This window comes from Streptomyces odonnellii, from assembly GCF_000981895.1.
Taxonomy (GTDB): domain Bacteria; phylum Actinomycetota; class Actinomycetes; order Streptomycetales; family Streptomycetaceae; genus Streptomyces; species Streptomyces odonnellii.
Window position 1 is genome coordinate 1 of the sequence record NZ_LATD01000054.1, and the last position, 55,963, is coordinate 55,963.

Sequence of the window (55,963 nt, forward strand, 5' to 3'; positions counted from 1 at the left end):
GGCACCGCGCCGCTCCAGGGCAGAGGGCGTCGGCGCGAGAGGTGTGGTCCTCTCTCACTGATCAGCCAACCGGAAGAGTGCCCTCACTGTGCAGAGCACCTCTGGGGCTTTTCGCTGATAGTCATCATATGATTACTCGGCCTCGTAGGTGGATCACTTCGGCCTTTTGGTCTCTCCTCTCCCACCCGGCCCACCCGTAACCGGAGTTGGCGTATCTCGTACGGTTGTCCGTATCGAGCGGTGGGCAGTCAGGGACTGCCGGCACGCGACGAAACCGACGACGGAAACCAACAGTAACGATGCCAGGGGGAGACACGGTGGGGGACAACGGCGCGGTGGACCTGGAGCTGGACCGGGCGCACTCGGCGCGTATGTACGACTATTACCTGGGCGGTACGACCAACTTCCCCGCCGACCGCGAGGCCGCGGCCCGTGCTATGACGGCCTTCCCCTCGATCCTGGCGACGGCCCGGATCAACCGCCGCTTCATGCACCGTTCCGTACGGTTCCTCGCCAGGAACGGGATGCGCCAGTTCCTCGACATCGGTACGGGCATCCCCACCTCGCCGAATCTCCACGAGGTCGCGCAGGGCGAGGACCCGACCTCCCATGTCGTGTATACGGACAACGATCCGATCGTGCTGGCCCATGCCCGTGCCCTGCTGCACAGCCATCCGGCCGGGCGCACGGCGTATGTGCACGGTGATGTCCGGGCGCCGGAAGCCCTGTTGGCGACCGAGGAGCTGCGTGCGACGCTGGACTTCACCCAGCCGATCGCGCTGAGTCTGAACGCGCTGCTCCACTTCGTGACCGACGAGTACGACGCCCATGAGATCGTCGAGTTCCTCAAGGAGGAGCTGCCGTCCGGGAGTACGCTCGCGATCGCCCATGTCACGGCCGAGTGGGACCCCGAGGGCATCGCCCGGCTCACCACCGCGTACCGCGCGTCCGGCACACCCGGACAGGCGCGCACCCGCGAGGAGATCACCCGTTTCTTCAGCGGCTGGGAGCTGCTCGAACCCGGGATCGTCCCCTCGCACGAGTGGCGCCCCGACCCCGAGGACCACGCGGAGACCGTCACCCTCAAGGAAGCGGCCCTCTACGTCGGCGTGGCACGCAAGCCGTGAGACCAACGGCACGCAAGCCCTGACGCGGCGGGCGCGGCACCCGTACGGGCCGGACGTGCGGGCGGGATGAGCGGCCGGTGCTCGGGGCGGAGCACCGGCCGCTCGGTCCGCCGCCCGGCTATGCGGCGGTCGGTGAGCCGGCCGCGGGGCCGACCAGTTCGTCGAGGACGTCCTCCATGGTGACAAAGCCGATAACGGTCTTCTTGTCACCGGTGACGGCCGCGAGATGGGTCCCGGCGGCGCGCATGGCGGTCATGGTGTCGTCCAGCGGGGTGTCGATCTCAACCCTGATCACCGTGTGCAGCGCGGCACGTGGAAAGGGCCGGGTACGGTCGGCGGCACCGAGCGCGTCCTTGATGTGCAGATAGCCGAGGATCGTGTTGTCGGGCCCGGTGACGGGCAGCCGGGAGAAGCCCGACGCCGCGGCAGCGCGCTCCAGTTCGCGCGGAGTGATCCGGTGGTCGACGGTGACCGTCCTGCTCAGCGGCACCATCACCTCGCCCGCCGGACGCGTGCCCAGCTCCAGGGCGTCCCGCAGCCGCTCCCCGTCCGCCGGGTCCAGCAGCCCCGCCGCACTGGAGTCCTTGACCAGCCGGACGAGTTCGTCGTCGGTGAAGACCGAGCCGATCTCGTCCTTGGGCTCGACCTTCAGCAGCCGCAGGATGGCGTTGGCGAACGCGTTGATCCCGAAGATCACCGGCCGCAGCGCCCGGGTCAGCGCCACCAGCACAGGACCCAGCGCCAGCGCGGTCGGCGCGGGCGCGGCCAGCGCGATGTTCTTCGGCACCATCTCGCCGATCAGCATGTGCAGATACGTCGCCAGGGTCAGCGCGATCACGAACGCGATCGGATGGATCAACGCCTCCGGCACCCCGGCCGCCTCGAACGGCGGCTCCAGAAGATGCGCGATCGCCGGCTCAGCGACCGCGCCCAGCACCAGCGAGGAGATGGTGATGCCGAGCTGCGCGGTGGCCATGGCCGCCGACAGATGCTCCAGACCCCACAGGGTGCTCCTGGCACGGCGGCTGCCCCTGGCCGCCAGGGGCTCGATCTGGCTGCGCCGTACGGAGATGAGCGCGAACTCGGCGCCGACGAAGAACGCGTTGGTGAACAGGGTGAGCACGCCGATCGCGAGCTGGAGGACGGTCATCGGGCGTCTCCCGTCAGCTCGGCGGCCGGGGCGGGCGCGGTGATCAGCACCCGGTCGGCGCGCCGGTGCTCGACGCGCAGTACGGCGAACCGCCAGCCGCCGACCTCCACCGTGTCCGAGACCACCGGCAGCCGTTCCAGCCGGGTGGCCAGCAGGCCCGCGAGTGTCTCGTAGGGGCCCTCGGGCGCGCTGAGACCTATCTCTTCGAGCTGGTCGAGCCGTACACCGCCGTCCGCCTCCCAGATCCGGCGTCCGTCCGGGGACGGCTTGCCGGGCACCAGGTCGGGGGTCTCGTCCGGGTCGTGCTCGTCCCGTACCTCGCCGACGACCTCCTCGACGATGTCCTCCACCGTCGCGACCCCGGCGGTGCCGCCGTACTCGTCGATGACCACGGCCATCGTCCTCGCCTTCCGCAGCCGTCGCAGCAGCCGGTCGACGGGGAGCGAGTCGGGTACGAGCAGCGGATCGGTCGCCAGCTCGGTGACCGGCGTGCGGTCGCGCCGGTCCTCGTCCAGCGCGAGTACGTCCCGGATATGGACCGTACCGATGACCTCGTCCAGGCTGTCGCGGTAGACGGGGAAGCGGGACAGCCCGGTGGCGAGGGTCAGCCGGGCCGCGTCACTCGCGGTGGCATGGGCCTCCAGGGCCCGGACATCGACCCGGGGCGTCATCACGTTCTCCGCGGTCAGCTCCGCGAGATGCAGCGTCCTGACGAACAGCTCGGCGGAGTCCGGCGCTATGGCGCCCTCCCGCGCGGAGTGCCGCGCCAGCGCGACCAGTTCCTCGGGGGTACGGGCGGAGGCCAGCTCTTCCGCGGGCTCCAGCCCGAATCGCCGTACAAGCCGGTTCGCGGTGTTGTTGAGATGCCGGATCAGCGGGGCGAAGGCCGCGGTGAAGCAGCGCTGCGGTCCCGCGACCACCTTGGCGACCGCCAGCGGACTGGAGATCGCCCAGTTCTTGGGCACCAGTTCGCCGACCACCATCAGCACCACCGTGGACAGGGCGACCCCGAGCAGGGTGGCGACGGTGGAGACTCCGCCCGACGGCAGGCCCAGGGCCTCCAGCGGACCGCTCAGCAGCACGGCCAGCGACGGTTCCGCGAGCATGCCGATGACCAGGGAGGTCACCGTGATGCCGAGCTGGGCCCCGGAGAGCTGGAACGTCAGCCGCCTGGCCGCCGCCAGCGCGCCCGCGGCGCCCCGCTCACCCGCCGCCGCGGCACGCTCCAGCTCACCCCGCTCCACGGTGGTCAGGGAGAACTCGGCCGCGACGAACACCGCGCAGGCGAAGGTCAGCGCGAGGGCGAGAAGCAGTAGAAGCACTTCGGTCACCGTGCCACCTCCGCCCCGGGTCTCGGTGGGACGTCGACGGCACGGCTCGTACTGGGAGGCTCACCCATTGCGGGACCGCGGCTCCTTCTGTGATCAGGTGGTCGGGATATCGAAATGTCGAGATACTGCGAGGTCAAGCGGTCAGGACATGGCAGGTCGCCACGAGGCGGTGCGAACACCGCTCCCGCTATCGTAAAGGAATCGCAAAGCTGCGCAACGTGATGTCCAGCACCCGCCACTCGCCACCCGGCGGCCCGGCCCGTATCCGTACGGATCCCCGGATCATCGGGGGGCCTTGAATTCCGTGCCCACGGTCAGCGTGACCAGCCCGGGGACGGCTCCCGCGTCCTCGCGCGTGACACTGCCCGGCAGCCGCGAGGCCAGTACCTCGGCCTCCGTCGCCAGCCCCGGCGGATGGACGACCGTGGTCCCGCGGGTGCGCTCCGGCGCGTTGCCGGTCCCGGTGACCGTGAATCCCGCCGTGCCGAGAGCGTCCGCGACCTCCGCGGCCCGCCCCCGGGTGCCGGTGCCGTTGAGGACCTGGACCCGCACGGTATGGGCGTAGACCGGATTCCGGGAGCCGGCCGTCAGCCGCTCCCGGTTCACCTCCCTGTCCTTCGCGAGGTCGGTGAACAGCTCGGCGGCCTGCGGATACTGCCAGACGACATTGGCCCGGTCCGTCGGCACATCCGCCTCGCGCACATAGTTCGGCACGGTCAGAAAGGTCAGCCGGTCGCGGGGCACGTCCTTGATCTCCGAGGCGAGGGCGGAGAGCGGCGCGAGCCCCGCCAGCTCCTTGTCCGTGGTCAGCGACCGGGTGGCGGAGTCCAGGAATCCGTACAGCGCGCCCGGGCTGGTGAGCTTCGACCGGGCCTTGTCGGCCAGCGCCTCCATGAACTCCTGCTGCCGTCCGATACGCCCGAGGTCGGAGCTGTCCCCGATGCTGTAGCGCGTCCGTACGTATCCCAGGGCCTTCTCGTCCCTGACGGTCTGGCAGCCGGCGGCCAGGTTCAGATGGGCCTTGGTGTCATGGATCGGCGCCTCCGGGCAGACCTCTATCCCGTCCAGCGCGTTGACCATGCCCTTGAAGCCCTGGAAGTCGACCGACATGAAGTGGTCGATGCGCAGCCCGGTGTTCTGTTCCACGGTCTTGACGGTGCAGGCGGCCGCGCCCGCGATCTCCCCGCTCGTACCGCCTATGGCGAAGGCTTCGTTGATCTTGAAGTGGTGCGGTGCGGACCGGCTGCCGTCGCCCCGGTCGCAGGCCGGGATGGCCACCCAGGAGTCCCGGGGGAGTGAGACCACGGCGGCCCATTTCCGGCTGGCGGCCACATGCAGCACCATCAGCGTGTCCGACTGCATGGTGGTGAGGTTCCGGCCGTACGCGGCGTTCGCGCCCGCCCGTGAGTCGGAGCCCACGACCAGGATGTTCTTTGAGCCCGGACTCGATGTGACCGGGCGCCCGCTGCCGACCTTGCTGTCGAAGTCGGCGGAGTGGATGTTGCCGTCGAGATTCCGGTAGATCCAGGTCGCTCCGCCCGCCGCCGCGATCAGCCCGAGGGCCAGGGTCCCGCAGGACCAGACGGCTATCCGGCCCCTCCTGGTGAGCCTGGTACGGCCCGGGCGGCTCCCGGCGTCCCGGCCGTCGCCGGCCGAGGGGCCGTGCCGTCCACTGGATTCCGTTCCCACACCGTTCCTCCGTCCCCCGTTCCGGCCCGCCGTCGCCACTGCCCATGCGCCGTCCGCCGGTCATCGCCGTGCGCGATGCGTAGACTCTACTTTCTCTACAAGCGTGTAGAGGTGGCTGGGGCCGGTTTCTACAGTGCTGTAGATTTGCGCTACGGACCGGCCCGTAGCGACCGGCCACCGCAAGCGACCAACACTCCCAGGAGACTTCCCGTGGCCCTGTGGGACCGCATCAAGGATTCCGCCTCGTCGATGCAGGCACAGCTCAACGCCAAGAAGAACGACCTCAAGAGCGGCGCCTTCCGCGACGCGAGCATGGCCATGTGCGCCCTGGTCGCCGCCGCCGACGGCTCGATCGACGCGTCCGAGCGGCAGCGCGTCGCCTCGCTGATCATGACCAACGAGGTGCTCCAGAACTTCCCCGCCGACGACCTCAGGGCGCGGTTCGAGGACTACTGCCAGAAGCTGACGCTCGACTTCGAATTCGGCAAGGTCGGTGTCCTCCAGACCATCGCCAAGGTCGCCAAGAAGCCCACCGAGGCGCGCGCGGTCATCCAGATCGGCATCGTCATCGGCGGCGCCGACGGCGACTTCGACGAGACCGAGCGGGCCGTCGTCCGGGAGGCGTGCTTCGCCGTCGGTATCGCGCCGGAGGAGTTCGACCTCTGAGCGTGAGGCGCTTCGGCGTACGGCCTTGATCCGGGGCGTACGTTCATGAGCCGGGGGCGTGCCGGCCCCACACGGCACGCCCCCGGCGCACCTCAGAGGTGTCGCCGTCAGATCTCCTCGGAGGCGTTGGCATCAGATCTCCTCGGCCTCGATATCCCGCTGGAGCCGCAGATGCGTGCGGTGCTCGTGGTACAGCCGCCCCACCAGCGCACTCCCGTACACCACGAAACCGACCCCGACGAGCCAGGACTGGAGCACCAGCACCGTCCCGAAGGGGCCGTAGGTGACGGCGTTCGCGGCGATCAGCGGCGAGAACACCAGCCGTGAGAACACCCGCAGACCGAGCAGCCCCAGGGCGGTCGCGATCGCGCCGGGAACCAGCGCGCGCCACAGGACGCGGCCGGCCAGCAGGAAGCGCTGGGACCACCAGAAGAAGAGGAACGTGCCGACCAGATCGCCCGCGGTCGACAGCACCACCTCGAACCTGGACTCCGAGGTCACCCCCGTATTGACGAAGAGCAGCAGGAAGAAGACCAGCACCGCGAGCCAGACGACATGGCGCCACATCGTGTGCCAGCGGGCCGTCGGCAGCTCCCAGACCTTCTCGTAACCGATCTGCACCGCCGAGCCGAAGGTGAGACCGAACGCGGCGAGCGCCGCGAGACCGAACGCCGTCGTGCGCTGAAGCGCCGTCCCCGGTCTGCCGAACAGCTCCTGGATCTCCCGCTGCGCCGTCGGCGACACCCCCAGTCCCTGCCCCAGCCAGCGGGCGAACCCCTCGCCGCTCGCCGGGTCGGCCGCCGCGACCAGGACCAGCAGGGGCACCAGCGTCAGAAAGCCGAGCGCGGCGAAGCTCATGGCCCGGTGCATCAGCTCCATCCCCCGGCCCCGGTTCCAGGCGAGCGCGGCGGGCGAGGTCAGCAACCTGCCGTACGCGCGCTGGAACCGGTGGCGGAGCGCGGCCGCACCGAGACGCTTTCTGGTCATGTGTCGTCTACTACCCCGGAGGGCGGGACGGCCCGGGCACGGCCCCCGGATGGGTGCCCGGCCCGGACCTCTCGGCGTGCGGCTCACGAGACCCGGTCAGACGGGCTCCTCCAGCGCCCAGACCCGCTCGGCGCGCAGCGGGCCGCCGCGGGCCAGCACACTGCCGTGGTCGACGGCGAGCGGCGCGAGCTGCGAGGCGTAGCACTGCACCGCCGCACGCTTGGCCGCCCACTGCTCGTCGGACAGTTTCAGCTCGTGCGCCACCCGGAGCCCGAACCGGCTGTCGAGATCCCGGTAGGCCGGTCCGTAGTCCTCGTCCTTGGCGAGCCCCGCCTCCGTCTCCGGGGTGCCCCACTCCGGAAGGTGTCCGGTGTACGGCAGATCCGCGTAGACCAGGGGCAGCGGCCTGCCCAGCACCCCGATCACATGCAGGGCCCGGTCGCGGACCTTCGCGTGATCGGGCTGATTGGTGCCCAGCGGAATCAGCAGCCGGGTCCGTGGACCGAGCCCCGAGAGATACGTGTCGATCTCGTCGAGCACACCCCCGTCCCCGTACGGCCCGTCCGGATGCCCGAGTGCCACCGGCGCGGCGCCGAGCAGCGCGCAGGCCCGCGCGTCCTCCGCCAGCCGCGCGAGATGCGCCTCTCCGGCCGAGGAGAAACCACACGTGCTGTCCCACCAGGAGACCTCATGGCCGGCGGAGGGCGCCCCGCCGTAGACGGTGACGACGGTGACCGGGGAGTCCAGCGCCGGGATCAGCCCCGCGAGCGAGAGCACGGCGTCGTCGAAGTGCGGCGAGAGGATCACCGTGGCGGGCGGATCCGCGGCGAGCGTGGGTGTAGGCGGTGTGGTCATCGGAGAAGCGCTCCTGTCGGTCATGGTGCGGTGCTGGTCCTGAGCTGCCGGGCAGCGGCGAACCGCACCTCGCGGAACGCCGCGTCCCACTCGGCGTCGTCGCCCTGCCAGCGCCCGGGGGCGGCGGCCACGGTGCCCCATGTGATCCCGGGGCCGAGGGCGTCGGCGGCGGTGGCCGTGTCGCCGGGCGGGGTACGGCGCAGCCACAGCAGATCGAAACGGTGGCCCGGGTGCGCCGTCGCGATGACCAGCCGCAGCCGGCGCAGATCGGCCGCGGCGAGTTCGTCGAAGGCGTCGTGATGGACGTACAGCACCCGCGCGGACGATCCCGCGAGCGCCCGCCAGCGGTCCGCGAGCGCCGTGAACTTGGCGCGGACGGAGCCAAGTTGGCTCTCGATGTCCGGCCGGCTGAGAGTGCTGCCGGAGGATGGGCGGAAGTCGTGGAAGAAGCGGATGTCGGAGCCGCGGTCCAGCGCGCAGAGGCCGTCGCTGAAGGGCTCGACCATCCCGGGCCGCAGGACGTTCGCGAAGTCGTCCGCGATGGTCTCCACGACCGACTCGAAGTCCAGATCGAGCCAGTCGAAGAAGTGAGCGCGGTCGTCGCCGGTGATCCTGCGGATCTGATGGGTGGACTCGCAGTGGTAGCCGAGCCCGACGCAGCGGTCGTAGATCTCTGGCATGAGGCTCTCCCGGGGGCGGTCAGCCGGCCGTACGCCGCAGCAGCAGCCCCACGCTGCCGCGCTTGCTGAGATAGGCGCGGCCCGCGCAGACCGTTTCGACGCGCGGGGGTACGAGGACGATCTCCTCCTCCGCCCGCCAGACCGCCGACCGCTCCAGCCAGGGCCGTACGCGCGAGGCGAGCGCCTCGGGTTCGAGGGCGATAAAGACCTGGTCCGTGCCGAGTCCGTCGAGAAGTGCCAGGTCCTGGCCGTAGTAGAGCATCTCGATCAGCAGATAGGCGGTGGCGCGGGCGGGGCCGTCCTCCTTGGCCAGTCCGGCGAGATCGGCGTCGTTCACGGTGACGGTGCCGGAGCCGGCGAGCGCCGCGGCGAGCCGGGTCCTGAAGGCCGGGTTGGGCTCGGTGGCCCGTACGGAGAAGCCCGCCGCGGCGAGCCGGCGGGTCAGCGCGCCCTCGCAGGCCCCCACCTCCACCAGGGTTGCTCCGGCGGTGCCGCAGCGGTCCCGTACCCAGGCCGCGGTGGTGTCCAGCCGCTGCTCCTCGTACGGCGAGCTGCCGAACTCCCAGGGGTCCGCGACCGACGCGGCCTCGTCGTCCAGGCTGGCGAGCAGCGCGTAGAGCCGCTCGCGCTGGGCGGGATCGGCGTCGAAGAAGCGCTCGGTGGCCGGGATGCGCGGTGTCTGGACGAGATACTCGGGGTCGGGCTCGGTCAGCAGTTCCGCGCAGCGGCGGTTGACGAAATCCAGCTTCGCCGCGACATGACGTCGTGCGAGCGGGCGGTCGAGATCGCTGAGGAACTGGAGGTACGGCGAGAAGCCCACGGCGTGCCGCAGTCCGGCCGGCCCGTACCGGATCTGCTCACAGGCGACGGCGGTGTCCCGGCCGAGCCGGCCACGGCTGCGCCGGTTGTCGGCCGGGGAGTGGGTCCAGATCCTTACGGTCTCCTCGCCCTGACTCTCCTGGCGGCCCCGCCCGGCCCCGGCTCGCAGCAGAAGCTCCGCGAGGACCTCGGGTCCCGGCGGGACGACGCCGTCCGTGACGGGCCTGACATGGGGCGCGAGGAGGGCGAGACGCCCGGCAAGATCCGTTCCCGCGGCGAGAGTCAGCGTCTCGGCGCGGTCGCCGAGGATCACCCGGATCTCCCCGCCCCGGTCATCGGTGAGTACGGACAGGAAGTCGAGAACGGCGTCCTCGGCCCGGAGCACGACAACGATATCAATCACGATACTTCTGCCCTCGGTTACGGAGCCGACGAGGGAGCGGGACGGGGTGAGGCCGGTCGGGGAAGGCTCGTCAGGGTGTCGGCTGGCAGGGACCCTAGCGGGCACCCAGGGATGTGGTCCAGACCAATCGAATGAGTGATCGCCGAATTCCGGCCATGTGCCGCGCCGGATCCGGATGCCGGCCCAGGGCCGGAAACCGTTCGCATCCGCCCGTGCGGCCGACCTGTCCGGCGGCGGCACGGGCGGAACGGAGGGAAGCGCAGGACGGCCGAAAACCGTCTCGGGCTCAGCGTCTCGCCGGGCCGACGCCGATGTGCACCCGGAACAGGTGGTACGGCTTGCGCCTGAGGTCGTGGCCGCTGTTGTAGGCCGCCTGGCGGTTGAGCTGGTTGGCGATCACGTACAGGTTCTGGTCGTACCCGATGGACAGGGTGTCCGGCCAGATCAGCCGGTCGTCCTGGACGACCGTCCGGAACACACCGTCCAGGTCCCGGCGGACAATGGCCTTGCGTTCGATGTCGCCGCCGTAGACACGCCCCGCCCGGTCCATCTCCAGACCGTCGGACATGCCCTTGATTCCCAGGTCGCGCACCATGGGCTCGCTCCGCCGCCGTCCCTCGCGGCATTCGATGAGGTCGCTCGTGCGGACCGCGTACAGCTTCCGGCTGGACAGCGGGCAGAAGTACAGCCATGTGCCGTCCGGGCTGAGCGCGATCCCGTCCGCCCCGATGCCGACGGGAGTCCCGGGCGCGGCACCGGGCTTGTTGAGGAACGGTCTGCCGTCGATCACCGGTACGAAGTCGGGCTCCGGCAGGGTGAAGGGCGTGTCGTCTAGGCACCGCCACGCCGCGCCGTCGGCCAGCCGCACGATGATCAGGCCGGTGGGACGGTCGGGGGTGGCATCGGTCAGATACGCGTAGCCCCGGCTGAGGTCGAACCGCACGTCGTTGACGAAGCTGTGCGGTCCCGCGACGTCCCTGGGCAGGACGATGGTGCGCACCACCTTGTTCGTCGCGAGGTCGATGGCGACGAGCTTCGGCCCGCCGTACGGGGCGTCGGCCCACACGATACGGCCGGTGTCCACGACCCAGAGGCGCTCCGAGGCATCGACGACCACGCTCTGCACACCGAGGAAGTGGCGTGCGGGATCCGCTGCGTCGGCCTCGTTGATCTGCCGGTTCGGGTACGCGACGGCCTTTCCGTCGATGATCTCCGCCACCGAGAAGGGCACTTCGTCGCCCCAGTGCGGGAAGTTCACGAAGATCCGGCCGGAGCGCGAGATGGTGACCCCCGTGGGCATCGCGCCGTAGAAGGCGGCGACCGGCCGAAGCGCCGGACCACGCCGCGCCGCGGCGGGTCCGCGCGGCCCCGCCACGGCCCGCGGCGAGCTGATCGCCAGCGACAGGCCCATGGCGGCGGGCAGGGCGACGATCGCGCGCCGGCTGGGTATGGCGGGTGAACCGCCCGTCTGTGCGTCGGAGTTGCGCATGATGGGGGACTCCTTCAGGAGAAGGACGGATCGAGGAGCGCCGGGCGGGCCGGTCACCTGACCGAGTGCGCCCGAGGCGGTCGCTCGCCGAGGGAATCCCGCGCGGAGGCGGACGACGCGGAGACGGAGGAATCGGGCCCGGGTTCTCGCGTCGGCTTCCGCGTGGCTGTTGTGCTCAGAGTACGGAGTTCCGCCCGTCCCGCCACTTGTTCCAAGGCGCGGTGCGAGCGCTTCCGTACGCCGCCCGTGCGGGTGAACGGGGCCCTGGGGCGAGTCCGGAAAGTCGTAAATCATCGGTCTCGCCAATGAACGCCCGCATCTGACCGGAGGATTGCCGTGCCTCTCGCCCCGATCGACCACCGGACGACCGGTTACCAGCTGTCGCACGCCTACTGGCTGGCCAAGGCCTCGGAGCTGGCCTACCGGGACAAGGACATCGCCCGAGCGGCCCTGGCCGAATGGGGGTTCGACCGGTTCCGGCATTTCGAGTCACCGCACGAGATGCCGTTCCCCCTGGACGACACCCAGGCGTACACCGCCGCCAGCGACCACATGATCATCACCGCGTTCCGCGGGACCACGCCCCAGGAGATCCGTGACTGGCTGACCGACGGCAACGCCCCGCCCGTCCCCGGCCCCGGGAACAAGGGGTTCGTCCACCACGGCTTCCACCGGGCGCTCGCCTCGGTCTACCCGGAGGTGCGCGACACCATCGAGAAGTTCCGTACGAACGGCCAGACCGTCTGGGTCACCGGCCACAGCCTGGGCGGCGCGCTCGCCATGCTCGCCGGTACCCGGCTGTATTTCGAGGAGCCACGGATCCTGGCCGACGGCATCTACACCTACGGGCAGCCGCGTACCTGTGACCGGCTGCTGGCGGCGGCGTACAACGCGGCGCTGAAGAGCCGTACGTACCGTTTCGTCAACAACAACGACATCGTGCCGCAGGTCCCGCCGGCGCCGCTGTTCACGCATGTGGACGGCGTCAAGTACTTCGACGCGGACGGGAAGATCCATGACCGGCTGCCGTTCGTCGATGTCCTCAGGGACCGGGTGACGGGCCGGACGGCCGATCTGTTCGCGCCCGCCTCCGACGGCATCCGCGACCACTTCATGCCCGCGTATCTGGCGAACCTTGAGAAGAACCTGGTCTGAGACCCGGCTCCGAGTCCCTTGTCCGGGTCCCAGTAACGGGTCCCGGATCCCGGGCCCACGCCTGAGGGCCGGGACCGGAGCCCTTCCGGCCGGGCGGTCCCTGCCGGAGGGGCCCGCCCGGCTCCTGGCCGGCCCTGTCGCTCTGCCCTGCCCTGCCCGCTCAGCGGCGCGCGAGCCGGCGCTCGCCCGCCGTGCCGGTCGTGTAGGGCAGTCCGTAGTGCGAGAAGACCTGGGGCTCGTCCTCCGCGAGCAGTTCCCCGTCGGTGTCGATGGAGGGGGCGTCCTTGGCCAGGTTCCTGTCCCAGGTGACCTTCAGATAGCCGGGACCGACCGTGGCGTCGCCCAGCGGGACGAAGACCAGACGCCGCCTGGTGGGCAGCCCGACGGTCACGGTGGCGAACGACGGGGCGTCCGTCGCGGTGTCGACATAGACAGATTCGAGTGAGCCGATCTTCTTCTTGTCCGCGTCGACCACATCGTGGCCCCGCCACTCCCGGATGTCCTCAGCTTCGAACATGGACGATTCACCTCTTTTCGGATCCCTCATGGATCCTTCTCGGTATCGCCTCTTTCTTGGTCATTATCCTGCAAAGACGGCGCACTGCCCCGGGGGCGGGAACGCGGGGCCGTCGGTGCGGTACGGCGTGGTACGGGGAAAGGGCTGGCGGCCCAGCGGGCCGTACGGGCATCCTGGCCGCATGCCGATCAGGGAAGCCACCACCGAGGACTGGCCCGCCATCTGGCCGTTCTTCCATGAGATCGTCGCCGCGGGCGAGACCTTCTCGTATCCGCTCGACCTCGGCGAGAGCCAGGGCCGGGAGTGGTGGATGCAGCCGGCTCCGAACCGTACCGTCGTGGCCGTCGACGAGGCCGGTACGGTCCTCGGCACCGCGAAGATGGGCAACAACCAGTCCGGGAACGCCGGGCATGTCGCCACCGCCAGTTACATGGTCGATCCGGCGCGGTCGGGGCACGGCGTGGGCCGGGCGCTGGTCGAGCACACCCTCGACTGGGCGCGGGCGGCGGGCTTCCGCGCCATCCAGTTCAACGCCGTCGTCGAGACCAATACGTACGCGGTGAAGCTGTACGAGTCGCTCGGCTTCACGGTCCTGGGCACGGTGCCGGAGGGCTTCCGGCACCCCGCACAGGGCTATGTCGGGCTCCACATCATGCACCGTCCGCTCTGAGCTGCGGCTCGCCGAGGGGCCCGGTCCGGGCGGCCAGCGCTCCTGGAGTACGGAGAGCACATTGCCCGCCGGGTCGGTGAACCAGGCGATGTACGGCCCGCCGGACCGGTGCACGCCCTTTTCGTCCGCGTCCATGCCGGGGTACCGCTCGAAGGTCACGCCCCGGCGGCCCAGTTCCTCGACCGCCGCGTCGATGTCGTCGACCGGGAAGTTGAGGACGGTGAAGGTCGCGGGCGTGTGGTCGGCCTTCGGGTAGATCAGTACGGTCGTACCGCCGGCGAGACGCAGACGCAGCAGGCCGGACTCCTTGGAGACGTCCAGCCCCAGGGTCTCGTGGTAGAAGCGCTTGGCCTTCTCGATGTCGTCGACGGCGAATCCGCTGAATGCCTTGGTGGTGCCGAACATGTCAGTCGTCCTTTCGGGGCGTGTTCCTTCCGGGGGAGCTTCCGAGGGGTGGACGGCTGAGGCGGCCCGGACTCATCGGTCCCCGCACAAGCGACACAAGCGTCGCACCGAGGCTCAGCCAGAAGGCCGCGTACAGCCATCCCCCGAGGACATCGGTCGCCCAGTGCACCCCAAGGTAGATCCGGGTCAGTCCGACGGCGACCGCCCAGCAGGCGATGAGTGCGCAGAGCGTGTACGTGAGGACCCGGCGGTCGGCGGGTCCTCCGCGCCGGCGTGTGAGGGCCCAGATCAGCAGGCCCGCCATGAGCGCCGAGGTGGTGGCGTGGCCGGACGGGAACGCGTAGTTGGAGGCATGCGTCGCCCAGTCGCCCGCCGGAGGACGCGACCGGTGGACAGCGGCGAGCGGGACGTAACGGAGGAACTGCCCGGCGATGAGGAACAGCAGTGCGCCGGCCGCGGCCGGCAGGCCGTATCGCAGTGATCCGGCCCATCCCTGTCGCGCTGATTCCCCCGCTCCTTCCGGCGTCTGTCCCCGCCGCTGCCGTATCCCGGGGCCGGCGAGCAGGCCCGCCACGACCGCGCACAGATAGGGCGGGACCCCGGTACCGGTCGCCGTGATGCCCCGGGCCACCGCTGTGGCCTCCGCCGGGCGGTGGCCCAGCGACCAGTCGAGCGCGTCGCGGTCCAGTGGGAACGGGGCCCCGTTCCGGCCGGTCACCAGCACCGCCAGCAGGGCGAAGGCCGCCGCGAACAGCGCGCTCAGCGCCGCCGTACGAACAGGAAGAACCCCCGCCGCCGTACCGGCCTTCAACGGGTCTCCCCTTCGGACGCGCGGCGCGAGCGCAGCACCTCCAGTGCCAGCGGAATGAGCGAGACCACGACCACGACGGCGACGATCGGCAGCAGATAGCGCTCCACATCCGGTACGGACGAGCCCAGCGCGTATCCGGCGAGCACCAGACCGACCGTCCAGACCGCGCCGCCGAGGACCTGCCAGAGGGTGAAGAGCCGCGCGGGTACGTTCAGCGCGCCGGCCAGCGGATTGAGCACGGTCCTTACGACCGGTACGAAGCGGGCCAGCACGATCGCCTTGGCATGGCCGTACCGGTCGAGCAGCTCCTCGGCGCGCGCCGCGCCCTCGTGCAGTTTCCGGGCCCGGCTGCGCGCCAGCAGCGCCCGGCCGCCCCGGCGGCCGATCCAGTAGCCGGTCTGCGCCCCCAGCAGGGCTCCGGCGGCCGAGGCGACGAGCACCTGGGGCAGCGAGAGATGCGCGGGCCCGGTCGCGCCGGGCACGCTCAGCAGCCCCGCGGTGAAGAGCAGCGAGTCGCCGGGGAGGAAGAACCCGATCAGCAGGCCGGTCTCGGCGAAGAGGACGACGGCGATACCGAGGGCGCCGAACGCGGAGAGCAGGGATCCCGCGTCGAGGAGGTTCACGGCTTGCGGCATCGCGGCGAGCGCGGATACGGCCATAAGGGGGCTGCTCCCATAATGGTGGGCAGGGGTGTCCTGCGTGACGATCTGATTGTCTACAGTGCTGTAGACGGTCTGCTTCACTGTAGACGAAAGAAACGGGAGGAGCGTCCCCATGGGCGACGAGAGCGCGGAACGGCGGCCGGCCGGAGAGCTGGAGGCCGGTGTGCTGGCGGCGCTGTGGGCCGCCGACGGACCGCTCACCCCGGGCCAGGTGCAGGGAGCGCTCGGGACGCGGCTCGCCCGCACCACCATCGCCACGATCCTGTCGCGGCTGTACGAGAAGGGCACCGTCACCCGGGCCAGATCGGGCCGCGGTTACGCGTACACACCGACCGAGGACGCCCCGGGGCTGACCGCCCGCCGTATGCACTCGGAGCTGGCCAAGGACGAGGACCGCAGCGCGGTGCTCGCCCGTTTCGTCTCCCAGCTCAACGACGAGGACGAACGGCTGCTGCGCTCACTGCTGGACGGCGGCGAGCCCCGGACGGACGACCGGACCGGCGGCGTGGGCAGCCTGGACGGTCCGGACGGCGGGCGCGCCGGATGATCTACCTCGTCTGGGTCCCGCTGCTGACGCCGTTCCTCGCGGTGCCCGCCGCCCGCCGGGTCGCCGCGGCCCTGGCGCCGCGCCACGCCGCCTGGCTGCTCACCGCCGTCGCCCTCGTGCTCGCCGCCAGCAGTTCGGCCGCGCTGGCCCTGCTGGTCGTCCCGGGCGCCTCGTACCTGCCCGTCGTGGCCGTTCTCGGTGAACTCCTGGAGCCGCTGAAGGCGGGGCCGCCCGCGGTGGCCGTCGCGCTCGCGCCGGTCGCCGGGTCCCTGCTGGTCTGGCGTACCGGCGTACTCGCCGTCGCCGCGCACCGCGGCCGCGCCGAGCTGCGCCGGGCCAGGGCCGCCGCGGGCGGTACGGCGGGCGAGCTGGCGGTCCTGCGGGACTCCAGGCCCGACGCGTACGCCCTGCCCGGGCGGCCGGGCAGGATCGTGGTGACCACGGGAATGCTCCGCGCCCTCGAACCGGCCGAGCGCGAGGCGCTGTTCGCCCATGAGCGCGCCCATCTCCGGGGCCGCCACCATCTCTTTCTCACGGCCGTGGAGCTGGCCGCGCACTGCCACCCCGCGCTGCGCGCCCTGTGCGAGCCGCTCCGTTACGCGCTGGAGCGCACCGCGGACGAGGCCGCCGCGGCGGCCGTCGGTGACCGGCGCCTCGCGGCGCGCGCCATCGGCAGGGCCGCCCTGGCGGGCAGGGAGGACCGGGACCGCGCGAGGCCGCGCGCAGTCCTGGCGGCGACCGCGGGGCCGGTGCCCCGGCGGGTCGCCGCGCTGCTCGGCGGGAGCGGTGGAGCGAGTGGCCCGGGGCTGCCGTCCCGTACCGGCCGGCTGATCGCGGGCGCGCTGCTGTGCTGTGTGGTGCTGTCCGGTGCCACGGCGGTGGGCGCGGCGAACGACCTCCACGACCATATAGAAATCGCGCAGGGAGAAAGCGCGGCGGACTGATCGTCCGCCGTCGCGGGCCGGCCCCGGATCACCGGGACCGCTGTTTCGAACCCCCTTTCGGGTTCGTCCGGGAATTCATCCGTACAACCGGCCCAACTTCATGGTTTCGGCGAGGGATTCCTCGCTCGTCACCCGCTGCCGGCCGGTGCGGCCCGGGTGTCTTCGGTACTCGTGCGCCGGAGCCGGCGCGGTAGCGGCGAACGAGCGCTCCTGAAGGGGCGTTTCCGGCAGCGAGGCGGGCGCGAGCATAACCGGAAGAGCCCGGTCCATTCGTAACGCGTCCACCGATTCCGCGAGCAGTTCGTATTCCGTCGTGTCGTCGCGGGTGGCGACACGCAGAAGCCGTCCTGCGGCCAAGTGCTCGGCGACCAGATCCTGGTGGGCCACATCGTCCCGCCAGGCGCGCAGGGTCGCCGGGACGTCGGGCACGGTGTCCGCCACCGGAGCCAGTGCCTCCGCCGGAAAATGCTTGCTTTCTGGGCTGGGATCGAGTCGTTCGGCGATCCATGTCGCGCGATCCCGCAACCACCACAGTGCAAGTGCCAGAGTGGGGGCGCGATATGTGCCGAGGGGTACGCCGATACGCTGTCCACCGCAGACTCCATATGCGGTGACATGGCAAAGGAATTCGTCATGCACGGCCGCTCTCCTTGCGCCGTTCTGTGAGGCCGGTGGTCTGGGCCGCAATTCTTGGCAGTGACATCGCGCGGTGCGGCGGGCGATTCCGCGGGGCGATTTCCCGGGACGGGGAGATCTGCCTTTGGAGGGCCCGAAGTTCCAACTATGAAGGCCTTGTTGACGACCTGTCACGAGCCCGATCCGGCCAGAGTGGCGTGCATATGCCGACCAGTGGCCGAAAACCGTATGTGATCGGGCGGAGACGCACCGTGCGGGACCGGAACCGGGGCGTCCGTGACAATTGGGCTCGGAATCTTCACATCCGCCCGGGGGTGGCACGTCGGCCGGGCGGGGGCCACGTGATGACACCCGGGTTAACGGATGGTTGACAGAGTCGTTAGGGTGCCTTGAATGTTCGCTCCGCTGATTCCCCCCGCAGCCCTGCCAAGAGGTATCCCGGCCGCCCCACGTTCCACCGGGGAGGCTCTATGACGCAGATCACCGATCAATCGGCACGGTCCGTGTCCGGCGCCGCCACGGCCGGTACGGCGAAGGACTCGGCGGGAAACGCCGCGGAGCCGTCCGCGGGAGCCGCGCCGGCCGAGGCGGCCAGCACCCCCAGGAGCCGGGACGCCTTCTTCGACAACGCCAAGTATCTGGCGATCGTCCTGGTCGCCGTCGCGCACGCGTGGGAGCCGCTCCGGAGCGACAGCCGCGCGGTCTCGGCGCTCTACATCGTCGTCTACGCCTTCCACATGCCCGCGTTCATCATCATCTCCGGCTACTTCTCACGGAGTTTCGACTTCCGGCCCGACCGGGTGCGCAGACTGATCACGGGCATCGCCGTCCCGTACATCGTGTTCGAGGTCGCCTACAGCCTCTTCCACCGCTGGACGGACAACGATCCGGACATGCCGGTCAGCCTGCTCGACCCGTGGTACCTGACCTGGTTCCTGCTGGCGCTCTTCGTCTGGCGGATGACGGCGCCCCTCTGGCGGGTGGTGCGGTGGCCCGTCCCGATCGCCCTGCTGATCGCCGCGCTGGCCACCACCTCACCGCAGATCGGCGACGATCTGGATCTCCAGCGGCTCCTTCAGTTCCTGCCGTTCTTCGTGCTGGGCCTGCGGCTGAGGCCCGAGCACTTCCAGCTCGTACGCCGACGCGCGGTGCGGATCGCCGCCGTACCGGTCTTCGCCGGCACCGTGGTCTTCGCGTACTGGGCCGTCACCCGGATGAACATGGCGTGGTTCTTCCACCGCGCCAGTGCGGAGGAACTGGGCGTGCCCTGGTGGGCGGGGGTGCTGATGACCTTCGCGCTCTTCGGCTGCGCCCTCGTCCTGACCGCTTGTTTCTTCGCCCTGGTCCCCGGGCGGCGGCTGTGGTTCACGGCGCTGGGGGCCGGCACGCTCTGCGGCTATCTGCTGCACGGGTTCCTCGCCCAGAGCGCGGGCACCTGGGGCTGGTACGACCACGGCTGGCTGTACGGGCCCGCCGGCGCGGTGTTCGTGTCGCTGGTCGCGGCCGTGGCGGTCACCCTGCTCTGTACGAAGCCGGTCCAGCGGATCCTCCGCTTCGCCCTGGAGCCGGAGATGGCCTGGGCGTTCAAGAAGGAGCCACCGAGGCAGAAGCCATCGAGGCAGGAGCCCCCGAATCGGGAGTCGCTGAAGCAGGAACCCGAGAAGCGGGTGCCCGCGAAGAGCTGACGCCGTCAGTCCTTCGGCTCGGCGAGACGGCGGGACAGACGGGGCGGTGGCCTCCGGAAGCCACCGCCCCGCCCCTGCCCGCCGTACCGCTCAGAGATCGAACTCGTGCGGGGGCAGGTCCAGCGCGTAGCAGGCCTCGCGGACCACGGCCTGCTCCTGCTTGTCGAAGTTCCCGTCCGCGCCGCCGATCACAATGCCGATCTGAATGACCGCGCGCGCTTCCGCCGGCTTCTTCTTGGCCTTGGCGACCTCCTGGAGCACTCCGACCTTGCCGAACGCGAAGTCGGCCGTCAGCTTGTCCAGGGCCGCGTCGAAACGGCGCTGGAGATCCTCCGCCGGGAAGTTCCGCAGCACCTCATTGGTGGCGATCAGAGTGGCGACCCGCTGCCGCTCCGCGGGGTCCACCGAGCCGTCCGCCGCCGCGACCAGAGCGCACATCGCCATGCTCGCGTCGCGGAAGGCACCGCTCTTCAGATCGTTCTTCTTCGCCAAGAGCTGCGACTGCATCGTCGTGGCGGATTCCTTGAACCGGTCCCACAGGGCCATTCCGTCATCTCCTCAGGTGGTGCGCAGACCAAGGGGTTGAACGTCCGGGACCGCCGCCGCGTGCCCGCGCGGGCATCACGTCGTGCTGCCGGGCACGGTTTCGTCCGCCCGTTCCGCCGGCCTTTCCGCCCCGGTCCGGGGCGCGGGCGGAGCGGACCGGCCGGGCACCTCGGGACCGCCCGTCCGGTACTGCTCCGAGTGCAGCGTGAACAACTTCCTGAACAGGCCGGGTCCTTGGTGCCCTTCCGCCATCAGCGCCGCGAAGTCGCCCGCCTCCACCAGCCGGCCCTGGTCCAGGACATGGATGACATCGGCCGACCGGACACTGTGCGGCCGGTGCGTGACCAGGATCACCGTCTGCCCGTCGCCCGCGAGATCGCGGATCTGCTGGAACGCGGCGATCTCGGCCGCCGGGTCCATGCTGCTGGTCGGCTCGTCACAGATCAGCAGGCCCGCCCCGCGGTAGTACGCGCGGACCAGGGCAAGCCGCTGCCACTGCCCGCCCGACAGGTCCACCCCGCCCTCGTACCCCTTCTCGCACAGGGTGTCCCAGCCACGCGGCAGCTCGCCGACCACCTGGTGCGCGCCCGCAGCTCCGCCGTCCTTCAAGCCGTTCAAGGTCCTCGATCTCGGACGGCCGGCTGATGGCGACATTGGCGCGGGCTGTGAACGGCCAGTGCTGGTAGTCCTGGAGCACCAGCGCCACCTGGTCGAAGACCTGATCGCGGTCCAGCTCGCGGACATCGGTCCCGTTCCAGCGGATCTGCCCCTGCGACGGCAGATACAGCCCGGCGAGCAGCTTGCTGAGCGTCGTCTTGCCACTGCCGTTGACCCCCACGAGGGCCACGATCCGGCCCCGGCGGATCGTCAGCGACACGGCGTCGAGCGCCGGAGTCTCCCGGCCGGGGTACGTGAACGACACCCGGTCGAATTCGATCAGCGCGGGCGGTCCGGGCACAGGCCTACCGCCCCTGGGGGGTGACCGCGGCGGTCACCCCGGACAGCGCCGAGGTCACCAGGTCCGTACCGGCCTCCCGGTGCGCCGGCTTCGTCTGCTCCTGCGCGGCCCCGACGCCCATCCGGTCGAACTGCTCCAGCAGAAACGGGCCCGCGCCGTGCACCCGTAGCTCCGGGCCCGCCTTGTGGGAGATCAGCAGCTGGCGCAACTCGCTCTGCTGCCGTACGTGTTCGATCCACACCTGGATCGACTCGTAGGTACGGCGGGCGGCCCTGACCGTGCCCCAGGCCTTCGGCAAGGCCTCCTGAGCTGGCGACAACGGTTGCGGGTGCTCGGACAACGGACCTGATCAAGGGCGTGTAACGGGCCATCGAGGACGAATCGTCGGACAGAGTTTCGAGTGGGCCCTGTCCCGTCCCGTTCGACCTTGCCTATTGGGCATGGCCGTGACCTGCGGAGAGGTAATTTGCCAGGCTGCGGAAGAGGTGATTAGTCCCAGGACATGTTGCTGGCGGGGGGTGTTCTGGCGGGAACTGTCCCATTCTTTGTTGTCTGACGACACCGTCCGTGGCCGATCTTCGCCAGCGTGGTCTGGCGAAGATCGGCCACGGACGGGTTGGTCACTGTGGCGCCGGGCCGGCTTCGGCGATCTGGGATGCCAGCCGCTGTATGGCGGATCGGATGCCCTGTCCGTAGCCGTCGTCATGGAGGGCGTCGACGTGCTGCTGTGCCTGGGACAGGTGGGTGCGGGCCTGTTCGTCGTCTCCGAGCTTGTGGAAGTCCGCCGCGAGGTTGAGGTGCAGAGAGGGATAGAACCCGCGGATCGCTAACGAGGAGTCGTGCTGCTTGGCCCGGTCGTCGGTCACCGAACCCGCGGCTTCCAGGGCTCGCAGGTCCCACGAGAGTTCGTCTTGCGGGTCTTCTTGCAGGTCGGCCATGTAATGGGCGAGGACACAGCGGTGGAAGGGGTCGCCGTCCGTGCCGATGTCCTCCCAGATCTCGGAGAAGCGGTGCCGGGCGCCGTCGGTATCGCCTGCCTGTTGCAGGCCCATGGCTTCCTCGATGCGTTTCATCGTCTTGTCTTCGGTCGTCACGTGTGCCTCCTGCCGCTGGTGAGTAGCGCGAGGAAGCGTAGGGGCAGCCACTGACATCGCCCTTCCCGCGCTGTGATGTCACAGGGCGGTGCCTTCTGCCACGGACATGCCCTGGGCCCGGACGAACTCGATGACCTTGAGCAGCAGGCGGCTTGTCTCGGGTGTTCTGTCCGGGCTCTCGTTGACGGTCGTGTGTGCGAGCTGCTTGATGACGTGGCGGTATGGCCATTCCGGCATCAGGTCCAAGTCGTGGAGGCGGTGGGCGAGGGCTGTGGCGGGGACACCCCAGGTGCCCTTGGCGGTCAGGAGCCGCTCGCTCGCCGCGTTGCGGAGCATCGCCGCGAGGATCCCGGTGCGGGGCATCAGGAAGGCTGAGGCGAACCTCGCTGCGGCGGCATGGGACTCCCGGCTTCCCGGTTGGCGGGGAGCAGGACGAGCTGTCCGAGTTCGTGTGCGAGGTCGAGCCGGGCCTGTTCGCGGGGCAGATCCGGCGGGAGGAAGACGAACGGTGTGCCGTGGTGGACGACCGAGAACGGGCCGGCGTCCGCGCAGTCCGCGGGCAGGGTGAAGACCCGCACTCCGTTGACTTCGAGTGCGTGCACCAGGTTGGCGATCGGGGCGTCACCGAGACGCCAGTGGGCGCGTGTGACCTCGGCGGCCTCTTCCGGGGCCATCCCGGGACAGGACGGGATGTTCGGCAGGGGCATGCGGAGCCGGGCCTCCAGCCAGGTGTTCAGCGCGGCGGTGAGGGTGGCGACGGCGACAGCACTGTTACGCTTGATCGCGCTGAGTTTCGAGCGTCGCCGGAAGCTCACGGCTTCGTGCGGCAGCTCGGCGGGCGGCGGGGCGCCGAGGAAGACGGGGGTGACGCCGAGCGCACCGGCGAGTGCCGCGAGCGACTTCTGGGACGGTGTCTTCCTGCGGTTCTCGAACGCGGTGAGGCTGGCGGTCGTCAGCTCGGCGGCGCGGGCGAGAGCGGCCAGCGTCATCCGTCGGCGGTGCCGGGCGAGGAGGAGCCGTTCGGGGGTGAACACGGGCGTCACGGTTCCTCCGCCAGGGGATCGGGAAGAGCACGGCGGCGGGCCTGGTGCTGGATCCAGCGGACGAGCGGGTCGTTGTCGACGCTCTCGTCGTATTGGTATCCGGGGACGGATCGCGCACGGACCTCGGCGATGAAGCGCCGCATGTCGGCCTCCTCGCCCGTGAAGGGCAGTTCCCGGAGGGTGGCGGAGGCCAGGAGCCCGGTGAGGGCGACGATCTCGGGATAGGCGCTGGCGATGATCCTCGGATCGTTGTCGTAGGCGGACCAGTCGGGGCCGCAGAGCGCCGCCATCCGGGTGCGCCAGCCCTCCTTGAAGGCGTCGTTCTCCCACCATCCCCAGCCCAGATCGGTGGCTTCACGCATCGCGAGGGTGACCGCCGCCCAGCCGTGACGGCGGACGAGGCGGTGATGGCGGTGCTGGGCGCGGACGACGTCCGGGACGGTGTGCAGGTCGAACTGTTCGTCGCGGTCGTCGGTCCAGCGCCGGTGACGCAGGCAGAGCTTGGTGCTGGAGGGGACCCAGTGCCATGCGGGGCCGAAGCTCTCGGTGACGCCCTTAGCCATCACGCAGTGTGTGCAGGCCGCCTGGAGCTTCCAGCCGTTGCTGGCCAGGCGGAGGCTGGCGGGTTCGAGACGCTCGGTGTATCATGCTGGCCGCAGATCGGGGATTGCCCGCAGGAGCCGTTCGCGGGGCTGTCCGGACAGGTCGCAGAGGGCATCCAGCAGTGCCGACGGTTCGGGCAGGATCCGGTCGGGTCGTTCATGTGCTCGTGCAGGAGCTTGTGCGGGATGCGGTTGGCCTTGGCGAGCCGCTTGAAGTACGAGTCCCAGGACTCCCGGTGCAGCGGCGCGACGGTGCAGGGAAGCGGCGGCAGCCGGCGCGGGGCCAGGACGTCGGTCATGCCGCGTCTCCCAGACCGTCGTCGGTTTCCCGGAGCGGGCGTGGATTGTCGGACTGGGTGTTGTGGTCGACCGAGATCGTGTGCAGCAGGCGGCGGGTGATCTGCTCGCTGCCATCGGCGATCGCACTGATCGCGGCGGCGCGGATCAGGTGGGACAGGCTGCTGATGCTGCCGCCGGTGCGGGTACTTCGCCTGCTGGGACAGTGTGCCGGGCTCGTGGTGGTGGAGGCGGAGGGCCTGCTCCATGGTCGCGATCATCGAGCGCCATTCGGTGCCGCAGGGGAAGTTCGCGGTGTGCTGCATGACACAGCGGGCGGCGATCTGCTTACCGCGGACCCCGGTGAACAGCCCCTCCCGCTCGACGTTAATGCCGGCATAGACGAAAGTCGCCGGGATGTGCTCGGCGAAGTACTTGAGATGGTCGGACATGTCCTTGCCGTTGGACGTGCCCATCTGGATGTTGTGGATCTTGTCGACCAGGACCAGGTCGCAGCGGGCGTCGATCAGGATCTCGCAGACCGCGTCGGCGATGTCCATCTCGTTGTGACGGCTCTCGAGTGGCAGCCCGAGGAAGTGCGCGAAGCGGGTGGCCAGCTTGCGCGGGGATCCGTTGGGCGGGGCGGAGACGTAGACGACCGGGATGCGGTCGTGGTCGGGATAGCGTTGGCGTACTCGCAGCTCGTGGACCCGGCCGAGCTGCTTGATGGCGGTGGACTTCCCCGTCGCCCAGGGGCCGGAGACGATCAAACCCCGGCGGGCGCTGATCTCCCGCCGGTTCACCAGCGTCAGCAGCCTGCCTTGGTGCAGGATTTCCCGGATGGTCGGGGTCTCCACGATGATCAGCTCGGAGTGGTAGTCGACGCGTGCCTCGTCGTACTCATCCCGCTCTGGTCCGGACAGGGACAGCCAGTCGGTCCCGGCCAGCAGCTCGAACTCCGGCGGGTCCTCGTTCACGAAGCAATGCCAGGTCGGCAGGGTCGTCGTCGGCATGCGCCGCTTGTCAGGCATGCCGAACTGCTCGGGAACTACCACCACTTCCTTGCCTCCTTGCGGGCGTCGAAGACACGCAGCGGCACGACGTCGGCAGCCGCCTCGCCGTCATCGGCCTCTTCCTCCGCCGCCCCGCTCTCGGGCCGAGAGGCCGGAAGAGGGCGGGGTAGGCCGCGGCCAGGACGGTTCCGCGGCGGCACGGGTGCGGGCAGCGGTCCGCGCGGAGCGACGGTTCCGGGACCGCTTGCGGGCCGGCGCCGTGTCTTTCCCGTCTGCCGGGCCGGCGCCCGCGCGTTGAAGCAGGTCGTCCGCCGCCTCGGCGATCGCCTCCTCGGTCACCGATTTGCCCCGTTGTTCACGCAAGTCCCGGGACACGTGATCCCAGGCCACCTCCCCGAACGGGACCGGCTGCGACGACAACAGCCGCCAGGGGACCGTGATCCAGCTGTCCTCGCGGTGATCGTGCAGCCAGACAAGGCGGATGTCGTAGGGGTCGTGGCGTACTTCCCAGCGGTCCTTGTGATCGGCCAGCCCGGACCTCTCCCTCCGCAGCGTGTCGAGTCCGTCGCAGTCGTAGATCCGGTTGCCGATCTTGAGCCCGTAGGAATTCACCGCCCTCCAGCGGGTCGGCAACAACCTCAGGTAGTCCTCGACCGACAGCGCCAGCGGCAGGTAGCCGGCCGTCTCCACGAGCGCGGCGTACTTCTCGTTCGGCGAGAACGCCCGGCCCGGAGCGAGCGGATCCCGCAGACCGTCGTGCGGCCGGTTCTGCCACTTGGCAGTGATCCACTCCTCCAGCAGTTCCTGCAACTGCGGCAGCGATTACAGCGGTTCGTCCTCGGTCCGGCGGCCGCGGTGCTCGGCAGAGCGGCCGGTATGGCCCGAGACGAACTGCGCGAACATCGTGGCCACGGAGCCCAGCGTGCGCTCGATGGAGGCTTGTGCGTCGGCGTCCTGGGCGGCGCATGGATCACCTCGGTCCCGAACGCGTCGCAGGCCATGTGGAAGTTCCTCGACAAGCACGCCTTGCCGCCGTCCACCACGATCGCTTCCGGGATGACCAGCGGGACCGAGGCCGCGTCCCGCAGCCGCTCATCCAAAGGCAGAAGCCGTGGTAGGGCAGCACCGACCGCTCCAGGCGAAGAGCCTCCGACCGGCCCGGAGGCATCGGAGCCGGAGTCACCGAACGGGCCAGCAGCAAAGCCGCGTCGACCGACTTCGTCGTCGGCCGCAGCACCGCCGCGGTGACACTGCGCGTGGCGACGTCGACCAGGCCGGTCGGCTCGACCCTCCCGACCACGCCCTTGTCCAGGCGCACCAGCACATCGAACGGGGTGGAGTCGATCTCCATCAGCTCGCCCGGCCGGCAGACCGTCGCCTGGCCGAAGACGCCCTCGGGCTGATTCGCCAGGGACCGGCGGGTCCGGGCAGACCCCGTGGTGTGCCGTCCGCGTTCCAGCCGCTGGAACAGCCGGTAGAACGCCGACCGCTTCGGCACCGCCTCCGGCCCGTACTTGTCCTTGACGACCTTGCTGACGCGCTGGAAGTAGTAGCTGACCGTCCGGGGCGAGTCGTCCGCGGCCTGGCTCATCAACTGCTGCAACTCATCCACGACTTCCGGCCGCAGCCGCCCGTGCACCGGCCGACGCGGCGCGTGCCGCCCATCGACCATCCCCACGATGCCCCGCACCTGATGACGGCGCCGCCGCCAGCGCACCGTATGCGCACTGACCGGCCGCCCCGTCTCCGCACTCAACTCGGCTGCCTTGGCCGCCTCACGCTCGGCCAGCGTCCGCGTGGCCGGGTCGTACTCCGGGCGCGGCAGGGCGCCCTGCGGGGCGTCCGGAGGCAGCCCCGTCCGCAACTCGACCATGTGCCGGTGCCACCACAACGCGTCCTCGGCCTGGTCCTGCGGGACGTGGCCCAGCAGCCCAGCAGGCATCAGCCTCCGGTTGCCGGAACCCAGCACTCGAAACCCGGCGACATCATCAGCGTCGGCAGATGCATCGCGCTGGTGCCGCCGGCCTCGTCGGCGAGCCGTACCAACATCCCCGACAGCCCCGCGACCGTCTGCACTTTGCCCTCGAACCGGACCCGGTCGCCCGGACGGACGACCAGCGGGTTGAGCATCACCACGTCCCGGCCTCCGCCTGCGACCGGCTGACCATGCAGTCCAGGCCCAGGACCCGCGACTCCAGATCGGTGCCCAACAGCCCCTGCCAGAGCAGGTGATAGAGCACCGGCAGCACCGCGATTCGGTCCCCGACCGCCTCCGCTCTGGCCAGCAGCGGCCCCGGCTCCGCGAACACCTCCAGCAACCGCTTGGCCGTCTCCTCGCGCCAGTTGCGTGGATGGCCGTAGCCCCGCAGCCAGCGCCGTGGCCAGCAGGACCGGGTCGATCGCCCCCACCCGCCGAAACGACCAACCGGTCAGGTCACAGACCCGCTCGGTCGCCGCGAACGCCGAGCATCGTCCGGCTCGATCTGGTCATCAGGGCGGACATCGACCACCACTCCGGTGCCGTCGGCAAGCCGGGCGAAGAAGTCGGGGACGTGCCCCAGGCGCCCACGGCGACCCGGCCAGAACAGCCGGTACGGCTGAGACACCAGTGCCGTCACCCGAGGATCGAAGTCCATCAGCATCGCGTGATCACGCTCCAGCCGGGACTCGCACGCAAGTGCCTTCCGCACGGTCGTCGACCAGTAGTCACGGGTCACCGACCGCTGCCCGTCGTACGTACGCACCTTCCGCACCGGCGGCAGTGACTCGAACCTCACTGTCCAGGCCGCCGACAGAGCCTCACGACGGCGCACACGCTCCCCATCGACGTACTCGACCTCGAAAACCCCGTGCCCGACGTCAGCGAACGCCTCGACAGCCACCCGGCCCCCTCCACAGAGCGAACGACACAAGCCCTGATCACGAGAGAGCCACACAGCCCGCCAGCCAGCAACGGATCAGCGAGCAAACCGCCCCCGAGAGCGAAAATCAGGCAGGACAAACCACGGCGAGCGACAAGACACCACGGGATACCGAGCCCCGGTGCACGCTGCGAGCAACAACATGCCCCGGGACGAACAGCGAACTGAACAACTTCACCCGGGACAGCGACAAGATGACGAGGGACAGGACAGGCCCGGTAGCCCGTACGGGTTCGTGCCGGTCGGGTCATCGTGTCGCGTTCGAATCACCCGGGAGAGGTGCGTTCACCTGATCGGGGGATTGTGTTGCGGATGCGAAGCCACGGCGCACCCCCGGTCGTCCGCGGACGGACGGCTCTCTACGATCTCGGTGTCACCGGCCAACATTGAGGAGCACCTGCCATGCCCACCGAACCCGCCTTCCAGAACGTCTCGTTCCCGAGCGCCGGGGCCACCGCGTACGGCTATCTCGCCGTGCCGCCCGCCGGGCACGGCCCCGGCCTGATCGTCATCCAGGAGTGGTGGGGGCTGACCGCCCACATCAAGGACGTCACCGACCGTTTCGCACAGGCGGGTTTTGTCGCGCTCGCCCCCGATCTGTACGGCGGCCGGGTCGCCCATGACAGTGCCGAGGCGGCGCGGATGATGGCGGATCTGCCCACCGAGAGGGGCGTCGACCTGCTCTCCGGCGCGGTCGGCTATCTGCTCTCGCGGCCCGAGACCGACGGCGATTCACTCGGGACGGTCGGCTTCTGCATGGGCGGCGGATTCGTGCTCGCCCTCGCCGCCAAGGACCAGCGGGTCGCCGCCGCCGTACCGTTCTACGGAGTCATCCGGGACGGCGCCCCCGACTTCTCCCGGCTCAGGGCGGAGATCCTCGGCCAGTACGGCGAGGAGGACCCCACCGTGCCGCCCCAGAGCCTCGACGACCTCAAGGCCAGGATCGTGGCCCAGTCGGGCATCGTCCCCGACTTCCGGCTGTACCCGGGGGCGGGCCACGCCTTCTTCAACGACGCCCGGCCCCAGGCCTACAACGCCGACGCGGCCAGGTCGGCCTGGGAGAGCACGCTCGCCTTCCTCCGTACGCACCTCGCGCCGTCGGCCTGACCTGCTGCCCCGTCCGCACGCGCCCGCCCGGGCTCAGGCCAGGGCCGTCCCCTGCCGGAGCAGCAGCGCCACATCGACCCCCGCGACGAGAATCGCCGCGAGAAAGGGGACCCTCGGCCGGTGACGGCCCATCAGCGACCCGCCGGCCGCCATGACCAGGGCCGCGCCCACGGCGACCGCGCTCAGCGGCCCCGGCCTGCCGAGCGCCAGCAGGACCGTGGCCGCCACCAGCGGGACCGGCAGCAGCAGCCGCACCACGGACGGCCCCAGCCGCTGCGGCCAGCCCCGCACCCCCAGCGCCAGATCGGAGCCGATGTCGGGCAGCACATTTCCGAGATGCGCCCCGACCCCCAGCAGCGCGGCGGCGGTGACGACCCACCAGACGGGCCGGGGCTGCCCGGGCAGACCGAGCGTCACAAACGCGGGCAGCGAGGCGAACCCCACCGCGTACGGCAGCCAGGACAGGACGGTGGACTTGAGCCGGAGGTTGTACGACCAGGCCGCCGCGACCCCGGCGAGATGCACCGTACCGGCGAGCCGCCCGTACGCGAGGGACAGCGGTACGCACAGCGCCAGCGCGACCAGCGCGGCCGTGCGTACGGCCCGCGCGCTCACGGCGCCGCCCACCACGGGCTTGGCGCTCCGGCCCGCCGCGGTGTCGCGGGCCGCGTCGACCGCGTCATTGCTCCAGCCCACCGACAACTGCCCCGCCAGCACGGCGGCAGCCACCAGCGCGCATCCGGCGGCGTCCTGCCCGGCGGCCACCGCGAGCCCGGTGATCAGCAGGGTCACGGCGGCGGTGGGACCGGGGTGGCACGCCCCGAGCAGGGCGGCCGTCCAGCGCGGCCACCGTACCGGCGCGGCGTCGGCGCGCGACCGCCCGCCGGGAAGGTCCACTTCCTCGGCCGTGTCCACCCCGTCGATGCCGTCCACGCGCCCATCGTAGGCAGCACGCGGCAGGCGGCGCTCCGCGCGTCGTCGTCGGCACCGCCGTGATCGCGCGGCCGTACAGGCGACTTCGTGTGTGACACGCCGTCGCCGGGGCAGGGATTGCACGTCAGTCACCATCCTCGACCCCGGACCGCAGATGACATACATCGCAGCCGTCCATGGAGCCCTGGCTCCGCATCAGTATGCCCAGCAGGACCTTACGGACATGGTGGCCGAGGTGTGTCTGCCCGAGGACGCCGACCGCAGGGTGCTGGACAGGCTGCACCGTGCCGCGCGCGTGTCCACCCGTCACACCGCCCTGCCGCTCGACCGGTACGCCGGGCTCAAGAACTTCGGCGAGGTCAACGACGCGTTCATCGCGGCGGCCGTACCGCTGGGCGCCGAGGCGGTCGAAGGGGCGCTGGACGCGGCGGGTCTCTCCCCGCGCGATGTCGATCTGCTGATGTTCACCTCGGTGACGGGCATCGCCGCGCCCTCGGTGGACGCGCGTCTGGTGGGACGGCTCGGTCTGCGGCCCGATGTCAGACGGGTGCCGGTCTTCGGACTGGGCTGTGTCGCGGGAGCGGCGGGCATCGCGCGGCTGCACGACTATCTGCTCGGGCGGCCCGACGACGTGGCGGTCCTGCTCTCGGTCGAGCTGTGCTCGCTCACCTTCCAGCGAAACGATCCGTCGCCCGCCAATCTCGTGGCGTCCGGGCTCTTCGGGGACGGCGCGGCGGCCGTCGTCGCCTGTGGCGCCCGGCGCCGGGCCACCGGGCCCGCCGTCATCGACACCCGCAGCCGGATCTATCCGGACACCGAGGAGGTGATGGGATGGGACATCTCGGCCTCCGGTTTCCGGATCGTCCTGGACGCGAGCGTTCCCGACCTCGTACGCAAGAACCTCCCGGAGGAGGTCGACGGATTCCTCGCCGGACACGGTCTGAAGCGCGAGGACATCACCGCGTGGGTGTGCCATCCCGGCGGGCCCAGGGTGCTGGAAGCGGTCGAGGAGGCGCTCGAACTGCCGGCCGGGGCACTGGACATGACCTGGCGTTCACTGGCGGCGGTGGGCAATCTGTCCTCGTCCTCCGTGCTGCATGTGCTGCGCGACACCCTCGCGGAACGGCCACCGCCGGGCGGGACCGCCGGACTGATGCTCGCCATGGGACCGGGATTCTGCTCCGAACTGGTCCTGCTCCGGTGGTAGGACCGACCGCACCGGAGGCGGACCGGGTTGGTGGAGAGGGACGGAAAGAGACATGATCTGGTACGGCGTGCTGGTGCTGGCCGTCGGCGCGGAGCGGGTCGCCGAACTCGTCGTCGCCCGCCGCCACACCCGCTGGAGCCTGGAGCGCGGCGCGGTCGAGCGGGGGAGCGGGCACTATCCGCCGATGGTCGTGCTGCACACGGCGCTGCTGCTCGGCTGCCTGGCCGAAGTATGGCTGGGCGAGCGCCCGTTCACCCCGGCGCTCGGCTGGACCATGGTCGCCGTGGTGGTGGCCGCGCAGGCGCTGCGCTGGTGGTGCATCCGTACGCTGGGGCCGCGCTGGAACACCCGGGTGCTGGTCGTGCCCGGGCTGCCGCTGGTCACGGGCGGCCCGTACCGGCTGCTGCGGCACCCCAACTATGTGGCGGTGGTGGCCGAGGGCCTGGCGCTGCCCCTGGTGCACGGCGCCTGGCTCACTGCGCTGCTGTTCACCGTGCTCAACGCCGTCCTGCTGACCGTCCGGATACGGTGCGAGAACCGCGCCCTGGAGGCAGCGGCCGCCGGTGCGCTGCCGTGATCGACGTACTGGTGGTGGGCGGCGGACCCGCCGGACTCGCCACGGCCGTTCACGCCGCGCTGGCCGGCCTTGAGGCGGTGGTGATCGAACCGCGCGCCACCCCCGTCGACAAGGCCTGCGGCGAAGGTGTGATGCCCAGCGGCGTACGCGCGCTCACCGCCCTCGGTCTCGACCTCCCGCGCGGGCATCCGCTGCGCGGTATCCGGTACGTACGCGGAAACCACCGGGCCGAGGCGCCGTTCGACCACGGAACCGGGCTGGGGGTACGGCGCACGGACCTGCACGCGGCGCTGGCGCGGCGGGCGGAGGAGACCGGGGTACGGATGCTGACCGGCCGTGTCGGCGACGTCGTCCAGAGCGCGGACTCGGTAACCGCCGGCGGGCTGCGGGCACGCTGGCTGGTGGCCGCGGACGGGCTGCACTCGCCCGTACGGCGCGGTCTCGGCCTGGGCCTGCCCGACCGCGGACCCCGGCGCTACGGCCAGCGGCGTCACTACCGTATGAAGCCCTGGACGGACTTCGTCGAGGTGCACTGGTCGTCGGCGGGGGAGGCGTATGTGACACCGGTGGCCGGCGACCTGGTCGGGGTGGCCGTGCTCAGCCCGGTGAGACGCGGCTACGACGCCCATCTCGAAGGCTTCCCCGGACTGCTGTCCCTGCTGGACGGCGAGCCCGCGAACGCCGTACGCGGAGCGGGCCCCCTGCGCCAGCGGGTACGCGGCAGGACCGCGGGCCGGGTGCTGCTGGTGGGCGACGCGGCGGGCTATGTCGACGCGCTCACCGGCGAGGGCATCGCGCTCGCCCTGGCATCGGCCGAGGCCGCCGTACGGTGTCTGCGGGCGGGACGGCCGCAGGAGTACGAGGGCGCCTGGCGCAGACTCTCCAGGCGGCACCGGCTGCTGACCGAGGGGCTGCTCCGGGTCAGCGGCCACGCGGCCGGGGCCCGGCTGATCGTACCGGCGGCGGCCCGGATGCCGTCGCTGTTCGCGGCGGCGGTACGCGCCCTGCAGTGACGGCGCCGCCACAGGGCCGGGGCCGGCCGGCTCAGGGAGACAGGCCGTTCGCCGGGTCCGGCGGGGTCATCGCCCGTACCGAATGCGGCAGCACATGTGCGATGTAGTCCTCGATGGTCGCCTCCAGGCCCACGTCGCGCCCCGCGCGCTCCGACAGATACCAGCGGTGCTCCAGCACCTCGTGGTAGATCTGCGCCGCGTCCATCTCACCGCGCAGCTCCAGCGGTACGGCCCGTACCGTCGGCCGGAAGACATCGCGGACCCAGCGGTGCGCCAGCACCTCGGGGCGGGCGCCCAGCGGATCGCCCGGCGCGTAGTCGTCCTCGCCGGCCATCCAGCTCTCCAGATCGTTGAGCAGGCGCCGCGCCTGGTTCTCCTCGGCGTCCAGACCGGTCAGCCGCAGCAACTGCCGCTGATGGTGGCCGGCGTCCACCACCTTGGGCAGAAACGTCACCGTGTCGCCCATCGGGGAGCGCTCGATCTGCATCTCCGCCACATCGAAGCCCAGATCGTTGAGGCGCCGGATCCTGCGGTCGATGTAGTGCCGCTTGTCCACCGGATACACCGACTCGCGCGTCACCTCGTGCCACAGGTCCTCGTACCGCCGGACGATCGCCGCGCCGAACGGCACCGGGTCCACCGACGGATGGAGCGCGCCCGAGGCCTCCAGGTCCATCAGCTCCCCGGCGATGTTCACCCGGGCCAGCTCGATGTCGTACTCCCGCTGGCCCCGGCTCAGGTTCGGCTGGATCTGCCCGGTCTCGGCGTCCACCAGATACGCGGCGTACGCCCCGGCGTCCCGGCGGAAGAGGGCGTTGGACAGTGAGCAGTCGCCCCACGCGAACCCGGCGAGATGCAGCCGTACGAGCAGCACCGCCAGCGCGTCCATGAGCCGCTTGACGGTCGAGGGCCGCATCGTCGACTCGAACATCGAACGGTAGGGGAGCGACCCCTTGAGATGGCGGGTGATCAACGCGGGCTCCAGCGGCTCGCCGTCCGCGTCCACCCGTCCCGTCACCACCGCCAGCGCGTCCACGGCGGGAATGCCGAGCCGGTGCAGATCGCGCAGCAGCCCGAACTCCCTGACCGCGCCCCGCTCGGATATCTCCTTGACCGCCACCACCTCGGGTCCGGCGGACGCGAAGCGCACCACATGGCGGGAGATACCACGGGGGAGCGCCACGAGGCAGTCGTCGGGCCACTGGTCGAGAGGTGTGTTCCACGGCAGATCGAGGAGCACGGCCGGCTGCTCGGGATTGGTCGCGCTGATCTGGAGCGCCATCGTGCCTCCTACGACGGTCGTCGGGCGGGCACCGGATCCGGAACCGCCCACCACAGTGTGCCGGTACGCGTACGGGCCCCTGGACGGGGCCCGGTGGGTGGCTGGGGTGTACACGCGTTTAACCTGAGGGGGGTGAACAGTTGTGCACCCCCGCACTCCTCGTGACTCCTCTTGATCCCTCACCCTCGATTCCTCACCCGTACGGAGAGAGATGACCGAAGCGCGAGAAGCGATATCCGGGCCCGGCGCCCCGCACCACCCCCGGTTCCTCGTCGCCGTCCTGGCGTTCTGCGGGGTGGTGGTGGCGGTGATGCAGACGCTGGTCGTACCGCTCCTGCCGCACATCCCCGCCCTCACCGGAGCCACCCCGACCGCCGCGAGCTGGCTGGTCACCGTCACCCTGCTCACCGGTGCCATCTGCACCCCCGTACTCGGGCGTGTCGGCGACATGTACGGCAAGCGCAGGGTGCTCCTCGCGTCCCTCGGCGTGCTGGTCGCCGGGTCCGTGCTGTGCGCGGCCAGCTCGCAGATAGGAGTGCTGATCGCCGGGCGGGCGCTCCAGGGCGCCGCGCTGGCCGTCGTGCCGCTGGGCATCAGCATCATGCGCGACGAACTGGCGCTCGAGCGGGTGCTGCCCTCGGTCGCGCTGATGAGTTCGACCCTGGGCATCGGCGCGGCCGTCGGACTGCCGGTCGCCGCGCTCGTCGTGGAGCACTCCGACTGGCACACCATGTTCTGGGCCTCGGCCGGGCTCGGAGTGCTCGACATCGCACTGGTGCTGCTGTGCGTACCGGAGTCGCCGCTGCGCACCCGGGGCCGCTTCGACACCCTGGGCGTTCTCGGGCTCTCCGTGGCGCTGGTCTGTCTGCTGCTGGCGGTCACCCAGGGCGGCGGATGGGGCTGGACATCCGCCCGTACCCTCGGACTGCTCGCGCTGTCGCTGGTGACCGCAGTGCTCTGGGGCTGGTACGAGCTGCGCTTCACCACCCCCATGGTCGACCTGCGGGTCTCGGCGCGGCCCGCGGTGCTGCTGACCAATGTGGCCGCGCTGCTCATCGGCTTCGCCTTCTACGCCAACTCCCTGGCCACCGCGCAGATGGTGCAGGAACCGACGAGCACGGGTTACGGACTGGGCGCGTCCATCGTGGTGAGCGGGCTCTGTCTGCTGCCCGGCGGGCTGACGATGGTCGCGCTGTCCCCGGTGTCGGCCCGGATCTCCGCCGCGTACGGCCCGAGGACCACGCTGGCGCTCGCCTCGGCCGTGATGGTGGCCGGCTATGTGGTCCGTTTCTTCACAAGTCACCAGCTCTGGACGATCGTCCTCGGCGCGACAGTCGTCGCCGCGGGCACCGCCATCGCCTACTCGGCGCTGCCCGCGCTGGTGATGCGCGCCGTGCCGGTGAGCGAGACCGGTGCGGCCAACGGCCTCAACACCCTGATGCGGTCGGTGGGTCAGGCGTTCTGCAGCGCCGCCGTCGCCGCCGTACTCACCCGTGTCACCTTCGAGGCCGGCGGGCGCACGGCGCCCACCCTCCACGCGTATCTGCTGGTCTTCCTGATCGCGGGCGGCGCGGCACTGCTCGCACTGGCCGTCACGCTGTGTCTGCCGGCGCAGCGGATCACCGTCCCGGGTACCGTCGGGCGGGACGACCGGACGGCGTCGCTCGCCCAGGAGGGCACATGAACGGGCAGGCAGCGGGCGGGACCGCCGACGACGGCGGCTCACCGAGCGGATCTTCCACGGGCGCGGCACCGGAGGCGGCGGGGGGCCCGGAGGCGGGCACCGGACCCGAGGCGGGCACCGGGCCTGAGGTCGGCAGCGGACCCGGGACCGGCAGCGGACCCGAGGCCGGCACCGGGCGCGCCGCGATTCTGCGGGCCGCCCGGCGCGCCTTCGCCTTCCGTCCGTACGCCGAGGTGACCCTGCGCGGGATCGCCGCCGAGGCCGGGGTGAGCGCCTCGCTCATCGTCAAGCATTTCAGCACCAAGGAACGGCTGTTCAACACCGTCGCCGACTTCGGGCCCGCGGCCGACCTGCTGTTCGCGGCGCCGCCGGACTCGCTCGGCCGCCATCTCGTGCTGACCGTGGTCCGCAGCCGTCGCGAGCAGCAGGCGGACCCACTGCTCCGCGTCGTCTTCGCCCTCGGCAACGACGACGAGCGCGTCCTGCTGCGCGAACGCTTCGGCGAGCAGATCACCCGGCGGCTGGCGGCTCTGCTGCCCGGCCGCGAACGGGCCCTGCGCGCCGAGCTGGTCGTCGGTCAGCTTCTCGGTCTCGGCGCCACGCTCAGCCTGCACCGCGAGGGCGCCAACGCACGGGCCACACCGGAGCAACTGGCCGCGCTGTACGGCCCGTCGCTCCAGCGACTGATCAACGGCTCCACTGACTGATCGTCAGCGGGTGATCAGCAGCTCGGTGTTGCGGTCCATCAGTTTGCCCGCGGGCGCGGTGGTCGAGCCGGGCGCGTTGTGCGCCAGCTCCCGGTAGAGCGCGGCCAGTCCGGTCTGCGAGAGATCCCCGAAGTCCGTACCGTGCGGCGCCGCCGACTCGATCAGCGTGGTGAACAGGGACAGTGTGCCATCCCTGTTGTCGGTGATCTCGATGATCCTGGCGAGCTGCGGGAAGTCGATGTGCGAGGCGGTGGTGATCTCCCAGAAGGAGCCACGCGGATTGATCGAGTTCCGGTGGCTGTGACCGTTGACCCAGGCCAGCACCGACCGGTGCTTGTTCAGCAGCTCCAGCACCTCTTCGCCGTTGTGCCGGGTCTCGCCGGGACGGGCGGGATCGGGATGGGTGTTGGTCATCGTCCAGCTGTTGTGATGGCTGAAGACGACGACGTACTCGTCCCGGTGCTCCTTGAGCCGCCGCTTCAGCCAGGCGAACTGGGCCGAGTCGAGCGAACCGGTGAAGTGCCCGGCCCGGTCGGTGGTGTCGAGGCTGATACCGGTGATGTTCTCGCCCATGGGGAAGGTGTAGTAGAGCGTGTCGCTGTCGAGATTCGCCTTCGTGTAACCATGGCCGACCGGACCCGCCCCCACCCGCGACGGGTCGAGATGTGCGGACACGTACTCACGCGGGCCGAACGGCGCGCGGCCCGGGTCCGGGGTGATGGAACGCATCGAGCGCTTCGACTCGCGCAGCAGATCGATCAGTTCACCGCCGCCCGGCCGGCTGCCCTTCGCCAGGATCTTCGACAGCGTCTTGGCGTCACCGTTCGAGACGTCGTACAACTTCCGTGCCCCGACGGCGAATTCGGCCAGATAGCCGGTGCGGTCGGCGATGGCGCCGCTGGCCAGGCTGTCATGGTTGCCGACGGTCGAGTACCAGGGGAGCCGCAGACCGGGGCTGTTCACCGAGCGGATCGCGGCGTCCAGGAAGCCGTCGATCTGGGGGAAGCCGTACTCCTTGTCGGTGTCACGACGCGAGTCCTCCGGATGCCAGAACAGCCGCTCGCCGGAGTTCTGCACGCCCTCGTACCGGCGGCTGTCGCCCGTATTGGGGGAGATGCGCCCACCGCTCATGACCGTGAGATACCAGTCCAGCTCCGCCAGCGAGTTGTTGTCGGTGTTGTCTCCGGTGGTCACGGCGAAGGTCAGCTCCGCACCGGTCGCGGGCCCGGACCTGATGGCGTTGATCTGCTCGATCAGCGCCACCGCTCCCGGTACGGTCAGCGCCTCCTGGGGCCGCCACCCCGACACCCCCTGCGAGCGCAGGTACTCCGTGCGCACCGGGTGCTGAACGTCCGTCAGATGCATATCGGTGAGCTGTACGAAGGAGCTGAGCACCGTGCGCCGGGCGGCCCGGCCGGCCCGGGGCGCCGCCAGGGACTCCCGTACGACCCGACGCCAGCCGGGTCCGTCGCCGAGCCGCCGGAAGGCCGCCGAGGAGTCGCGGGGCGCGGCGACGGTCTCCAGCGTCGTACGGGCGGGAACGCTGCGCGTGGGCGAGGCCGCGGGGGTACGGGGCACCGGCACCGAGGACGCGGCCGTCGCTCCGGGCGCCGCGGCGGCCTCACCGGGACCGCCGCCCGCGCCGAGCGCCAGACCGATGCCCGTGGAGATGCCGACCGCTCCGGTCGCGGTGAGGAAGGAACGGCGGTCGACTGCGGCGACTGCGGAGCGTATGCGTGTCATGGGTGCGGTCTCCCGAGTGCGAGCGCATCAGCAAGAGCGCCGGGGGACTGCCCCCTGGCTACTCCTCGATGTTCGGCACACGGCGTGGCCTGCGCGTGAACGACATTCCAACTGCGAACACCCATCACTGCACAGGGATCACCCGCGTCGGCGAACCGTCGTCGGGTCCATGACCGCAGGACGGAAACCGGTCACTCGGTGTTCACCATGAGGGGAAGTGGCGCGTCCGCGGCATCACACTCCACCGGCCGGGCCCGTCCCTCGGCTCCGATGTCTCCGCCCTGGGGCCGATCTTAGCTTCTGCTACGGCCGTCGCCGGGGCGTGGCCGCCGCGTGGGGGACTCCGTGAGCGGTCGGTTGTCGTACCCCCGTGGCAGAGTCTTCGACGGACCCGGCGCGATGCCGCGTCGAGCCATGGACGTATGCCCGTACGTCCCTATGTCCTTGTGCCCCTGGGCCGCCGTGCCCCGAGCCGATCCCGAGCAGGAGATGGCGTCATGCCCGACCGTACGACCCCCGTCGCCGAGGCGCTCGCCGAACTGGCGGAGCTTCTCGCGCCCGGCCGCCCCGCCGTCACCGAGGAGGTCCTGCTGGCGTACGAGGACCCGGATACATATGTACGGACGTATGCCGGGCGGCTCGACGAACGGGGGATCGACGAGCCTGTCGACGACCTCGCCTGGATCGCGCTCGTCGACGCGCTGACCGCGCGGGGGCTGCTCGCGGAGGTCGACTGGAAGGAGAGCGGCGAGGAGATCAGACGCCAGGTCCGCGCCCTCGAATCCCGTCCGGCCACGGATCCGTGGTCCCTCTCCGGCGAGGCGGACAGGGCGGAAGAGCTCGACACGTACGCCTTTCTGACTCGCTACGGCGCGCTGCATCTCGACGTGGGCACGGCGCTCGCGGTCCTCGACATCGAATCGGACTGCTATCCACTGGTCCTTCTCCCGGCGGCCCGCGCGGCCGAGCTGACCTCGCTGGCCCGGCGTGCCGGATTCGCCGCGGCCGTCCTTCGACCGGACGGAATCCAGGGACTCCCGGTTGGATCTTGCTGGGCCCTGAACCAGCCAGATCCGAACGAAAGACCTTAGCCCGCCGTGATCACGACCGGGCCGCCGTGCGGGTCCGCGCCGTCTATCCAGTCGGCGGAGGCGTACAGCGGACGGTTCGGCACACTGCCCCGGCGAAGCCGTTCGCGGTGCAGGAAGCGGCCGTCCTGGGAGATGACCAGCGCCGACAGCCGCCCGGCGGTACGGGTCGTACGGAGGGTGAACCGGCCCAGCGGCGGCCGGGGGCCCCGGGGGTCGATACGGTTCGGCGCGACCCAGCGCAGCGGCGCGTCCACCTCCACCGGCACCTGCCCGCCCGGCCAGGCACCGTCCGCGAGATGGCGGAGGACGGGTACGGCGACCAGCGTGCCCTCCCGGGCCGCGGTACCCGCCGGTTCCACGGCGTGCAGCAGATTGCCCACGGCGAAGACGCCCGCCGCGGCCGTACGGAACGCGGTGTCGACCGCCGGGCCCCGGGTGCCGCGGTCCAGTTCGATCCCGCCGAGGCGGGCGAGTTCATGGTCGGGGATCCAGTCGCCCGTGAAGACGACCGTGTCGCAGGCGACGGTCGTCGTCCTGCCGTCCCTGTGCCGCAGCGCGACCCCGGCGAGCCGGCCGCGGCCGAGCAGTCCGGTCACCGTCGTCCCGGTGAGCAGCGGAACGCGGTGATGCAGCCGGGCGCCGAGGCCCGACGCCCAGGAGGTCTGGTGGCGCGGCTGGTCCGTGACCATGGCCGCGATCTCGACCCCCGCGCCCCGCAGCGTACGGACGGCGGAGTAGCCGACCGGTTCGGCGCCCACGACCAGCGCCCGAGTCCCGACCCGCTGATGGCGCAGATGGACGGCCTGCTGCAACTCGCCGGTGGTGAACACACCGGCCGGCCGGGTCCCCGGCACCAGTCGCGCGCTGCGCGGGCGTTCGCGCGCGCCGGTGGCGAGGACGACCGCCCCCGCGGTGATGCGTTCGAGCCCCGCCGGGCTGGTGGTGTCCAGGGCCAGCGTTCCCCGGCCCGGCTGCTCCGCCCAGCCGGTGACCGAGACTCCCGTACGTACGGTGGCGCCCGCGCCCGCCGCCAGCTCGCACCAGTGGCGCGCGTACGCCGGCCCGCTCATCGGGCGCCGCAGTTCGCGCAGCCCGAATCCCGAGTGGTAGCAGTGGCGCGGGACACCCCCGGCCTGCTCCTCGCGGTCGACGACCTCGACCGTACCGGCGCCCGCCGCGGCCAGCCGGGCCGCCGCCGCCAGCCCAGCGGGACCGGCGCCGATCACCAGCACATCGACCGCACGCGTCCGCCGGCCGGGCCCGGGGGCGGCCAGACCGTCCCGGTTCGTCGCGCTCATGGTCCGACCTCCGGCAGCAGGGACGACGTGCCGCTTCCGGACGCACGGGAGGCGGTGGAAGCACCGGTACTGCCCGGACCACCGGGACCGCCGGCCGCTTCAGAGGTGCCTTCAGGGCTGAACAGTGCGCGCACGGCCGCGCCGCAGTAGAACCCCTGGCACCGGCCGCCCCGGGCGCGGGTGCGCCGCCGCAGCCCCTCGGGCGTGCTCGGCGGGATCGTACTCGCGAGCGCGTCCCGGATCTCCCCGTGGGAGACCCGCTCGCAGTGGCAGACGATCCGTCCGTACTCAGGATCGGCCGCGATCAGATCGGCGCGCTGGTACGGGCGCGGAAACGCCTCGCCGATGTTCGGCATCCGTACCGCCGGGCGCTCGCTCGGCTCGCCCAGCTTCTCGCCCGCCTCGGTGAGCAGCTCCACGACATGCGCGGCGATCGCCATCGACGCCGTGAGCCCGGTGGAGCGGATACCGCCCACGGTGAGACAGCGCCGGTCCGGGTCGCAGCGGATCCGGTAGTCGGACTCCTCGGTGGCGGCGCGCAGCCCCGCGTAGACGGCGGTGACCTCCTCGTCGAGCAGCTCCGGCAGGATGCGCTCGCCTCTCTCGCGCAGAAAGGCCAGCCCCTCCGCGGTGGAACCGGTCGCCGTCCTGTCGTCGAGATCCTCGGCGGTCGGGCCGAGCAGTACGTTCCCGTACACCGTCGGCGCCACCAGCACCCCCTTGCCGAGCGCGGTCGGTACCGGCAGCAGGATATGGCGGACCAGGCCGCGGGCCAGTTTGTCGAAGACCAGGAGCTGACCGCGGCGCGGTGTCACGGTGAAGTCGGCGTGGCCGAGCCACCGGTCGATCTCGTCGGCGTACAGTCCGGCGGCATTGATGAGGATGTGCGTACGCAACGGCCCCCGGACGGTGCTGAGTTCATGGGGCGCTCCGCCGCCGACCCCGGTCACCCGGCAGTTGAGATGCAGATCGGCGCCGTCGCGGACGGCCTCGGTGGCGTACGCGAGCGTGGTCGTCCAGGGGCAGATGATGCTCTCGCCGGGGACGGCCAGCGCGCCGAGCGCGCCCGGGCCGAGGTGCGGTTCGAGGGCGTACAGCTCGTCGGCGCCGATCAGCCGCGTCTCGTGGTACTCATTGCGGTCCGCCTTCTCCACCAGCCGTGGCAGGGCCGCCAGTTGCTCCTCGTTCCAGGCGACGAGCAGCGCGCCCACCGGTTCCACGGGGATGCCCGCCTCGGCGGCATAGGCGGCCAGCCGGCGCTGCCCCTCCCGTACGAGCCGGGACTCCAGCGAACCGGGCACCGCGTCGAAACCGGTGTGCAGAATCGCCGTGTTGGCCTTGGACGTCCCGTCCCCGACATCGCCGGACGCCTCGACCAGCGCGATACGCAGCGGATACCGGGACAGTTCGCGGGCGATGGCGGCGCCGACGACTCCGGCGCCGATGACGACGATGTCGTACACCTCGTCCGGCAGCGTTCCGGAGGTCGTGACAGCCATGATGCTCCAGTTCCCGGCTAGGGTCTTGTGGTGGGCGTCAGAGTACGGGTGAGCACCGCGTCCACCGCCGAGCGGAAGACGCCGAGCCGGTCCGCGGCCTCGGCCGGGCCGATACGCGGCTCGTAGATCGCGGAGGGCTTCCACTCGGGCACGACCTGACCGGGCGTCAGCTCGGGGTCGAGGCCGAGCCGGGCGAGCGTGCCCACTCCCAGCGCCGTGAGGTCCGGCCGCTCCGAGACCTCCACGGGTCTTTGCAGCAAATCAGCCTGAGTCTGCATCAGCAATGACGACCGCGTCAGACCGCCGTCGACGCGCAGGCTGCCCAGCGGCTCACCGAGATCACCGGCCACCGCGTCCGCCAGCACCACGACCTGCGCGGCGAGCCCCTCGCACAGCGCGCGCACCAGATGACCCGCGTTCGTGTCCAGCCCAAGACCGCTGATCGAGCCGCGCAGATCGCCGCGCCACCAGGGCGCCGCGAGTCCGGCGAGTGCCGGTACGAAGGTGACTCCGCCGCTGTCCGGTACGCCCGAGCCGACCGTGTCCAGATCGGCCGCCCCCGAGATCACCCCGAGCCCGGCCAGCCAGTCCACCGCGGACGCGGCCGTGAGGACCTGTCCGTCGAGGCAGTAGCTGGTCCGCCCGCCGAGCCGCCAGGCGACACAGCTCACCAGCCCCGATGTCCCCCGGAGCGGCCGGCCGCCGGTCTGCGCCAGCAGGAACGCCCCTGTGCCGTAGGTGCACTTGGCGGATCCCGGTGCGGTCACGTTCTGCGCGAGGAGCGCGGCCTGCTGGTCGACGATCACCCCCGTCAGCGGGATCTCGCCGCCGAAGGCCGTGGTGGTGCCGACCGGTTCCGCCGTATCGGTGATGCGGGGCAGCGCCTCCCCGGACAGCCCGAAGATGTCCAGGGCCTCCGGTGACCAGTCGACGAGGTCGAGGTCGAGCAGTCCGGTACGGCCCGCGGTCGCCGCGTCCGTGACGAACTCGCCGGTGAGCTGGTGGATCAGCCATGAGTCGCTGGTGGTGACGACCCCTTCGCGGGTCCGGTGCCGCCGGATCCAGGCCATCTTCGGCGCCGCGATGTACGGGTCGAGGGGCAGCCCGGTGAGATCCCTCAACCGCTCGCCGTGCGAAGCGAGTTCGGCGCAGAGGGACTCGCTGCGTCGGTCGTGCCACACGATCGCGTCCGTCAGCGGCGTTCCGGTGACCGGGTCCCAGGCGAGCACCGTCTCCCCCTGGTTGGCCAGACCGACGGCCGCGACCGGCTCCGCCGCCTCGGCGAGCGCCTCGCGCCCCGCGTCGAGTACGGACCCGAGCAGCACGGCCGGATCGATGTCCGCCGCTCCGCCGGAGCCGTGCCGGGGAGGCGCCGGGGCCGACCCCGTACCGATCACGCCCCGTTCGGGGCAGATGACCAGGGCCTTGGTGGACGAAGTGCCCTGATCGAGGGCGAGCACCGGCCGATCGGCCGCGTGGGCGCGCGGACGGCTGGATCGCTGGACTGGCGGCATGTCCTGTTTCTTCGGTTCGAGGGGCTGCGGGGCTTCGGGTTCGAGGGCCTTTCAAGTGTTCTTCGAGGTCTTCCGGGGGGCGGCCGGACCGGTTTTCCGGCGCTACGGAAGCCCCGTACCCGGGCGGGTTGATCGCTCAGCGAAAGCGTGGTGCAGGTCAGAGCAGGCGTCAAGGGTTCCAGGACGCCGCCGCGGAACCGGTTCCGGAGGGGCGTAACCTGCGTTGATCAACGGAGAGTTGCGAAAGATCAGCAAAGTGTTCGAGTGGACTCACCGCGCCCCCTACACTGATCGCCGCGGCGGCAGGCGTCCTTGACCGGTTTCGCCCTTGCCGTGGCCCACGTCAGGTCGGTGCCCGCGTACCGCCCATCCGGACCGCTCCACCCCTCTCACCGTTCCAGAGGATCTATGACGACCATCTTCTCAGCCGGGCGCCTCGTCGGCCCTGCCCGGCCCCGTCGTTACGAGCGGTCCTCGGCCGCCCGGGCCTCGTACCCCGGGTCCTCGGCGGCGCGGACGGATCCGAGCTGATGGCGAGCGACAACTTCCGCCCCGTCTACCATCCGGCGGGCCACGACAACGAACTGCGCGCGGCGGTACAGGATCTGCGCACCGGACGCTGGCTCGCGATGCGCAACCTCCTCGCCGGGACGTCCGACTGGGGCCGGTGGACCCAGCGGACCCAGATCCTCGCCGCCGTCGCCGCCGGTTCCGACGCCGTACAGACCTGGCGCGCCGAGGAGCCGGAGAGCCTCGCCGCCACCGTGATGCACACCCGGGTCATGGTGGAACGCGCGATACGGGCCCATCGCGACGGCCATACACGCACCCAGGAGCTGTGGCAGCAGGCCTGGGAGGCATGCCGGAGCGCCACCCGCCACGCTCCGGACGATCCGGTGCCCTGGGTGTGCCTGCTGGCGCTGGCCCGGCTCGACAGCGGGCAGCAGATGGACGAGCACCGGCTCGCGCCGCCCGGACCGATGCTGTTCCCCGGACCCTGGGGCCTGTTGGCCGAGGCCGAGAAGCGCGATCCGTTCAACCGCGAGGCATACCACCGTATGCTCCAGTTCGTCTACGCGCGGAGGAGTGACGGATCGCTCTCGGAAGCGGTCAACTTCGTTCAGTGGGCGGCCTCCGCCGCGCCCAAGGGGTCGCCACTGCACGCGCTGCCGCTGTTCGTCCGGGTCGAGCGCTACCGCCGCGAGAACGGCCACGAGAAGGCGCTCGACCTCCACTGGGTCACCGAGGACGCGACCCGGGACGCCCTGCGCGCCGTGCATCTCTGGTTCGACCACGCGGACCTGGCCGAGGCGTCGCTGCCCGATCTGAACCATCTCGCGCACGCCCTCTGGGGCTCGCTCCAATTCACCGAGGGGGCCAGGGTGTTCGAAGCGCTGGGCCCGTTCTACGCGACGGTGCCATGGGCGTACCGTACGCGGAGTCCCGGTGACGCGGCTCAGGCCGAGGACGTGTTCGTCCGTGCCCGCAGCCGCTGTCTCGGCAGCCGGGAGGGGCGGAACGGGCCGTCCGGCTGATCCGCCCCGCCGGGACCGTACGACGCGTCTCCGGCACGTACCGCGTCGCACGGCACCACTCGTACAGCTCTCCAGGCACAGCACCCGCACGGCACTCGTACGACACCACAGGCACCACCCGTACCGCACCACCGCACGGCACCACTCGCACCACCCGTATCGCACCACCCGCACGGCATCACTGGCACCATCCGTACCGCACCACCCGCACGGCACCATCCGTACCGCCGCACCATCCTGTTCGCTCGTGATTCCCCCTGTCAGTTCTTCTCCGTTTCCCTACTACAGGCGTTTCCCCGGAGGTACTTCCCGTGTCCGTTTCCCCACCGGCCTGGTCGAAGGCCGATCTCGTCCCGCAGAAGGACGAAGAGCAGCGGCTGCGCGAACTGGGCTATCAGCCCGTTCTCGCCCGTCGCATGGGCGGCTTCGGCAACTTCGCGATCAGCTTCTCGGTCATCTCCATCCTTTCCGGATGCATGACCCTGTACGGCTTCGGCATGGGCACCGGCGGCCCTTCGGTGATGCTCTGGGGCTGGGCGGGCGTCGGCCTCTTCGTCCTCTGCGTGGGCATGGCACTGGCCGAGGTGACCAGCGCGTACCCCACCTCGGGCGCGCTCTACTACATGGCCGACCGGCTCGGCGGACGCAAGTGGGGCTGGTACACGGGCTGGCTCAACCTGCTCGGACTGCTGGGGGCGATCGCCGGTATCGACTACGGCGCCGCGCTCTTCACCGGGGCTTTCCTGAACCTCCAGTTCGGCTTCGACCCGACGCCCGGCTGGACCATGGTCATATTCATGTGCATCCTGCTGCTGCACGCGACCCTGAACCTCTTCGGCGTCCGGCTGGTCAGTGTCCTCAACTCGATCAGCGTGTGGTGGCATCTCGCCGGTGTCGCCGTCATCGTCGGCGCCCTCGCCATCGTCCCTGACAGCCACCAGTCGCCGTCGTTCGTGTTCACCGAGTTCGTCAATGAGACCGGCTGGGAGAACCCGATCTATGTGGCGGCCATCGGCCTGCTGCTGGCGCAGTACACCTTCTCCGGATACGACGCCTCCGCGCATCTCTCCGAGGAGACCTCCAACGCCTCGGTGTCGGCGGCGCGCGGTATCGTCCGCGCCATCTGGGTCTCCTGGATCGCCGGCTTCGTGCTGCTCGCCGGACTCACCTTCGCGATCCAGGACTACGCGGGGACCCGGGAGAGCGCCACGGGCGTGCCGCCGGCCCAGATTCTGATCGACGCCCTCGGCACCAGCGGCGCCACGGCGCTGCTGCTGCTCGTGATCGTGGCGCAGCTCTTCTGCGGCAACGCCGAGGTCGCCGCTGCCAGCCGTATGGTGTTCGCCTTCAGCCGTGACAACGCCCTGCCGGGCTCGGCCCTGTGGCGGCGGGTCAGCAGCCGTACCCAGACCCCGGTTCCGGCGGTCTGGCTCTCCGTCATCGTCGCGTGCCTGCTCGCCCTGCCGTCGCTGTACTCCACGACCGCGTACGGCGCGGTGACGGCCATCAACGTCATCGGCATCACTCCGGCGTACGCCATTCCGATCTATCTGAAGCTGCGCGCCGGCAACCGCTTCGAGCACGGCCCCTGGACCCTGGGCCGCTGGAGCAAGCCCATCGGCTGGATCGCGGTGATCTGGGTCGCGGTGGTCACGGTGCTGTTCTGTCTGCCGCAGTCCAACCCGGTGACCGTCGACTCGATGAACTACGCGGTGATCGCCCTGGCCATCGTGCTGATCCTGGCGACGGTGTGGTGGTACGTGGCGCGCAGCGCGTACAGCACTCCGCAGGCGTACGGCAACGCCCGTGAGCAGTCGGAGATCTCCGAAGGCATCGTCTGACGGCGGACGAGGGTGGTGTGTGGTGGATGTGCCGTCCATGGGGTTCCCGGACCGCACGTCCACCGCACACCGTTCCCGGCCCGCCGCCGGCTCACCGGAGAATCGTTCATTCTTGAAGGGGAATCGTTAATTCTCCTGGAGGAACTGCTTCGCCAGTTCCTCGCCCTGACGGGCCGTGGCGCTCTGATCCTCCAGGGACGGGACCTGCGAGTCCTTAAAAAGGATATACGTCACGCCTTCCCCCACACCGCCCCTGCTGGGGTCGGTCGCGATTCCGAGACCACGGGCCGCCGCGAACGACCCCTCCCCGATGATCCCCGGTGGTCCCGTGTCCCCGACGACCGCGTACTGCACCCGGTCGCCATGGATGACCGCCGCGACGGATCCGCCGCTGATGCCTGAGTTGCGGTAGTTCCAGATCCGGCTCGGGGTCGGCACGACGATGTACGGCAGTTCCTTGGCGTTCAGCGCCCTGCCACTGGACTCCGTATACGACGTCGCACTCTGGAAGTACGGGTCGGTCCTCTTGTTGCAACGGTCCGTCACCTGGCCGTCGCAGTCGATGTCCATGTCCGCCTTCCAGAACACGGCCCCGTTGGCGTCGCAGACGGGCACCGCGGTCGGAGCGCTCTCACGGGTGCGGTAGAGGCCGTTGGAGATCTGCCGGCAGCGGCTGACCTTGGAGAGCAGTGCCGCCGCGCTGACCGGTCCTTCGCCGACGGGCGCGTCGCCCACCGGTTCGTCCCCGACGATCCCGGGGTCGACGAGCGCGGGGTCGCCGGACCCGGGATCGACGGGCCCGGCGTCGGCGCGCAGTTCCGGCGCGGGCGGCCCGCCCTGCGGTTTCGCGCCCGGTGGCCCCGGTACACCGAGGCGCTCGGCCCGCGGCCCGTGACGCGGCTCATCGGTGGGCTGGGCCAGGGCGGGAAATACGGTGATGGGAACGGCCGCGGCGGTCAGCAGTGCCGTACCGGCGGCGATAAGCACATAAGTGCGAGGATGCACGGGGTGATGCCTTTCCTGGTTCCTGGACTGGATGCGGGCTCCCGACGGCTCCTGGACGGCGTTCAGGGACAGCGAGGGGCCCCGGACCGTGGCGGCCTAACGGCCGGGCGGAGGCTGACGCCGGTCGGTGCCTATGCACTCGCCCAGTCGTTCGAGGAACACTCGCTGTCCCGTTACCAGCGGTTCCACGGCATTCGCCAGATCGAACCAGCCGACACGGTCCAGTTCCGGGAACTCACGCACCACACCGGACCCCCTGGGCCACTCCATGGTGAAGGTGCCGAACACGGCCAGGGCGGGATCCAGATCCCCCTCCACGGCCCATGCGGTGACGGTCTTTCCGCCGCGCTGACGGGTTTCGCCGAGGGGGATCCAGGGCCCCTCGGGGACGGGCAGTCCCAGCTCCTCCCGGAACTCCCGGCGGGCGGCGTCCTCGGGCTCCTCCTCCGGCCCGAACTCACCCTTGGGGATCGACCAGGCGGCGGTATCGCGGCCCGACCAGTAAGGTCCGCCCATGTGTCCGAGAAGCACTTCGGCACCGGCGTTCCCGACCCGGTACAGGAGGAGTCCCGCGCTTCGTTTGCCCGACATGCCGTCAAGTCTCCGTGGGGGCGCGAAGCGTCGCCATTCGCGCGCCGGGGGGAGTGCGCCGCCCTCCGCGAGCGCCGGACCGGCTTTCGGCCGGGAACACCAGGGGCTCCGGCGCGCGATGACACGCCGGAGCATTACGGTGACGCGCCGAGCCCATCGTATGAACGATTGCGCCGAACGGCGCAGGGCCCGGCCTCCGTGGGGGGAGACCGGGCCCCTGTGTGCCGGGGGATCGGCGTGGGTCACGGGACCGACCGGGGGTTTACGGGAACGACGTGATGGTCGACGGGACCGTCGAGGTTCCCGAGGTCGGTGACCCCGTGCTGTTGATGACGTGGTTGTACTGGCCCATGCCACCGAGGGATACGACCAGCAGGTCGTGGAACTTCACACCGGGTTTCACCGGTGCCTGGAATCCGTGGTCCTGCCGGATGTTCGGGTCCGAGGTGTAGTTGCAGTAGCTGCCCAGACCCCAGCCCTCGTGGTTGTTGACGGAATCGGCGACCTTGTAGGCTGCGAATCCCTTGATGCTGCCGTTCTGGATCGACGCCTGGTTGGGCGCGTCGTACGCCTTCTCGTTCTGGAAGAAGATCGTCCGGCCGTTCTCGCCGTACCACTCCACGTCGTACTTGTTGAAGTGCTCGACGAACAGACCGGTGGCCAGGACATCGTCACCGTTGACGCGGACGCCGTAGTCCGCGCGGTTGGTCTCCCAGCCGACGCCCGCGCCATGGTCGGCACGCCAGACCCAGGTGTGGTCGATGATCGTGTCATCGCTGTTGATCACCATGCTGGTGGTGGCCTTGCCGGGGCCCGCGCCACCGATCCGGATGAAGACGTCCTGGACCGTGGTCGGGTTCGCGGAGTGGTCGGCGGCCGCGCCCGCCGGGCCGACCTCCAGCAGCGTCGGGGAGTTCACCGGACCGGCGTCGATCAGGAAGCCGGCCAGCTTCACGCCGTCCACATCGGTGACCTTCATCGCCGTCACCCCGTTGTCCGGGACGATCGTGGCGAGACCCAGACCCAGGACCACCGTGTTGGCGCGGGTCACGTTGATGGTCTGGTCGACGTGGTAGACACCCGGCGTGAAGAGCAGGTTGAGCCCCTGCGCCAGCGCCTGGTTGATCGTCGCCGCGGTCGCGCCCGGCTTGACCACGTAGAACTGGTCGAGCGGCAGGGACTGGCCCTGCGGCGCGCCATTGCCCCAGGTGGTGCCCCGGGCGTTGGTGCGCTTGGCGGGGACGAACACCTTGTAGGCGTTGCCGTCCAGGTAGAGGAACGGCTTCTCCCGCGAGGTGGGCGTGTTGTTCAGAGTGGTGTACGGCGGGTTCGGGAAGCTCTGCGCGGGCGCGCCCTCGACCCCGGAGAACACCATGTTCCAGACGCCGTTGGTCCAGCCGCCGACGGAGCTGTCACGGGTGTACCACTGCTGCTGGGAGTACGGGCCGACCGTGCCGTCGATCTTGCTGTCGGCGATGTAGCCCCCACTGGCCCAGCCGTAGCCGTTGGGCGCCAGGTTGAGCCCGCCCTTGACGTGCATACGACGGAACGGCGCGGCCTGCGCGACCGCCCAGCGGTTGGTGCCGCTGACCGGGTTGAGCGCGAGGTTCTCGGCGGAGCGCCAGAAGTTCTGGGTGGCGTTCCCGTTGAACCAGCCGGCGTCCACGGTCACATCACCGTTGAAGGTGGTGTCGTCGGGCGACAGACCGAGACCCGAGATCGAGGTGTAGAAGCCGAGCTGGGCGTTGATGTTGTTGTACGTGCCCGGCTTGAACAGGAACTGGTAGCGGCCGGAACCGAACTGGTCGGCCTCCTGACGCTTGAAGACCTCATCGAGCCTGCCCTGGATGTTCGGCGTCGACGGGTCGAAGACGATGACGTTGGGGCCGAGGTCACCGCCGCCCGGGATCGGGTCGCCGGTGCCGCCCGAGGTGCCGCCGTAGATCTGGAACTCCCAGAGCGAGTAGCCCCACTGGGTGGCCCGCTGGGTGCCCGTCAGCTTCACGTAACGGGCGCTGCCCGAGACATTGAGCGTCTCCGTGCCACCGGGTCCCGTGGTGGTGGAGTACGCCTGGGTCCAGCCGTTGCCGTCGGTCGAGAACTCGATCTTGTACGCCTTGGCGTACGCGGTCTCCCAGTTCAGGACGATCTGGCTGACCGCGGCGGTGGAGCCGAGGTCTATCTGGATCCACTGCGGGTCGGCAGCGGCGCTCGACCAGCGGGTCCCGGTGTTGCCGTCGTTGGCGCCGGCGGCGGGGGTGCCCGCGTTCTCCACGCTGGAGACGGTCACGGCCTTGCCCTGCGAGAGCAGGGTGGGAGCGGCCTGGGCGGTGGTGCTGGGAATGAGGAGCAGCAGCGAGGCGATCAGCGTGGCCGCGACGGAGGCGGCCAGTCCTCGCCGGCGTCCCGGAGCGGTTCTCCGGAACACCGGTGGAGTGAGCGGAGGAGCGTGCATGGGCAGGTCTCCTGAGTCATTCGGACAACGGGGCAGGCGGAGCGGGAGGGAAATAAAGCCGGAGAGCGCTCTCTCGGTAGAGGAGATGCTTCTCTCGTGTTTCGGACACGTCAAGAGTTGTGCACGAGGCCGTCAGGTTCGGTTGTGCTGCCGACAACAAATAACGGGCGGGACGCGGTGATTGTCGGGTTTTGTGGGGTGACCGGAGCGTGTCAGGTGGGTGTCGTTTCAGAATCTGACGACGGGGGTGGGGTGCGCGAAACATTGCTACGAGATCCGGGTAGCGTCGATAACTGAAGGGTGTTAACGTTGCTTCTGGGGGTGCGGAACGGCGTACCCCGACCGGAAGGGAGCACTGTCATGCCTGAGACCCCTGCGAATGCGAACGTCGCGAGCGTTGAGAACGGCACGCTTCCCGGGCCCCGGGTGGCCATCGTCACCGGCGGCTCGCGCGGCATCGGCCGGCAGAGCGCCGAGCGTCTGGCGGCGGACGGGTATGCGGTCGTCGTCAACTACGCCGGGAGCGAGAAGGAGGCCGACACGGTGGTCGAGGCCATCACCGCCGACGGCGGCCGGGCCATCGCTGTCCAGGCCGATGTCGCCGACGAGACGGCGGTCGCCGCCCTCTTCGACGCCGCGACCGAGACCTATGGCGGAGTCGATGTGGTCGTCCACGCCGCGGGCCGGATGGTGCTGTCGCCGCTGGCCGAGCTGGAGCTGGACGCCCTCGACGCCATGCACCGCACCAATATCCGCGGCACCTTCGTCGTGGGCCGGGAGGCGGCACGCCGTCTGCGGAAGGGCGGAGCGATCATCAACTTCTCCAGCTCCGTGCTGGGGCTGGCCCTGCCCGGATACACCGGTTATGCCGCGAGCAAGGGAGCCGTCGAGGCGATCACGTTGATCCTCGCCCGCGAGCTGCGCGGCCGGGACATCACGGTGAACGCGGTGGCGCCGGGGCCGACCGCGACCGCGCTGTTCCTGGACGGCAAGGACGAGGAGACCATCGCGCGGATGGCGGCCCAGCCGCCCCTGGAGCGTCTGGGCACTCCGGAGGACATAGCCGAGGTCGTCGCCTTTCTGGCGGGCCCCGGCCACTGGGTCAACGGGCAGATCCTCCGGGCGAACGGCGGCATCATCTGATCGTTTGCCCGCGCGATCCGGGGTGGTCCGTGGCGCCCCGTGATGTTCTGGAGTCCCTCCGTGCGGGTGCGGGTGCCGGCGGGTGGTGATGCGGGCGCCGACGGGGGTGGCGCACGGTCACGGTCAAGAGGTGCTGGAGGTGGCCGTTGGCGAGGAGACCGCGGCGTCCTGTGTGTCGGGCGTGTGGGGGGCGCCGGGGATATCCGGGGTGTCGTGGGTGCCTGGGGTTCCCGGGGTGTTCGCCACGCGTTCAAGCCACTCGGACAGCAGCGCGGCCTCGACCGCGGTGAGCGCCGAGGGCGGCGACTGGCGCAGCAGCGCCCCCAGCCGGGCCGCGGCCGCCGGGGTCTCGGTGCCGGGAGCGGCCGGAGCGGCGGACGCTCCGCCGTTGGGCATGGGGGAGCGCATTGCCTCGGGGGTGAACACGGCCGCGTGCAGGGAGTCCCGTACCCGCCGGGACATCTCGGGATCGGTGAAGGTGGCGGGCCGGGAGACCAGCGTCAGTGCCACGCCCACATTCGCCGACATGATCATCTGGGCAGCCAGCTCGGGCGAGATGCGCAGCAGCCCGAGAGCCGCCGCGCGCTCCAGGTCGCGGGTGAGGATCCGGTGGGACTCCAGGGCCGAGGCGGGCGGCTTCCGCATCGCGGGAGAGTTCATCAGCCGGTACAGATTGGGATTCGCCACCGCGAACGCCACATGGGAGTCCCAGCCCTCGCGCAGGTCCGTGATCGGGTCCGCGCCCGGCTCATGGAGGCGCTTGGTCGCCAGATAGGCGTCGAAGCCATGGTCGACGACAGCGGAGAGAAGTCCCTCCTTGTCGCCGAACTGCCGGTAGAGCACCGGCGCGCCGACCTGGGCGGCGTCACAGACCGCCCGCGTGGAGATATCGCCGTTCGGCGACTTCGCCAGCAGCTCGGCGGCCACCTCCAGAATGCGTGTTCGCGTGCTCATGAAAGGGATGCTACCAACTGGACGGTAGCGCTGCTATCGCTTGGGCGTATCTGCCGCTACGGCTCGAAGGCTGGCCATCGGTCTGGGTTTCTCGCGCCTCTGCGATTCCGGATAGAAGGTCCCATATGTAAAGATTTAGCAAGAAAGGTTAGGCTTCTTGTTCGAACACATGAGCCTCGGCGACCGGGTGGAAGGACGACGGGGCTCCCGGCCCACCTCCGGAGCGGGGCGCATGGCAGGACGCAATCGGGACCGCAGCCGAGTGGCGATAGGCGCTGACGAGAGGCTCGCGCTGAACCGTATGGGGAGCTTCGACTGGGATCTGGAGAGCGGGATCCTGGAGCTCGACGCGGCGGCGCTCGAGGTGTTCGACCTGCGCCCGGACGAGTACGACGGCACGGCCGACGCCCTGTTCTCCCGGTCACCGTGCGAGGAGCGGGTACGACTCAGGGCCGTCGTGGACGCGGCCGTCCGTGAGGGCCGCTCGTCGTACGGCTCGTACTTCCGGTTGACCCGCCGCAACGGCGCGTACCAGTGGACCCACACCCGGGGGCGGATCCTCCGGGACGACGGGGGCCGCGCGTACCGCATCGTAGGAATCGTCCGTAACGCCATGGCCGAACTCACCGAATGCTCCACCCTGGCCGGTCCTCCGGAGATCGGTCGGCAAGGGCTGAACGGCCTGGTGCAGAGCACTACGGAAGCCCTGTCCAGGGCGGTCACCGTGGACGATGTCGCGGCCGTGCTGACCGGGGCGGGCGGGCTGGAGCGGTTCGGCGCCGACGGGCTGGCACTCGGCCTGGTCGAGGGCGGCAGGCTCAGACTCATCGCGCTGGCCGGGGAGTCCATGGAGGCCCTGGACGATCTGCGGCTGCACCGCCTCGACGGATCCCTGCCGCTCGCGGATACCGTCCTCAACCAGCGGCCGCGCTTCGTCACCTCGCTGCGCGAGCTGGTCATCGACCGCTTCCCGGGGCTGCGGCCCTATGTCGGCAGGCTCGGATTCAAGGCGGCGGCCTTCCTTCCGCTGGTCGCCCAGGCCCGCTCCATCGGCTGCCTCGCGCTCTTCTACCGACGGCGCACCCACTTCTCGTCCGAGACCCGCACGATGTGCATGGTGCTGGCCGGGATCGTGGCCCAGTCGCTCCAGCGCGCCGTCCTCTTCGACCAGGAACGCGAGTTCGCGACCGGCCTCCAGGCGTCCATGCTGCCCCGCGACATCCCCGAGTTCCCCGGTGCCGAGATCGCGGTGCGCTACCACGCGGCCTGGAGCGGCAGAGAGGTCGGCGGCGACTGGTACGACGTCATCGCCCTGCCCAGGAACCGGGTCGGGGTGGTCGTCGGCGACGTCCAGGGACACGACACCCACGCCGCCGCCGTCATGGGACAGCTACGGATCGCCCTGCGCGCCTTCGCGGGCGAGGGCCACGCGCCCCCAACCGTGCTGGCCCGTGCCTCCCGCTTTCTCGCCGAGCTGGACACGGAACGCTTCGCGACCTGCACCTATGCCCAGGTGGACCTGTCCAGCGGGATCGTACGAGCCGTACGTGCCGGACATCTCGGCCCGCTCATCCGGCACACCGACGGACGGACGAGCTGGCCCAATCTGCGCGGCGGGCTCCCGTTGGGCTTCGCCACCACCTTCGGACAGGAGGACTTCCCCGAGACCCGGCTCGATCTCGCCTCCGGGGAGACACTCGTGCTGTGCACCGACGGGCTGGTCGAGGAGCCCGGCCATGACATCGCGGCCGGTATGGACACGCTTGCCGGCATCGTCAGATCGGGCCCCGGCCCGGCCGGCTCGCTGGCCGACCATCTCTCGGGCCGGCTCTGGCAACAGTGGGGGACCGGCGACGACGTGGCGCTGCTCGTCCTGCGCCGCAGGCCCGATCCCGGTACCGGCCAGGCGCCCCGGATCCACCAGTACGTCCATCAGGCCGACCCGGAGGGCCTGGTCGAGACCCGCGCCGTGCTCCGCCAGGCCCTGGCGGACTGGGATCTGACGGCGCTGACGGACGATGTGGAGCTGGCCGCCGGCGAACTGCTGGTGAATGTGCTGTTGCACACCGAGAGCGGCGCCGTGCTCACCCTGGAGGTCCTGCCCGACCCGGCCCGCCGCGTACGCCTCTGGGTCAAGGACCGCTCCAGCGCCTGGCCCCGCCGCCGTAACCCCGGCGAGGCGGCGACCTCCGGCAGGGGCCTGCTGATGGTGGACGCCGTCGCCACCCGATGGGGTGTCGAACCGAGAGGGGAGGGCAAGGCGGTCTGGTGCGAGTTCGAGTCGATAGGGAAGTGCGCCTGAGGGGGCGTGCCTAAGGGTGCGTGCCTGGGGGGTGCGGCTCCGGAAGGCACGACTCAGGAGCACGGCTCAGGGGCCGTCCACCGCGTCCGCGACGGTGTCCAGGAACCGCGCGTGCGCGAGATGGCTGCACGGTGCCTCCGGATTCCAGGCCACGATCCGCGCCCGCTCCTCGATGGCGCGCCAGTGCGTGTTGTCCAGGAGCCGCGTGCGTGGCGCCGCGTTCGCGCGGACATCGGCGAGCACGATGTCCGGTTCCAGCGCGGCGGCCTCGGCCCAGGTGACCGTACGCCAGTTGGCGCCGCCGCCCTCCTCGGGGTCGATGAGATCCACGCCCAGCTCACCGACCGCCCGTAGATCCGGCCAGGTCAGCGGCCTGGCCAGATACGCGGTCTCCGAGTCGGCGGCCGACAGGGCCACCACCCGGGGCGCGCCCGGCCGCCCCGCCGCGGCCCGCAGCCGCGACTCCGCCCGCTCCAGCTCGGCCACCGCGGGCGGGCGTGGCGCGTCCAGCGCGCGGGCCAGTGCCGTGAACCGGTCCCGGATGCCGTCGAGCGTACGGTCCTTCCCCACGTCCAGGACGACCACCGGCAGCCGCTCCTCCAGATGCTTCGCCGCCTCCGGGTCGATGCCGTACACCTGCCCGCCGCCATAGCTGACCGCGACCACCAGATCCGGTTCCGCCGCGTGCAGCGCCTCCAGATCGAGTGCGCTGCCCGCGCCGAACGAACGCAGCCCGTCGAGGGGCAGCTCACCGGCCTTCGCCGGATCGGGAGCCTCCCCGTCATGGTGGGAACCGAAGAT

The 55,963-nt window shown here is 70.6% G+C and carries 53 protein-coding genes and 3 pseudogenes (1 of these 56 cut by a window edge); 18 read left to right on the forward strand and 38 right to left on the reverse strand.

Annotation, left to right across the window (positions count from 1 at the left end; all coding sequences use genetic code 11):
• Positions 1 to 299: 299 nt before the first annotated feature.
• Positions 300 to 1,127: an SAM-dependent methyltransferase gene (locus WH07_RS07050; RefSeq protein ID WP_046496649.1), complete on the forward strand. Its 828-nt coding sequence runs from the start codon at positions 300 to 302 to the stop codon at positions 1,125 to 1,127.
• Positions 1,128 to 1,245: 118 nt separating this feature from the next.
• On the opposite strand, the gene WH07_RS07055 is transcribed toward WH07_RS07050, so the two are convergent.
• From WH07_RS07055 to WH07_RS07065, 3 genes are all read right to left on the reverse strand, one after another.
• Positions 1,246 to 2,277, reverse strand: a complete 1,032-nt coding sequence (locus WH07_RS07055; protein ID WP_046496651.1) for a hemolysin family protein — start codon at positions 2,275 to 2,277, stop codon at positions 1,246 to 1,248.
• On the reverse strand, positions 2,274 to 3,608 hold the full coding sequence (locus tag WH07_RS07060; protein ID WP_046496653.1) for a hemolysin family protein: 1,335 nt from the start codon (positions 3,606 to 3,608) through the stop codon (positions 2,274 to 2,276). Before WH07_RS07060 ends, WH07_RS07055 begins: the two co-directional genes overlap by 4 nt.
• 282 nt (positions 3,609 to 3,890) lie before the next feature.
• Positions 3,891 to 5,297, reverse strand: coding sequence for an LCP family protein (locus WH07_RS07065; RefSeq protein WP_198533740.1), 1,407 nt, complete (start codon positions 5,295 to 5,297; stop codon positions 3,891 to 3,893).
• A 210-nt stretch (positions 5,298 to 5,507) separates the two neighbouring features.
• Between WH07_RS07065 and WH07_RS07070 the strand changes: the two genes are divergently transcribed.
• Positions 5,508 to 5,963, forward strand: coding sequence for a tellurite resistance TerB family protein (locus WH07_RS07070; protein ID WP_046496655.1), 456 nt, complete (start codon positions 5,508 to 5,510; stop codon positions 5,961 to 5,963).
• Positions 5,964 to 6,095: 132 nt separating this feature from the next.
• Here the strand turns inward: WH07_RS07070 and WH07_RS07075 are convergent, their stop codons facing one another.
• The 5 genes from WH07_RS07075 to WH07_RS07095 all read right to left on the reverse strand — a co-directional run bounded on the left by WH07_RS07075 (position 6,096) and on the right by WH07_RS07095 (position 11,196).
• Entirely contained in the window at positions 6,096 to 6,950 is an 855-nt protein-coding gene (locus WH07_RS07075) for a YhjD/YihY/BrkB family envelope integrity protein (protein WP_046496657.1), read from the reverse strand.
• A 96-nt stretch (positions 6,951 to 7,046) separates the two neighbouring features.
• The gene (locus WH07_RS07080) at positions 7,047 to 7,805 is read right to left on the reverse strand and encodes a PIG-L deacetylase family protein (protein ID WP_046496660.1); all 759 of its coding nucleotides are present in this window, start codon (positions 7,803 to 7,805) and stop codon (positions 7,047 to 7,049) included.
• Between the two features lie 20 nt (positions 7,806 to 7,825).
• Positions 7,826 to 8,476: a DUF1796 family putative cysteine peptidase gene (locus WH07_RS07085; protein ID WP_198533743.1), complete on the reverse strand. Its 651-nt coding sequence runs from the start codon at positions 8,474 to 8,476 to the stop codon at positions 7,826 to 7,828.
• A gap of 28 nt (positions 8,477 to 8,504) precedes the next feature.
• A complete protein-coding gene (locus WH07_RS07090; protein ID WP_046496664.1) occupies positions 8,505 to 9,707 on the reverse strand; it encodes a methyltransferase domain-containing protein in 1,203 nt (400 codons plus the stop codon).
• Positions 9,708 to 9,993: 286 nt separating this feature from the next.
• The gene (locus tag WH07_RS07095; RefSeq protein ID WP_052744278.1) at positions 9,994 to 11,196 is read right to left on the reverse strand and encodes an L-dopachrome tautomerase-related protein; all 1,203 of its coding nucleotides are present in this window, start codon (positions 11,194 to 11,196) and stop codon (positions 9,994 to 9,996) included.
• Positions 11,197 to 11,532: 336 nt separating this feature from the next.
• On the opposite strand from WH07_RS07095, the gene WH07_RS07100 reads away from it, so the two are divergent.
• Entirely contained in the window at positions 11,533 to 12,351 is an 819-nt protein-coding gene (locus WH07_RS07100; protein WP_046496666.1) for a lipase family protein, read from the forward strand.
• 160 nt (positions 12,352 to 12,511) lie between these two features.
• Here the strand turns inward: WH07_RS07100 and WH07_RS07105 are convergent, their stop codons facing one another.
• Positions 12,512 to 12,868: a PRC-barrel domain-containing protein gene (locus WH07_RS07105; RefSeq protein ID WP_046496668.1), complete on the reverse strand. Its 357-nt coding sequence runs from the start codon at positions 12,866 to 12,868 to the stop codon at positions 12,512 to 12,514.
• Positions 12,869 to 13,049: 181 nt separating this feature from the next.
• On the opposite strand from WH07_RS07105, the gene WH07_RS07110 reads away from it, so the two are divergent.
• Complete coding sequence (locus tag WH07_RS07110) at positions 13,050 to 13,538, forward strand: GNAT family N-acetyltransferase (RefSeq protein WP_046496737.1); 489 nt, start codon at positions 13,050 to 13,052, stop codon at positions 13,536 to 13,538.
• 66 nt (positions 13,539 to 13,604) lie between these two features.
• On the opposite strand, the pseudogene WH07_RS37210 reads toward WH07_RS07110, so the two are convergent.
• The 3 genes and pseudogenes from WH07_RS37210 to WH07_RS07125 form a co-directional block, all read right to left on the reverse strand.
• Positions 13,605 to 13,943 (reverse strand): annotated as a pseudogene (locus WH07_RS37210) (VOC family protein); the annotation flags it as partial.
• A gap of 1 nt (position 13,944) precedes the next feature.
• Entirely contained in the window at positions 13,945 to 14,754 is an 810-nt protein-coding gene (locus tag WH07_RS07120; protein WP_046496672.1) for a phosphatase PAP2 family protein, read from the reverse strand.
• Positions 14,751 to 15,413 (reverse strand): DedA family protein, encoded by a 663-nt coding sequence (locus WH07_RS07125; protein WP_046496674.1) that lies wholly within the window; start codon positions 15,411 to 15,413, stop codon positions 14,751 to 14,753. Before WH07_RS07125 ends, WH07_RS07120 begins: the two co-directional genes overlap by 4 nt.
• Before the next feature lie 115 nt (positions 15,414 to 15,528).
• Here WH07_RS07125 and WH07_RS07130 point away from each other — a divergent pair, with 115 nt between their 5' ends.
• Complete coding sequence (locus WH07_RS07130) at positions 15,529 to 15,963, forward strand: BlaI/MecI/CopY family transcriptional regulator (protein WP_079023013.1); 435 nt, start codon at positions 15,529 to 15,531, stop codon at positions 15,961 to 15,963.
• A complete protein-coding gene (locus WH07_RS07135; protein WP_046496676.1) occupies positions 15,960 to 16,907 on the forward strand; it encodes a M56 family metallopeptidase in 948 nt (315 codons plus the stop codon). The genes WH07_RS07130 and WH07_RS07135 overlap by 4 nt, the downstream gene beginning before the upstream one ends.
• A gap of 231 nt (positions 16,908 to 17,138) precedes the next feature.
• Here WH07_RS07135 and WH07_RS07140 read toward each other — a convergent pair.
• Positions 17,139 to 17,546, reverse strand: a pseudogene (locus WH07_RS07140) (hypothetical protein); the annotation flags it as partial.
• A 467-nt stretch (positions 17,547 to 18,013) separates the two neighbouring features.
• Here WH07_RS07140 and WH07_RS07145 point away from each other — a divergent pair.
• A complete protein-coding gene (locus WH07_RS07145; RefSeq protein ID WP_079023014.1) occupies positions 18,014 to 19,228 on the forward strand; it encodes an acyltransferase family protein in 1,215 nt (404 codons plus the stop codon).
• Positions 19,229 to 19,318: 90 nt separating this feature from the next.
• Here the strand turns inward: WH07_RS07145 and WH07_RS07150 are convergent, their stop codons facing one another.
• The 14 genes and pseudogenes from WH07_RS07150 to WH07_RS40945 all read right to left on the reverse strand — a co-directional run bounded on the left by WH07_RS07150 (position 19,319) and on the right by WH07_RS40945 (position 27,642).
• Positions 19,319 to 19,774 (reverse strand): tellurite resistance TerB family protein, encoded by a 456-nt coding sequence (locus WH07_RS07150; RefSeq protein ID WP_046496678.1) that lies wholly within the window; start codon positions 19,772 to 19,774, stop codon positions 19,319 to 19,321.
• 75 nt (positions 19,775 to 19,849) lie between these two features.
• Complete coding sequence (locus WH07_RS36110; protein ID WP_052744279.1) at positions 19,850 to 20,383, reverse strand: ATP-binding cassette domain-containing protein; 534 nt, start codon at positions 20,381 to 20,383, stop codon at positions 19,850 to 19,852.
• A 43-nt stretch (positions 20,384 to 20,426) separates the two neighbouring features.
• Positions 20,427 to 20,732: pseudogene (locus WH07_RS42105) on the reverse strand (ATP-binding cassette domain-containing protein); the annotation flags it as partial.
• Between the two features lie 4 nt (positions 20,733 to 20,736).
• Entirely contained in the window at positions 20,737 to 21,030 is a 294-nt protein-coding gene (locus tag WH07_RS36115) for a hypothetical protein (protein ID WP_052744280.1), read from the reverse strand.
• A gap of 322 nt (positions 21,031 to 21,352) precedes the next feature.
• Positions 21,353 to 21,826, reverse strand: a complete 474-nt coding sequence (locus WH07_RS07160) for a hypothetical protein (protein WP_046496680.1) — start codon at positions 21,824 to 21,826, stop codon at positions 21,353 to 21,355.
• Between the two features lie 78 nt (positions 21,827 to 21,904).
• Positions 21,905 to 22,189, reverse strand: a complete 285-nt coding sequence (locus WH07_RS36120; protein WP_052744281.1) for an ImmA/IrrE family metallo-endopeptidase — start codon at positions 22,187 to 22,189, stop codon at positions 21,905 to 21,907.
• On the reverse strand, positions 22,189 to 22,869 hold the full coding sequence (locus WH07_RS07165; protein WP_198533741.1) for a helix-turn-helix domain-containing protein: 681 nt from the start codon (positions 22,867 to 22,869) through the stop codon (positions 22,189 to 22,191). Before WH07_RS07165 ends, WH07_RS36120 begins: the two co-directional genes overlap by 1 nt.
• The gene (locus tag WH07_RS40270; protein ID WP_046496681.1) at positions 22,866 to 23,432 is read right to left on the reverse strand and encodes a hypothetical protein; all 567 of its coding nucleotides are present in this window, start codon (positions 23,430 to 23,432) and stop codon (positions 22,866 to 22,868) included. The genes WH07_RS07165 and WH07_RS40270 overlap by 4 nt, the downstream gene beginning before the upstream one ends.
• On the reverse strand, positions 23,432 to 24,805 hold the full coding sequence (locus WH07_RS07175; protein ID WP_232788752.1) for a TniB family NTP-binding protein: 1,374 nt from the start codon (positions 24,803 to 24,805) through the stop codon (positions 23,432 to 23,434). Before WH07_RS07175 ends, WH07_RS40270 begins: the two co-directional genes overlap by 1 nt.
• 63 nt (positions 24,806 to 24,868) lie before the next feature.
• Positions 24,869 to 25,570 (reverse strand): Mu transposase C-terminal domain-containing protein, encoded by a 702-nt coding sequence (locus tag WH07_RS40930; protein WP_232788753.1) that lies wholly within the window; start codon positions 25,568 to 25,570, stop codon positions 24,869 to 24,871.
• 160 nt (positions 25,571 to 25,730) lie between these two features.
• Positions 25,731 to 26,702, reverse strand: coding sequence for a hypothetical protein (locus tag WH07_RS40935; RefSeq protein ID WP_232788754.1), 972 nt, complete (start codon positions 26,700 to 26,702; stop codon positions 25,731 to 25,733).
• Complete coding sequence (locus WH07_RS40275; protein WP_046496683.1) at positions 26,702 to 26,896, reverse strand: hypothetical protein; 195 nt, start codon at positions 26,894 to 26,896, stop codon at positions 26,702 to 26,704. Before WH07_RS40275 ends, WH07_RS40935 begins: the two co-directional genes overlap by 1 nt.
• Positions 26,890 to 27,078 (reverse strand): hypothetical protein, encoded by a 189-nt coding sequence (locus WH07_RS40940; protein ID WP_232788755.1) that lies wholly within the window; start codon positions 27,076 to 27,078, stop codon positions 26,890 to 26,892. Before WH07_RS40940 ends, WH07_RS40275 begins: the two co-directional genes overlap by 7 nt.
• Positions 27,079 to 27,189: 111 nt before the next feature.
• Positions 27,190 to 27,642 carry a TnsA-like heteromeric transposase endonuclease subunit gene (locus WH07_RS40945; RefSeq protein ID WP_046496688.1) on the reverse strand — a complete coding sequence of 151 codons (453 nt, stop codon included), beginning with the start codon at positions 27,640 to 27,642 and terminating at the stop codon, positions 27,190 to 27,192.
• A gap of 441 nt (positions 27,643 to 28,083) precedes the next feature.
• On the opposite strand from WH07_RS40945, the gene WH07_RS07200 reads away from it, so the two are divergent.
• On the forward strand, positions 28,084 to 28,788 hold the full coding sequence (locus tag WH07_RS07200; protein ID WP_046496690.1) for a dienelactone hydrolase family protein: 705 nt from the start codon (positions 28,084 to 28,086) through the stop codon (positions 28,786 to 28,788).
• 33 nt (positions 28,789 to 28,821) lie between these two features.
• Here the strand turns inward: WH07_RS07200 and WH07_RS07205 are convergent, their stop codons facing one another.
• Complete coding sequence (locus tag WH07_RS07205; protein ID WP_408645813.1) at positions 28,822 to 29,712, reverse strand: UbiA family prenyltransferase; 891 nt, start codon at positions 29,710 to 29,712, stop codon at positions 28,822 to 28,824.
• A 163-nt stretch (positions 29,713 to 29,875) separates the two neighbouring features.
• On the opposite strand from WH07_RS07205, the gene WH07_RS07210 reads away from it, so the two are divergent.
• Genes WH07_RS07210 through WH07_RS07220 form a run of 3 tightly spaced genes read left to right on the forward strand, consistent with a single transcriptional unit; the run spans position 29,876 to position 32,518 of the window.
• Entirely contained in the window at positions 29,876 to 30,928 is a 1,053-nt protein-coding gene (locus WH07_RS07210) for a type III polyketide synthase (RefSeq protein ID WP_046496692.1), read from the forward strand.
• A 52-nt stretch (positions 30,929 to 30,980) separates the two neighbouring features.
• Entirely contained in the window at positions 30,981 to 31,505 is a 525-nt protein-coding gene (locus WH07_RS07215; protein ID WP_046496695.1) for an isoprenylcysteine carboxyl methyltransferase family protein, read from the forward strand.
• On the forward strand, positions 31,502 to 32,518 hold the full coding sequence (locus WH07_RS07220; RefSeq protein WP_046496696.1) for an NAD(P)/FAD-dependent oxidoreductase: 1,017 nt from the start codon (positions 31,502 to 31,504) through the stop codon (positions 32,516 to 32,518). Before WH07_RS07215 ends, WH07_RS07220 begins: the two co-directional genes overlap by 4 nt.
• A gap of 31 nt (positions 32,519 to 32,549) precedes the next feature.
• Here WH07_RS07220 and WH07_RS07225 read toward each other — a convergent pair whose 3' ends face one another.
• Positions 32,550 to 33,800, reverse strand: coding sequence for a DUF4032 domain-containing protein (locus tag WH07_RS07225; RefSeq protein WP_046496699.1), 1,251 nt, complete (start codon positions 33,798 to 33,800; stop codon positions 32,550 to 32,552).
• 211 nt (positions 33,801 to 34,011) lie between these two features.
• Between WH07_RS07225 and WH07_RS07230 the strand changes: the two genes are divergently transcribed.
• Together WH07_RS07230 and WH07_RS07235 are read left to right on the forward strand one after the other, a co-directional pair.
• Positions 34,012 to 35,484, forward strand: a complete 1,473-nt coding sequence (locus WH07_RS07230) for an MFS transporter (protein WP_046496701.1) — start codon at positions 34,012 to 34,014, stop codon at positions 35,482 to 35,484.
• Positions 35,481 to 36,191, forward strand: a complete 711-nt coding sequence (locus WH07_RS07235) for a TetR/AcrR family transcriptional regulator (protein WP_079023018.1) — start codon at positions 35,481 to 35,483, stop codon at positions 36,189 to 36,191. Before WH07_RS07230 ends, WH07_RS07235 begins: the two co-directional genes overlap by 4 nt.
• 3 nt (positions 36,192 to 36,194) lie before the next feature.
• On the opposite strand, the gene WH07_RS07240 is transcribed toward WH07_RS07235, so the two are convergent.
• Positions 36,195 to 37,934 carry a TIGR03767 family metallophosphoesterase gene (locus WH07_RS07240; protein WP_046496703.1) on the reverse strand — a complete coding sequence of 580 codons (1,740 nt, stop codon included), beginning with the start codon at positions 37,932 to 37,934 and terminating at the stop codon, positions 36,195 to 36,197.
• Between the two features lie 497 nt (positions 37,935 to 38,431).
• On the opposite strand from WH07_RS07240, the gene WH07_RS07245 reads away from it, so the two are divergent.
• Positions 38,432 to 39,025 carry a DUF6630 family protein gene (locus tag WH07_RS07245; RefSeq protein WP_063775738.1) on the forward strand — a complete coding sequence of 198 codons (594 nt, stop codon included), beginning with the start codon at positions 38,432 to 38,434 and terminating at the stop codon, positions 39,023 to 39,025.
• Here the strand turns inward: WH07_RS07245 and WH07_RS07250 are convergent.
• Genes WH07_RS07250 through WH07_RS07260 form a run of 3 tightly spaced genes read right to left on the reverse strand, consistent with a single transcriptional unit; the run spans position 39,022 to position 43,336 of the window.
• Positions 39,022 to 40,323, reverse strand: a complete 1,302-nt coding sequence (locus tag WH07_RS07250; RefSeq protein ID WP_046496705.1) for an NAD(P)/FAD-dependent oxidoreductase — start codon at positions 40,321 to 40,323, stop codon at positions 39,022 to 39,024. The genes WH07_RS07245 and WH07_RS07250 overlap by 4 nt on opposite strands.
• Entirely contained in the window at positions 40,320 to 41,822 is a 1,503-nt protein-coding gene (locus WH07_RS07255) for an FAD-dependent oxidoreductase (RefSeq protein ID WP_079023019.1), read from the reverse strand. Before WH07_RS07255 ends, WH07_RS07250 begins: the two co-directional genes overlap by 4 nt.
• Positions 41,823 to 41,839: 17 nt before the next feature.
• A complete protein-coding gene (locus WH07_RS07260) occupies positions 41,840 to 43,336 on the reverse strand; it encodes an FGGY family carbohydrate kinase (RefSeq protein WP_046496707.1) in 1,497 nt (498 codons plus the stop codon).
• 530 nt (positions 43,337 to 43,866) lie between these two features.
• Between WH07_RS07260 and WH07_RS07265 the strand changes: the two genes are divergently transcribed.
• Together WH07_RS07265 and WH07_RS07270 are read left to right on the forward strand one after the other, a co-directional pair.
• The gene (locus WH07_RS07265; protein WP_046496709.1) at positions 43,867 to 44,871 is read left to right on the forward strand and encodes a hypothetical protein; all 1,005 of its coding nucleotides are present in this window, start codon (positions 43,867 to 43,869) and stop codon (positions 44,869 to 44,871) included.
• A 311-nt stretch (positions 44,872 to 45,182) separates the two neighbouring features.
• Positions 45,183 to 46,712, forward strand: a complete 1,530-nt coding sequence (locus tag WH07_RS07270; protein ID WP_046496711.1) for an amino acid permease — start codon at positions 45,183 to 45,185, stop codon at positions 46,710 to 46,712.
• Between the two features lie 126 nt (positions 46,713 to 46,838).
• On the opposite strand, the gene WH07_RS07275 is transcribed toward WH07_RS07270, so the two are convergent.
• From WH07_RS07275 to WH07_RS07285, 3 genes are all read right to left on the reverse strand, one after another.
• A complete protein-coding gene (locus tag WH07_RS07275; RefSeq protein WP_046496713.1) occupies positions 46,839 to 47,717 on the reverse strand; it encodes a glycoside hydrolase family 75 protein in 879 nt (292 codons plus the stop codon).
• Between the two features lie 96 nt (positions 47,718 to 47,813).
• On the reverse strand, positions 47,814 to 48,308 hold the full coding sequence (locus WH07_RS07280; protein ID WP_046496715.1) for an NUDIX domain-containing protein: 495 nt from the start codon (positions 48,306 to 48,308) through the stop codon (positions 47,814 to 47,816).
• Positions 48,309 to 48,570: 262 nt separating this feature from the next.
• Positions 48,571 to 50,763 (reverse strand): discoidin domain-containing protein, encoded by a 2,193-nt coding sequence (locus WH07_RS07285; RefSeq protein ID WP_079023020.1) that lies wholly within the window; start codon positions 50,761 to 50,763, stop codon positions 48,571 to 48,573.
• Between the two features lie 360 nt (positions 50,764 to 51,123).
• Here WH07_RS07285 and WH07_RS07290 point away from each other — a divergent pair, with 360 nt between their 5' ends.
• Positions 51,124 to 51,906, forward strand: coding sequence for an SDR family oxidoreductase (locus tag WH07_RS07290; RefSeq protein WP_079023021.1), 783 nt, complete (start codon positions 51,124 to 51,126; stop codon positions 51,904 to 51,906).
• Between the two features lie 123 nt (positions 51,907 to 52,029).
• On the opposite strand, the gene WH07_RS07295 is transcribed toward WH07_RS07290, so the two are convergent.
• Positions 52,030 to 52,860 (reverse strand): TetR/AcrR family transcriptional regulator, encoded by an 831-nt coding sequence (locus WH07_RS07295; protein ID WP_079023022.1) that lies wholly within the window; start codon positions 52,858 to 52,860, stop codon positions 52,030 to 52,032.
• Between the two features lie 232 nt (positions 52,861 to 53,092).
• Here WH07_RS07295 and WH07_RS07300 point away from each other — a divergent pair, with 232 nt between their 5' ends.
• Positions 53,093 to 55,162, forward strand: a complete 2,070-nt coding sequence (locus tag WH07_RS07300) for a SpoIIE family protein phosphatase (RefSeq protein ID WP_046496719.1) — start codon at positions 53,093 to 53,095, stop codon at positions 55,160 to 55,162.
• 66 nt (positions 55,163 to 55,228) lie between these two features.
• Here the strand turns inward: WH07_RS07300 and WH07_RS07305 are convergent, their stop codons facing one another.
• On the reverse strand, positions 55,229 to 55,963 hold the 3' portion of the coding sequence (locus WH07_RS07305) for an ABC transporter substrate-binding protein (RefSeq protein ID WP_046496721.1). The gene runs 135 nt beyond the window's last position; 735 of the gene's 870 nt are visible here — the last part of the coding sequence; its start codon lies beyond the right edge, outside the window; it ends in the stop codon at positions 55,229 to 55,231.

Coding starts and splice junctions, on each gene's coding strand:
- WH07_RS07050 (WP_046496649.1), top strand. CDS start 300: ATGCCAGGGGGAGACACGGTGGGGGACAACGGCGCGGTGGACCTGGAG.
- WH07_RS07055 (WP_046496651.1), bottom strand. CDS start 2,277: ATGACCGTCCTCCAGCTCGCGATCGGCGTGCTCACCCTGTTCACCAAC.
- WH07_RS07075 (WP_046496657.1), bottom strand. CDS start 6,950: ATGACCAGAAAGCGTCTCGGTGCGGCCGCGCTCCGCCACCGGTTCCAG.
- WH07_RS07080 (WP_046496660.1), bottom strand. CDS start 7,805: ATGACCACACCGCCTACACCCACGCTCGCCGCGGATCCGCCCGCCACG.
- WH07_RS07095 (WP_052744278.1), bottom strand. CDS start 11,196: ATGCGCAACTCCGACGCACAGACGGGCGGTTCACCCGCCATACCCAGC.
- WH07_RS07105 (WP_046496668.1), bottom strand. CDS start 12,868: ATGTTCGAAGCTGAGGACATCCGGGAGTGGCGGGGCCACGATGTGGTC.
- WH07_RS07110 (WP_046496737.1), top strand. CDS start 13,050: ATGCCGATCAGGGAAGCCACCACCGAGGACTGGCCCGCCATCTGGCCG.
- WH07_RS07125 (WP_046496674.1), bottom strand. CDS start 15,413: ATGGCCGTATCCGCGCTCGCCGCGATGCCGCAAGCCGTGAACCTCCTC.
- WH07_RS07130 (WP_079023013.1), top strand. CDS start 15,529: ATGGGCGACGAGAGCGCGGAACGGCGGCCGGCCGGAGAGCTGGAGGCC.
- WH07_RS07135 (WP_046496676.1), top strand. CDS start 15,960: ATGATCTACCTCGTCTGGGTCCCGCTGCTGACGCCGTTCCTCGCGGTG.
- WH07_RS07145 (WP_079023014.1), top strand. CDS start 18,014: ATGACGCAGATCACCGATCAATCGGCACGGTCCGTGTCCGGCGCCGCC.
- WH07_RS07150 (WP_046496678.1), bottom strand. CDS start 19,774: ATGGCCCTGTGGGACCGGTTCAAGGAATCCGCCACGACGATGCAGTCG.
- WH07_RS36120 (WP_052744281.1), bottom strand. CDS start 22,189: ATGCCCCGCACCGGGATCCTCGCGGCGATGCTCCGCAACGCGGCGAGC.
- WH07_RS40270 (WP_046496681.1), bottom strand. CDS start 23,432: ATGGCTAAGGGCGTCACCGAGAGCTTCGGCCCCGCATGGCACTGGGTC.
- WH07_RS40935 (WP_232788754.1), bottom strand. CDS start 26,702: ATGCCTGCTGGGCTGCTGGGCCACGTCCCGCAGGACCAGGCCGAGGAC.
- WH07_RS07200 (WP_046496690.1), top strand. CDS start 28,084: ATGCCCACCGAACCCGCCTTCCAGAACGTCTCGTTCCCGAGCGCCGGG.
- WH07_RS07210 (WP_046496692.1), top strand. CDS start 29,876: ATGACATACATCGCAGCCGTCCATGGAGCCCTGGCTCCGCATCAGTAT.
- WH07_RS07215 (WP_046496695.1), top strand. CDS start 30,981: ATGATCTGGTACGGCGTGCTGGTGCTGGCCGTCGGCGCGGAGCGGGTC.
- WH07_RS07225 (WP_046496699.1), bottom strand. CDS start 33,800: ATGGCGCTCCAGATCAGCGCGACCAATCCCGAGCAGCCGGCCGTGCTC.
- WH07_RS07230 (WP_046496701.1), top strand. CDS start 34,012: ATGACCGAAGCGCGAGAAGCGATATCCGGGCCCGGCGCCCCGCACCAC.
- WH07_RS07235 (WP_079023018.1), top strand. CDS start 35,481: ATGAACGGGCAGGCAGCGGGCGGGACCGCCGACGACGGCGGCTCACCG.
- WH07_RS07240 (WP_046496703.1), bottom strand. CDS start 37,934: ATGACACGCATACGCTCCGCAGTCGCCGCAGTCGACCGCCGTTCCTTC.
- WH07_RS07245 (WP_063775738.1), top strand. CDS start 38,432: ATGCCCGACCGTACGACCCCCGTCGCCGAGGCGCTCGCCGAACTGGCG.
- WH07_RS07250 (WP_046496705.1), bottom strand. CDS start 40,323: ATGAGCGCGACGAACCGGGACGGTCTGGCCGCCCCCGGGCCCGGCCGG.
- WH07_RS07255 (WP_079023019.1), bottom strand. CDS start 41,822: ATGGCTGTCACGACCTCCGGAACGCTGCCGGACGAGGTGTACGACATC.
- WH07_RS07260 (WP_046496707.1), bottom strand. CDS start 43,336: ATGCCGCCAGTCCAGCGATCCAGCCGTCCGCGCGCCCACGCGGCCGAT.
- WH07_RS07265 (WP_046496709.1), top strand. CDS start 43,867: ATGGCGAGCGACAACTTCCGCCCCGTCTACCATCCGGCGGGCCACGAC.
- WH07_RS07280 (WP_046496715.1), bottom strand. CDS start 48,308: ATGTCGGGCAAACGAAGCGCGGGACTCCTCCTGTACCGGGTCGGGAAC.
- WH07_RS07285 (WP_079023020.1), bottom strand. CDS start 50,763: ATGCACGCTCCTCCGCTCACTCCACCGGTGTTCCGGAGAACCGCTCCG.
- WH07_RS07290 (WP_079023021.1), top strand. CDS start 51,124: ATGCCTGAGACCCCTGCGAATGCGAACGTCGCGAGCGTTGAGAACGGC.
- WH07_RS07295 (WP_079023022.1), bottom strand. CDS start 52,860: ATGAGCACGCGAACACGCATTCTGGAGGTGGCCGCCGAGCTGCTGGCG.
- WH07_RS07300 (WP_046496719.1), top strand. CDS start 53,093: ATGGCAGGACGCAATCGGGACCGCAGCCGAGTGGCGATAGGCGCTGAC.